The sequence below is a fragment of the Pseudomonas sp. BN102 genome (genome assembly GCF_029871245.1).
Classification (GTDB): domain Bacteria; phylum Pseudomonadota; class Gammaproteobacteria; order Pseudomonadales; family Pseudomonadaceae; genus Metapseudomonas.
In genome coordinates this window covers 255,568-311,748 of the sequence record NZ_SSON01000073.1, presented here as the reverse complement: position 1 = coordinate 311,748, position 56,181 = coordinate 255,568, and the positions used below count along the sequence as shown (strand labels likewise).

The following is a 56,181-nucleotide window of genomic DNA, read 5'->3' as shown; positions in this document are numbered from 1 at the left end:
ATCCTCTTCCCACAGGGTGGTGGGCGGTCTTGAGTCCCGGCCGATCTCTGCCGTCCGGGCGCCGTCGCGGGTAGTGGCGGCTATCTTCAGCCTAGCTCGCGGACGGGCTCGAAAGAGCCATTCGTCGCACCCTTGTATCTGGATGGCGCTCTGGGCAATCTGGAGGTCGAATCCAGTGACGGAGAGACGGAAATGGCCGAAATCGACGCGCGCCTGCGCGAGGATGTCCACCTGCTCGGCGAGTTGCTCGGCGACACCATCCGCACCCAGCTGGGCGAGGCCTTCCTCGACAAGATCGAGCGCATCCGCAAGGGCGCCAAGGCCGCGCGCCAGGGCTCGGCCCAGGGCGAGCGCCAGCTCAATGAGACCCTCGACGGGCTCAGCGATGACGAACTGCTGCCGGTGGCCCGCGCCTTCAACCAGTTCCTCAACCTGGCCAATATCGCCGAGCAGTACCACCGCATCCGCCGGCGCGGCCCCGTGGAGCCCAAGCCGTTCGAAGACCGCGTGCTCGGTGACTTGCTGCAGCGCCTGCTCGCCGCCGGCCACGGCCCGGAGCAACTGGCCCGGCAGTTGGGACGCCTGGATATCGAACTGGTGCTGACCGCCCACCCTACCGAAGTGGCGCGCCGCACCCTGATCCAGAAATACGATGCCATCGCCGCGCAGTTGGCTGCCCAGGATCACAGCGACCTGAGCGATGTTGAACGCGCGCGGGTACGCCAGCGCCTGCTGCGGCTGATCGCCGAGGCCTGGCACACCGAGGAGATCCGCCGCAGCCGACCAAGCCCGGTGGACGAAGCCAAATGGGGCTTCGCGGTGATCGAGCACTCTCTCTGGCAGGCCCTGCCCAATGTGCTGCGCCACGTCGACGAGGTTCTGCACGCGGCCACCGGCCTGCGCCTGCCCTTGACCGCCGCGCCGCTGCGCTTCGCCTCCTGGATGGGCGGCGACCGCGACGGCAACCCCAATGTCACCGCAGCCGTCAGCCGCCAGGTGCTGCTACTGGCGCGCTGGATGGCCGCCGATCTTTATCTGCGCGATGTCGACCACCTGGCCGCCGAGCTATCCATGCAACAGGCCAGCAGCGAGCTGCGGGTGCGCGTGGGGGTCCATCCCGAGCCCTATCGCGCCGTGCTCAAGCAACTGCGCGAGCGCCTGCGCGCCACCCGTGCCTGGGCCGAGGCGGCGCTGGATGGGGACGTGGCTCCGGGCCCGGAAGTGCTTCACGACAACGCCCAGCTGCTGGAACCCCTGGAACTCTGCTTCCACTCGCTGCACGCCTGCGGCATGGGCGTGATCGCCGACGGCGCGCTGCTCGACTGCCTGCGCCGTGCGGCCTGCTTCGGCCTGTTCCTGGTGCGCCTGGACATCCGTCAGGATGCCGGCCGTCACGCCGCCGCCCTGGACGAGATCACCGACTACCTGGGCCTGGGCCATTACTCCGAGTGGGACGAGGACGACCGCCTGGCCTTTCTCCAGCGCGAACTGGACAACCGCCGGCCGTTGCTGCCACCGCATCACCGGCCCTCGGCCGATACCGCCGAAGTGCTCGCCACCTGCCGGGTGGTGGCCAACGCCCCGGCGGCCTCCCTCGGCTCCTATGTGATTTCCATGGCCGGTGCGCCTTCGGATGTGCTGGCGGTGCAACTGCTGCTCAAGGAGGCCGGGTTGCAACGGCCGATCCGCGTGGTGCCACTTTTTGAAACCCTGGCTGACCTGGACAACGCCGCGCCGGCTATCGACCGCCTGCTCGGCCTGCCCGGCTACCGCGCGCGGTTGCACGGTCCGCAGGAAGTGATGATCGGCTATTCCGACTCGGCCAAGGACGCCGGAACCGTGGCCGCCGCCTGGGCCCAGTACCGCGCCCAGGAGCGGCTGGTGGAGGTTTGTCGCCAGCACCAGGTGGAGTTGCTGCTGTTCCACGGTCGCGGTGGCACCGTCGGTCGCGGCGGCGGTCCGGCCCATGCGGCCATCCTGTCGCAACCGCCGGGATCGGTGGCAGGACGTTTCCGCACCACCGAGCAGGGCGAGATGATCCGTTTCAAGTTCGGTCTGCCCGGCATCGCCGAACAGAACCTCAACACCTACCTGTCCGCCGTGCTCGAAGCCACCCTGCAGCCGCCGCCTGAGCCGGAACCGGCCTGGCGCGCGGCTATGGACCGGCTCGCCGCCGATGGCGTGACCGCCTATCGCGCCGTGGCGCGCGAACACCCGCAGTTCGTCGACTACTTCCGCCAGGCCACCCCCGAACAGGAACTGGGCCGCCTGCCCCTGGGCAGCCGTCCGGCCAAGCGCCGCGCGGGCGGGGTGGAAAGCCTGCGGGCGATCCCCTGGATCTTCGCCTGGACCCAGACCCGGCTGATGCTGCCGGCCTGGCTGGGCTGGGAAGCGGCCCTGGCCAACGCCCAGCAGCGTGGCGACGGCCAGCTGCTGGCGCGGATGCGCGAGCGCTGGCCGTTCTTCGCCACACGCATCGACATGCTGGAGATGGTGCTGGCAAAGGCTGACGTCGCCATTGCCGAGCTGTACGACGAAAGACTGGTGGCCGCGGAGCTGAAATCACTGGGTGCGCAGTTGCGCGACCTATTGTCGCAGGCCTGTACTTCCGTGCTGGCTTTGACCGGCCAGTCGGAGCTGCTGGCACAGAGTCCGGAGACCCGTGAGGCCATCAGTGTGCGCAACACCTACCTGGACCCGCTGCACCTGCTCCAGGCCGAGCTCCTGGCGCGTTCCAGACGCTGCGAACAGCATGTCGAAGGCCCTCTGGAACAGGCGCTTCTGGTCAGCGTCGCGGGCATCGCGGCGGGCCTGCGGAACACCGGTTGAGGCCCGTTTTCCTCCGACTTCCGGCGTCTTGTGCGCTATAGGGGCGCTGTGTATCTTGAACGTCCTTTTGGCCCGACAGCGACGCCGAAAACCTATTCTGAGATTGGCCCCATGAGGCGAATCCGATCGAATCGAAAACAAAATCTTTGAGGAGCACATCGATGCGCGTGATTCTGCTGGGGGCCCCTGGTGCCGGCAAAGGTACCCAAGCCGGTTTCATCACCAAGAAATTCGGCATTCCGCAAATTTCCACCGGCGACATGCTGCGCGCAGCGGTCAAGGCCGGTACCGAGCTGGGCCTGAAGGCCAAGAGCGTGATGGACGCCGGTGGCCTGGTCTCCGACGACCTGATCATCAACCTGGTCAAGGAGCGCATCGCCCAGCCCGATTGCGCCAATGGCTTCCTCTTCGACGGTTTCCCGCGCACCATCCCCCAGGCTGAAGCCCTGAAGGACGCGGGCGTGACCATCGACCACGTGGTCGAGATCGCCGTGGACGACGAGGAAATCGTCAGCCGCATCGCCGGCCGCCGTGTGCACCCGGCTTCCGGCCGCGTCTACCACACCGAGCACAACCCGCCGAAGGTCGCCGGCAAGGACGACGAAACCGGCGAAGACCTGATCCAGCGCGACGACGACAAGGAAGAGACCGTGCGTCATCGCCTGTCCGTGTACCACTCGCAGACCAAGCCGCTGGTAGATTTCTACCAGAAGCTCTCGGCCGCCGAAGGCACTCCGAAGTACAGCGCCATCGCCGGCGTTGGCTCGGTGGAAGAGATCACCGGCAAGGTACTGGCCGCCCTCAGCTGAGACGCAGCCCGAACCTGATCAACGGCCCGCTTGCGGGCCGTTGGCGTTTATAATGCCCGCCTTTTTTCCTGCGCCTGGACTTCTCGATGACCACTCTGCTGGCCCTGGATACCGCCACCGAAGCCTGCTCCGTCGCCCTGCTGCATGACGGCAAGGTGCTCAGCCACTACGAGGTGATCCCGCGGCTGCACGCCCAGCGCCTGCTGCCGATGATCCAGGCGTTGCTGGCCGAGGCCGGGGTGCCCCTGACGGCGGTCGACGCCATCGCCTTCGGCCGTGGCCCGGGCGCCTTCACCGGGGTGCGCATCGCCATTGGCGTGGTCCAGGGCCTGGCCTTCGCCCTGGATTGCCCGGTGCTGCCGGTCTCCGACCTGGCCGTACTGGCCCAGCGCGCCCACCGCGAGCAGGGCGTCAGCCAGGTGGCCGCGGCCATCGATGCGCGCATGGACGAGGTCTACTGGGGCTGCTATCGCCTGGAAGCCGGCGAAATGCGCCTGGCCGGGGCGGAAGCCGTGCTGCCACCGGAACGGGCAGCGCTTCCGCGTGATGCCAGCGGTGACTGGTACGGCGCCGGTACCGGTTGGGGCACCTTCGCGGCGCGGATTCCGTTCCAGCCCAGTGGCCAGTCGCCGGCCTTGCTCCCCCACGCCGAAGACCTGCTGACCCTGGCCCGGTTCGCTTGGGCGCGGGGAGAAGGCGTGCCTGCCGATCAGGCGCAGCCGGTCTACCTGCGCGACAACGTCGCCACCCCGAAGGCGCCGAAGTAGAATGGCCCGAGCGGCCCCATGCCCCGGATTGCCAAGGCGGGGCAGGGCGGCTAGAGTCCATCTGCACTAGTTTCGAAACGCCAGCATTGCCGAGCAGTAACTGATGCGCATCGATGGTTTCACCTCTTCCTATCCGCTGGAGCGCAGCCCCCGCCAGGGCAGTGCGGTCACGCCTTTCCGCGAGGTGCAGCGCGAAGAGGAGGCCCGCCGCGAGCAACCGGCTACGCCCGCCTCGAGCCAGGGTTACGAACAGGCCGCCCAGCCGCGCCGCGTACAGGCCGGCAATGCACCGGGAGAGAGCCTGCCGGCACGTCCCCAAGACCTGATCCAGCAGCACAACATCAGCAATCGCGCGGCCCAGGCCATCGCCAGCTACGCCAGCACCGCCCGCTTCGCCGTCGAACCCGACGCCCCCGAAGTTCTCGGCCTCGACCTCTACGCCTGATGCTGCCTTACCACCTGGGCTGCCCGTCCTGGAACGAGCCGGCCTGGCGCGGGACTTTCTACCCCGCCGACGTTCGTCCCGCCGATACCCTGGGGCACTACTGCCAGGTGTTCAATGCTGTGGAAGGCAACACCACCTTCTATGCGCGGCCCTCCACCGAGACCCTGCAGCGCTGGGCACAGACCATGCCGGAGCGCTTCCGCTTCTGCGCCAAGCTGCCCCGGGATATCAGCCATGAAGGCGACCTGCGCGACCAGTTCGCCGCCACCGAAGAATTCCTTCGTTTGCTGGCGCCCCTGGGACGACGCCTGGCGCCGCTCTGGCTGCAGCTGCCGGCGGCCTTCGGGCCTGCCCGGCTAGGCGAACTGGCGGCCTGGCTGGACGAGTTCAGCCAGCAGAGCGTGGCGGTGGAAGTGCGCAACCCGGCCTTTTTCGACAAGGGCGATGCCGAGCGGCTGTTGAACCGGCTGCTGCATGAGCGCGGTGTGGAACGCATCTGCCTGGACTCGCGGGCACTGTTCAGTTGCCGCTCCCGGGACCCCGCCGTGCTCCACGCGCAGTCGAAGAAACCGCGGGTGCCGGTGCGGCCCACCGCGTTCAGCGCCAGTCCGCAGCTGCGCTTCATCGGCGGGCCGGACCTGGACGCCAACCAGCCTTTCCTCGAGCCCTGGCTGGGCAAGGTGGCCGGCTGGATCGAAGCAGGCCTCACGCCGAACGTCTTCCTGCACACCCCGGACAACCACCTGGCCGCCGCCCAGGCCCTGCGCTTCCACGCCGCCCTGGCCGAACGCCTGCCCGGCTTGCCGGCGCTGGACCTGCCTGCGCCGCCCGCCGAACAACTCGGCCTGCTCTGAGGCTTGGGCTAGGCTATTCGTTCTATCCCGATCTTCCGGAGCCTGCCCATGACCACTCAAGCGCAACGCGGGGAAGCCTTCGCCGCCCTGCACCGCACCCCCGGACTGTTCGTCCTGCCCAACCCCTGGGATGCCGGCTCCGCGAAGATGCTCGCCCACTTGGGCTTCGTTGCCCTGGCCACCACCAGCGCCGGCCTGGCGTTTGCCCTTGGCCGCCGCGATGCCGAAGGCAATGTCAGCCGTGACGAGGCCCTGGCCAATGCCCGCGCCATTGTCGAGGCGACGCCCCTGCCGGTGGTGGCGGACCTGGAGAACGGCTATGGCGATCGCCCCGAGGACTGCGCGGCGACCATCCAGGCGGCGGCCGAGGCCGGGCTGGTGGGTGGTTCGATCGAAGACGCCAGTGGCCGGGAGCAGGAGCCCATCTACCCGCTGGAATTGGCGGTGGAGCGCATCCGCGCGGCGGTGGAAGCCGCCCGCGGCCTCGGCTTCCCCTTCACCCTGGCGGCGCGGGCGGAGAACTTCCTCCATGGCCGCCCCGACCTGGACGACACCCTGCGCCGCCTGGTCGCCTATGCCGAGGCGGGGGCGGATGTGCTCTACGCGCCGGGCCTGACCACCCGTGCACAGATCAGCGAAGTGGTGCGAGCCGTGGCCCCGCGGCCGGTGAACGTGCTGGTCGGCTCGTCGAGCCTGAAGCTGAGCCTGGAAGAACTGGCGGAACTCGGGGTCAAGCGCGTCAGCGTCGGCTCCAACCTGGCGCGGGTGGCCTATGGCGCCTTCTTCCACGTGGCGGAGGAGTTGCACCAGGGCAATCTGGCTGCTATGGGCCAGGCGATGCCCTTCGACCGCATCAACGATTTGTTCAGGTCCTGAGCCGACCTTGCGCCGCCTGCCGATGTACATCGCGGCATTGGCGGTGCTGGTGGCGCCGCCCCTGGATCAGGGCTGGTCGCTGCAACTGCCGCCGCGCTGGAGTCCCTGGGCGCCTCTGGATGTGCGGGAGGCGCCGAACCTGGTCACCTCCATCAAGCTGTGGCGTCTGCAGGATGACCCCGAACTCTGTCGCCTGGCCCTGGCCAGCTCTCCATTGAAGTACACGAGAGTGCCGGACGGTGCGCCGGCCGCCGGCTGCCCCCTGGAAAACTCGGTGCGTATCAGCGCCTCCGATCTCGCCTTCAGCAGCAGCTTCATCGCCAGCTGCGAGCTGGCGGTGGCCTTCGCATTGTTCGAGCGGCACGGCCTGCAGCCCGCCGCACAACAGGTGTTCGGCCAGCGGGTGGCGCGCATCGAGCACCTGGGCAGCTTCGCCTGCCGCAATATCGGCGGCGGCCAGCGCCGCAGCCAGCATGCTTCGGCCAATGCGCTGGACATCTCCGGTTTCCGCCTGGCTGATGGCCGGCGCATCACGCTGGCACGGGACTGGGACGGGAAGGGTGACGAAGCGCGCTTCCTGCGGGAGGTGCGCGACGCCGCCTGCGAGCATTTCAATGCCACCCTGGGGCCCGACTACAACGTGGCCCACCGCGACCATTTCCATCTGGACATGGGGCTGTTCCGCATGTGCCGCTGATTTACCTATGGCACTGTCCGTAGGTTGGTGCAGAGCCGAAGGCGAAGCCCGACAACGAATCCGTGCCGGGAATCGTTGGGCTTCGCTGCGCTCAGCGCCAACCTACCAGTCGGGGCGACGGCGGGACGCTGGACTCCGGCTCTGGCAGAATGCGCGGGTTTTTTCCGGTCAGGCGTGTGTGTCCATGAGTGAAGAATCTGTCAGGGTGAGGGCCGAGGCCCTGGAGCCGGCCTTTACCGAGGCGCTGGGGGGCTGGGCCGCGCGCCTGGGGCTGGCACGCGAAGGCGAGGCAGATTTCGCCCTGCAGCTGGGCAGCGAAGGCCTGCAGCTGCTGCAACTGGGCCCTGACTCGCCTGGGCCAGTGCGGGTGGATTTCGTCGAGGGCGCAGCCGCGCACCGGCGCAAATTCGGCGGCGGCAGCGGGCAGATGATCGCCAAGGCGGTGGGCGTGCAGCCCGGCGTTCGCCCCCGGGTTCTGGACGCCACCGCGGGTCTGGGGCGTGACGCTTACGTGTTGGCTACCCTGGGTTGCGAGATGACCCTGATCGAGCGCCAGCCCCTGATCGCCGCGCTGCTGGAGGATGGCTTGGCCCGTGCCGCCCGGGACCTGGAAACCGCCGCCATCGCCGCGCGCATGCACCTGCTGCAGGGCAATGCCATCGAGCTGATGCGTAACTGGCAGGGCGAGGCGCCCCAGGTGATCTACCTCGACCCGATGTTCCCGCACCGCGACAAGAGCGCCCTGGTGAAGAAGGAAATGCGCCTGTTCCGTCCCTTGGTGGGCGACGACCAGGACGCCCCGGCGCTGCTGGAGGCCGCCCTGGCCCTGGCCAGCCACCGGGTCGTGGTCAAGCGCCCGCGCAAGGCGCCGATCATCGAAGGCGCCAAGCCGGGTTATGCGCTGGAAGGCAAGTCCAGCCGTTATGACATCTATCCGAAGAAGAAGCTGGAAGCCAAGGGCTAGAAGCTGAAAGCCTGGTGTCCTGCTTCAGGCTGCCTTCAAGGCGCATAGGCCCTGACGAACAGCTCCACCACCTCGCGCACATGCCGCTCGGCATCCTCACCATCCAGGGGGGGGGTGTAGCCGATCAACAGGCGGAAGTTGTGTCCGCCCTTGATCAGACAGAAGAAGTGCTCGGCGGCATTCACCGGCTCCTCGATGCGCAGCTTGCCGGCCTGTTTGGCCTGGCTCAGCAGCCCGGTCATTTCCCGTAGCACCTGCAGGGGGCCGGCCTCGTAGAACATCCGCGCCAGCTTCGGATTCTGGCTGGCCGCCGCCACCATCACGCGGTGGAGTTCCACCGACTCGCGGCTGTTGATCAACTCATGGAAGCTGCGGCCGATGTTCAGCAGCACGCTCTCGATGCTGGCATCCGCCGGCAGGTCGAACAGCAGTTCCGGCAGTTGCTCCTCGCATTTGGCCTTCACCGCGGCGGAGAACAGCGTCTCCTTGTCGGTGAAATGGCTGTACACGGTCAGTTTGGACACTCCGGCCTCGGCGGCGATGGCGTCCATGCTGCTGCCGTCGTAGCCGTTTCTCAGGAAGAGATTCTTGGCGGCTTCGAGAATCGCCTTTCGCTTCGCTGGGTCTTTTGGGCGGCCCGGGCCGCTGGTCGGAAATGAAATGTCAGACATTTGTTTGTAAATACTGGACTGGTGAGTTTGCTATTTTTACTATACCCAGCAGTATAAATATTCCAACCGCTCTTCGCGAAAGGTCATTCATCATGTTTCGCCATGCCTTGTCCCTCGCTCTGCCACTTTCCGTCTCCCTGCTGATCACGGCCTGCGGCAATGGCGAACCCGTGCAACAGGCGGTGCGGCCGGCGATGGTGGTGCAGCCGCAGCCGGCCGCCGACGCGGTGGATACCTTCCCGGGCGAGGTGCGGGCGCGCTACGAGCCGGAACTGGCCTTCCGCATCGGCGGCAAGGTGACCAGGCGTCTGGTGGAAATAGGTGCGCGGGTGAAGAAGGACCAGTCCCTGGCGGAATTGGACCCGCAGGACGTGCGCCTGCAGCTGGAGGCCAGCCGCGCCCAGGTGGCGGCGGCCGAGGCCAATCTCAAGCTGGTGCGCGCCGAGCGTGATCGCTACCGCACGCTGCTGGATCGCCAGATGATCAGCCGCTCCCAGTACGACAACGTGGAAAACCAGTACCGCGCCGGCGAGGCGCGGGTGAAACAGATCAAGGCTGAATTCAACGTCGCCAGCAACCAGGCCGCCTATTCGGTGGTGCGCGCGCCCCAGGACGGCGTGATCGCCAGCCGTCGTGTCGAGGTGGGGCAGGTGGTGGCCGCCGGCCAGACCGTCTTCACCCTGGCTGCGGACGGCGAACGCGAGGTGCTGATCAGCCTGCCCGAGCACGGTTTCGATCGCATAAAGGTTGGGCAGGAGGTGGCGGTGGAGCTCTGGTCGCTGCCGGGACAGCGCTTCCCCGCGCGCATCCGCGAACTGGCGCCGGCCGCCGATGCGCAATCGCGTACCTTCGCCGCGCGGGTTGCCTTCGCCGACGGCAAGGTGCCGGCGGAACTGGGCCAGAGCGCCCGCGTATTCATCCGCAACAACGGCGCGGTGCCACTGTCGGTGCCGCTCTCGGCGTTGACCGCCGAGGCCGGCCAGCCCTATGTCTGGGTGGTGGATCCCAAGGATTCCACACTCAAGCGCCGCCCCGTGCGGGTCGGCCCCTACGGCGAGGACCGGGTGCCGGTGCTCGAAGGCCTGAAACCCGAGGACTGGGTGGTGGCCGCCGGCGTGCAGGTGCTGCGCGAGGGCCAGCAGGTGCGCCCCGTGGACCGCGGCAACCGCTCGGTGAAGCTGGTGGCCAAGGAGTAAGCTGCCGTGAACTTCAACCTCTCCGCCTGGGCGCTGCAGAACCGCCAGATCGTCCTCTACATCATGCTGCTGCTGGGCATTGTCGGGGCCATTTCCTATACCAAGCTGGGGCAGAGCGAAGATCCGCCCTTCACCTTCAAGGCCATGGTAGTGCGCACCAACTGGCCGGGGGCGAGCGCCGAGGAAGTGGCCCGCCAGGTCACCGAACGCATCGAGAAGAAGCTGATGGAGACCGGCGAGTACGACCGGATCGTCTCCTTCTCGCGCCCCGGTGAGTCCCAGGTGACCTTCATCGCCCGCGACTCCATGCACTCCGAAGAGATTCCCGAGCTCTGGTACCAGGTACGCAAGAAGATCGGCGACATCCGCCATACCTTGCCGCCGGGCATCCAGGGACCCTTCTTCAACGACGAGTTCGGCACCACCTTCGGCAACATCTACGCGCTGACCGGCGAAGGCTTCGACTACGCCGTGCTCAAGGACTACGCCGACCGCATCCAGCTGCAGCTGCAGCGGGTCAAGGACGTGAGCAAGGTGGAGCTGCTCGGCCTGCAGGACGAGAAGATCTGGATCGAGCTTTCCAACGTCAAGCTGGCCACCCTGGGCCTGCCCCTGGCCGCTGTGCAGCAGGCCCTGGAAGAGCAGAACGCGGTGGCTAGCGCGGGCTTCTTCGAGACCTCCAGCGACCGCGTGCAACTGCGGGTGTCCGGCCGTTTCGACTCGGTGAAGGAAATCCGCGACTTCCCCATCCGCGTGGGTGACCGCACCTTCCGTATCGGTGACGTGGCCGACGTGCGCCGTGGCTTCAACGACCCGCCGGCGCCGCGCATGCGTTTCATGGGCGAGGACGCCATCGGCCTGGCGGTATCCATGAAGGCTGGCGGTGACATCCTCATCCTCGGCCAGGCGCTGGAGACCGAGTTCGCCCGCCTGCAGCAGAACCTGCCGGTCGGCATGCAGCTGCGCAAGGTGTCCGACCAGCCGGCGGCGGTGAAGACCGGGGTAGGGGAGTTCGTTCGCGTGCTCACCGAGGCCCTGGTCATCGTGCTGCTGGTGAGCTTCTTCTCCCTGGGCCTGCGCACCGGCCTGGTGGTGGCGCTGTCCATCCCGCTGGTGCTGGCCATGACTTTCGCGGTGATGTACTACCTCGGCATCGGCCTGCACAAGATTTCCCTCGGCGCCCTGGTGCTGGCGCTAGGTCTCCTGGTGGACGACGCGATCATCGCGGTGGAGATGATGGCGATCAAGATGGAACAGGGCTACGACCGCCTCAAGGCGGCCAGCTACGCCTGGAGCAGCACGGCCTTTCCCATGCTTACCGGTACCCTGATTACCGCTGCCGGCTTCCTGCCCATCGCCACCGCGCAATCGGGCACCGGCGAATACACCCGCTCGATCTTCCAGGTCGTCACCATCGCCCTGGTGGTGTCCTGGATAGCCGCGGTGGTGTTCGTGCCTTACCTGGGCGACCGCCTGCTGCCCGACCTGGCCAAGCTGCACGCGAGGAAGCATGGCGGCAGCGACAAGGGCCATGACCCTTACTCGACGCCCTTCTACCAGCGCGTCCGGCGGGTGGTGGAGTGGTGCGTGCGGCGGCGCAAGACGGTGATCCTGCTGACCCTGGTGGCCTTCGTCGGCTCCATCGCCCTGTTCCGCTTCGTGCCCCAGCAGTTCTTCCCGGCCTCCGGGCGCCTGGAGCTGATGGTGGACCTCAAGCTCAACGAGGGTGCTTCCCTCAGCAACACCGAATCCGACGTCAAGCGTCTGGAGGCGATGCTGCGCGACCATCCGGCTGTGGATAGCTACGTGGCTTATGTCGGCACCGGTTCGCCGCGCTTCTACCTGCCGCTGGACCAGCAATTGCCGGCGGCCAGCTTTGCCCAATTCGTGGTGTTGGCCAGATCCATCGAGGCCCGCGAGGAAATCCGCAGCTGGCTGATCCAGACGCTGAACGACGATTTCCCCACCCTGCGCAGCCGCATCTCGCGCCTGGAGAACGGCCCGCCGGTAGGCTACCCGGTGCAGTTCCGGGTCTCTGGCGAGCATATCGACGAAGTCCGCGCCCTGGCCCGCCAAGTGGCCGACAAGGTCCGCGAGAACCCCCATGTGGTGAACGTGCACCTGGACTGGGAAGAACCGAGCAAGGTGGTGCGGCTGAACGTCGACCAGGACCGCGCCCGCGCCATGGGCGTGAGCACCGCCGACCTGTCGCGTTTCCTGCAGAGCTCGCTGACCGGTGCGCCGGTAAGCCAGTACCGCGAGGACAACGAACTGATCGAGATCCTCCTGCGCGGCACCGTGCGCGAGCGCCAGGAACTGGCCCTGCTGCCGAGCCTGGCGGTGCCCACCGACAATGGTCGCAGCGTGCCGCTGTCGCAGATTGCCACCCTGGAGTACGGCTTCGAGGAAGGCGTCATCTGGCATCGCAACCGCCTGCCGACGGTCACCGTGCGCGCTGATATCTACGACAAATCGCTGCCGGCCAGCCTGGTCAAGGACATCTCGCCGACCCTGGACCCGATCCGCGCCGAGCTGCCCGATGGCTACCTGCTGGAAGTGGGCGGCACGGTTGAGGATTCGGCCCGCGGGCAGAAGTCGGTGAACGCTGGCATGCCGTTGTTCATCGTCGTCGTGCTGACCCTGCTGATGCTGCAGCTGAAGAGCTTCTCGCGTTCGGCCATGGTGTTCATCACCGCGCCCCTGGGGCTGATCGGCGTGACCCTGTTCCTCCTGGTATTCCGCCAGCCCTTCGGTTTCGTCGCCATGCTCGGCACCATCGCCCTGGCGGGCATGATCATGCGCAACTCGGTGATACTGGTCGACCAGATCGAGCAGGACATCGCCGCCGGCCTGGACCGTTGGCACGCCATCATCGAAGCCACGGTGCGGCGCTTCCGGCCGATAGTGCTCACCGCCCTGGCGGCGGTACTGGCGATGATTCCGCTATCGCGCAGCGTGTTCTTCGGACCCATGGCCGTGGCCATCATGGGCGGCCTGATAGTCGCCACCGCGCTGACCCTGCTGTTCCTGCCGGCGCTCTATGCGGCCTGGTTCCGGGTCAAGCCGGTGGAGGCGCGGCAGGCCCAGACGGCGTTGGCGCCAGACGCCCAGCCCAGCCACTGAGCAAAAGGGCCCCTTCGGGGGCCTTTTGTTTTGGGCTTCTTGGAGGTTTGGACTCAGGCAACTTATGAGGTGCGGCCGGCTGAAGTCCGTAGCCCGGATGAAATCCGGGGAGGGACGCCGGCAGCGATTCCCAGATTTATGCCGGGCGACAGTTCTGCTCGACGGTGCGGTCGTCGACCCGCCCACCTAGCCATACAACCCATTCAGCAGCTCCGCAAAGCGGCGCTCCACCACCGGCCGCTTGAGCTTCTGGGTCGGCGTCAATTCGTCCTCTTCCTGGCTCAGCAATCGTGGCAGCAGGGCCCAGGCCTTGATCCTCTCCACTTGGGACAACTCGGCGTTCAGGCTGTCGATGTGGGACTGCAGGTCCGCCAGCAGGGCCGGCGCGTGCAGCCAGTCCGTCTGCTCACCGGCCAGGTCGTGACGCCGCGCCCAGACTTCCAGGCGCTGCGGATCGAGGGCGAGCAGAGCGCTGAGGTGCTTGCGCCGGTCGCCGTGCACCAGGGCCTGTTCCACCAGCGGGTGCTGCTTGAGGCGCGCCTCGATGGGCGTCGGTGCGATGTTCTTGCCGCCGGCGGTGATGATCAGTTCCTTCTTGCGCCCGGTGAGCCAGAGATAGCCTTGGTCATCCAGCCGCCCCAGGTCGCCGGAGCGCAGCCAACCATCTTCCGTGAAGGTCTCGGCGGTCTTGTCCGGCTGCCGGAAGTAGCCCTGGAATACCAGCGGGCCGCGCACCAGGACCTCTCCGTCCTCGCCTATGCGCAACTCCACGCCGGGCAGGGCACGGCCGACCGAACCGGGCTTGCGCAGCCCGGCTTCGTTGCTGGTGAGGAAGGCGGTGGACTCGGACATGCCCCAGCCCTCACACAGCGGCAGGCCGAGGGCGGAGAAGAAGGCCACCAGATTCGCGTCCAGGGGGGCGCCGCCGCTGACCAGCACGCGGATGCGCGAACCGAAGAGGCGCTGGCGCAGTTTGTCCAGCACCAGCCGCCGTGCCAGCAGCAGTGGCAGGCCGCCGACCTGTCCTTGGGCGTGGCGGGTGCCGACGCGCAGCGCCCAGTCCAGCAGGCGCCGCTTGCCGGCCGGCATGGCGTCGCGCTGGGCCATGACCGCGCCATGCAGTTTCTCGAAGAGGCGCGGCACGCTGCCGAAGTAGTCCGGCTGTATCTCGTGCAGCGCCTTGGGCACCTCGTTGATGTCCGGCACATAGGCGGACTGGGCACCGCACCAGAGGCGCTGGTACTGGCCGATCACCCGCTCGCCGACGTGGGCCATCGGCAGGAAGGCGAGCCCCGTATAGCTTGGCGGTGGCAGGTGGTAGGCGCTGATCGAGGCCAGCAGGTTGCCGTGGCTGAGCATCGCTGCCTTGGGCTCGCCGGTGGTGCCCGAGGTGAATACCAGATTGGCCAGGGCATCGCGGTCCAGAGCTTTCCAGCGCTGTCTGACCTTCTCGACGGAGATGTCTGCAGCCTGGGCGAGGAACGCTTCGAGTCCCTGATGTCCGCTGCCCGGCTCTGGCTGGCCGAGGCAGACGATCTGCAGAACTTGGGTATCCAGCGCCTGTGCCTGGGCGGAATGCTCGACGAACAGCAGCCGGCAGTCGGCGCGCTGTAGCTGCTGGGTAGCCTGGGCGGGGGTGAGGCTCGGGTAGAGCCCGACGCTGACGGCGCCGACGCAGAGCACGGCGAAGTCCAGCAGGCTCCATTCCAGGCGCGTACGGCTCCAGATCGCCACGCGGTCGCCGGGCTGCACCCCTGCTGCGATCAGGGCCCTGGCCAGTGTCTCGCTGCGGCGGGCGATTTCGCCCCAGTCCAGGGTTTGCCAGCCACCGGCGTCACGCACCTGGGCAGCGGGCCAGTCCGGCGTGTGGCTGGCCCGCCAGGCGAGCAGGGCGGGGATGCTGGGCAGATCGGCCGGCGGTTGCTGAATCGTCATCGAACACCTCCTGTACTCGGTTGGACGGGATCGCGCCGCGCTCAGGGGATCGGCTGGCCCGAGTCGCGCTCCTTGACCGCCTGGGCGAAGCCCACTTCCTCGCAGCGCGCCTTGAAGCGCACACCTTCCGGGCTGTGGCGGGTGATGCCGTCGAACAGGGTGGCGAACATCTGGGTGGTTTCCAGGCCCATGTTGTGGAAGGCCTGGTTGATCATCAATTTCTGCATCATCAGCTGGTTCTTCGGGATGCCCTGCATGCGTTCGGCCAGTTGCTGCACGGCGGCATCCAGTTCGGCCAGCGGCACGCTCTGGTAGACCAGGCCCAGGCGCTGGGCCTCGCGGCCATCGATCAGGTCGCCGGTGAGGAGCATGCGCTTGGCCTTCTCCGGACCCAGACGGTAGACCCACATGGCCGTGGTAGGGCAGCCCCAGACTCGCGCTGGCGGATAGCCGATCACCGCCTCGTCGGCCATCAGGATCAGATCGCAGCACAGGGCGATGTCGCTGCCGCCGGCCACCGCCGGTCCGTGGACCTTGGCGATCACCGGCTTGTAGCTGCGGAACAGGCTCATGAAGTGTTCGGTGTTCTTCTTCATCAGCGCGTAGTCGACCATCGGGTCCCAGGGCATTTCCTGGCTGCCGTAGATTCCGCGTGGGTTCTCGGCGAAGAACTTGAGGTCGTAGCCGCTGCAGAATCCCCGCCCGGCGCCGGTGAGCACTATGACGTGGACAGCGTCGTCGGCGTTGGCCCGTTGCACGGCGGCCTCAAGGTCGGCCGGCATGCGGTCGTCGATGGCATTCAGGCGATCCGGGCGGTTCAGGGTGAGGGTGGCGATGCGGCCGTCGACCGCGTAGTGGACGGTGGAATCGGTCATGGAAAGCGCTCCGTTGTTTTTATTGGTCGGGGGCTTGGCGTGTCGGGATAAATAAGTAAACTGAATTCACTTTTATTGTCTATCGTTTTATCGAGTGCTCCCATGTCCGATCTGTCCGCCAAAGCCCTGCGAACCCGTACCAGCCTGCTGGATGCTGCCCGCGAGGAGTTGCTGGAACTGGGCGGCGGCCTGGAAGTAGGGCGTGTGGCAGAGCGGGCCGGCGTCTCGGTCGGCTTGATCTATCGCTACTTCAACTCCCGCGCGGGTCTGCTGGCAGCGGTGGCCGAGGACTTTCACGACCGCTACCAGGCCGAGGTGATGGCAGCGGACCCGCTGCCGGGCGCCGAGGACTGGTGCAGTCGCGAGGAGCAACGGGTGCGCCGCGCGGTGCAATTCGTCTACGCCGAACCCCTGGCGCCCTTGCTGCTGGTGAGCTTGGCGCGGGAGCCGGAAGTGGCCGCCCTAGAGGCCCAGCGCATCGCCGAGAACGTGCGCCAAGGGGCGGACAACATCCGACGTGGCCAGGCCGCCGGCCAGCTGAATGCCAGCCTCGACCCGGAGCTGGTGTCGGCGATGATCCTCGGCGGCATGCACCAGGCGCTGCTGGAAGCCCTCGGCCGCTCACCACGGCCGGCGGCGGAACAGCTGTCACGCCAGCTCTGGCATTTCATCCGTGGCGCCCTGGCGCCACTCCAGCCAACCTGACAACAAGAAGAGGTGCCCATGCAGCACGCGACCCAGGTGGAATTGCTCAAGCGAACCCTGGCCCTGGTGGAGCAGGGCATCACCGACTGCGTCGAAGCGCCCTCGGCCCTGCCGGTGGGGGCCTACCTGGACGAACAGCGTTACCGCCGTGAACGGGACGAGGTGCTGCGCCGCGAGCCGCTGTTGGTGGCGCGTTCCGGCGAGATCACGGCGGGCCACTTCATCACCCGCGACCTGCTGGCGCCGCTGCTGCTGACCCGCGATGAACAGGGTCGCCTGCGCGGCTTCCTGAATGTCTGCAAGCACCGCGGCACCCAGCTGGTGGGCGATGCGGCCGGGCGCAACCGGGTGTTCGTCTGCCCTTACCATGCCTGGGCCTACAACCCGGACGGCCAGTTGCGCGGCATTCCCCATGGCTACGGCTTCGACGGCGTCGACCGTGCCTGCCTGAACCTCACCGAGGTGCCAGTGGCCGAACGCTTCGGCGCCGTCTGGGCGCGGCACACGCCGGGGCCGGCGCTGGACCTGGAGGTATTTTTCGGCGAGCAGATTCTGGCCGACTTCGACAGCTTCGCCATCGATCAGCACGTCGTCTTCGACCCGCAGGACATCCGCCGGCCGGTGAACTGGAAGTTGACCATCGACACCTTCCTGGAGAACTACCACGTCGCCAAGGCGCACCAAGCCACCATCGACCATCTGTTCTGGCCGAATCTGGGCCTGTTTGAACGCTTCGGCCGGCATATTCGCAACTACTACGTGAAGCGCAACCTGCGCGAGATACTCGACCAGCCCGAGCAGGACTGGGACCTGCGCCGCCACGGCAATCTGCTGTACTTCCTCTGGCCCAACACCCTGGTGCTGGTGGAGCCGGACCATATCGATTTTTCCAGCGTGTTCCCCGATGGCCCCCTGGCCACCCGGGTGCTCGGCCATACCCTGCTGGCCGAGGCGCCGGCCACCGAGAAGGCCCAGCGCTATTTCGAGAAGAACAACGCCATCCTCTATTCGGCGCTGGAGGAAGACTTCGCCATGGCCGCGCGGGTGCAGGCGGGCATCCAGGCCGGCGCCGCGGGGCAGCTTTGGCATGGGCGCTTCGAGCAGGCGCTGCGCTGGTTCCACCAGGGGCTGGACGAGGTGTTGGGGGATAGGCGGGTGGAAATTCTGGAGAGGTGAGGGCATACCGGATTGGCAATCCGGTATGAGGGGGCTCGGGGCTCTATTGCCCAGCTCCTTGCCGAGTGGGCTTCGGGTTTCTGTTTCGCCCTCCCGGGCGAGTCCCTTTCTCAAACGCCAGAAAGGAACCAAAGCGCTTGCCCCTGCATCCGGGTCCGGCTGCGCCGGACTTCCCTCGCTGCATCGTTGCGCCGGGGGCCCGGCGTGAGGGGCCATCCATGGCCCCGCACGCCTCTCGCGGCATCCATGCCGCTCGCCCCCCTATGCAACGATTCCGCTCGGCCTCCTGACGGGGCGGAGTCGTCAGCCCCACCTCTTCTGCAAAGGTTCATGCAACGACTGGGCATCAGGATTACCGCGACCTGTCCGGCGCGAGTCACCCCTCTCCTCTTCAGGGGTGAAGAGGTACGCTTTCAGAAGCACCGCTTCCGGTGCCGATGAACGACTGAGCGCGCAGCGATCAGGCTGGGGCGCAGGGCGGGGGCCGGGGGTGAGGGGGCCGGCCGCGCGAAGCCAATCAAGTGCTCTCACACAATCTTGCCAATCCGGCATTTCCCCTGCACCCACAAAAAAGCCCGGCATCAAGCCGGGCTTTTCCAGACGAGCGACCTCAGAGCGCCCCGAATACCTTCTTCGCGAGCCCGGTGGCTGCGCCCGCCGGGTTCTGACGGATGCTGGCCTCCTGTTCGGCGATCAACTTGAACAGCCCGTCGAGCGCTTCTTCGGTCACGTAGCTCTCGATATTGGCGCTCTTGGCATCAACCACGCCGAAGCTGGCGGCCTGACCTGCGAAGCTGTTGTACTGCTGGGCCAGGCCGACCTTGTCGGTGGCCTGCTTGACGATGGGCAGGAACCTGGCGCGCAGTTGCTCGCGGCTGGTCTTGTTCAGGTACTGGGTGGCGGCGTCGTCCGGGCCGGCGAGGATGCCCTTGGCGTCCTGCACGGTCATCTTCTTCACCGCATCCACCAGCAGGGCCTGGGCCTGCGGGACGGCGGCCTCGGCGGCCTTGTTCATGGTCGCTTCGAGCTGCTCGACCTGGGCGCCCATGCCCATCATCTTCATGGTCTTGGCCGCCTTGCCGAGCTTGCCGGGAAGCTCGATGCGCACATCGGGGTTGTCATTGAAGCCGCCGGGCTTGCCGAGTTGCTGCACGGCAACCTTGGCGCCCTGGGTAAGGGCATCCTTGAGTCCGCCGCTGGCATCCTGCTGGCTGAGGTCGGCGAGGGACAGGGCGAAGGCGCTGGCGGACAGGGCGAGGCCGGCGCAGAGGGCGGTGAATCGGATCATGGCAGCATCCTTGTGACGGATTCGGGAGCGGTCCGCTTCAGCGGACGGGATCGACCTTGATGCGCAGCGGCTGCGGGTCGGACCCGTCGAGTCTAACCGAGTGCTGCTCGGTGCTGATGAACATCAGTTTGCCGTCCAGTTCGATGCGGGCGCTCACCGCGTACCTTTGCTTCGGCTGTACCTTGGCCGCGGCGTAGTCGAGCCGGAAGGCCAGCGGCACCTGCCCCGCGACCGGATTCTGCTGGCCGGCCAGTTCAACGGCCGGTGCATCGGCCAGGGATACATCCTGCAGGCTGACGCTGAGGATGGCGCTGGGCGGCAGGGCCATGCGCTGCGAGTAGAAGACTTCACCTTCCAGGTGTCGGGTTTCGCCGGCTGGTTGACCGGCGCAGGCGGCGAGCAGAGTGCTGGCGAGGATCAGGGGCAATGCTTTCATCGGGGGCTCTTGGTTGGAGATGTCTGGATAGGACCCACTAAGGCGAGGAGCCCTTGGCGATGGCGCCGGAACAATCGTCAAGGCGAGAAATGGCGGCGCGGAGAAGAGGAAAAGGAATCGCCCCCAGTAGGGGGCGATGTATTGGTGGGCGTCACTCCTGGCCATCGTCCAGCGCCGTGCTGGAGATGGCGTTGAGGGTGTTGTTGAACTGCACCGTCTCGTTGAAGGCTCTGACTATCTTGCGGAATCTTTCCTTGGTGCCGTCCAGTTGCTTGAGCTTCTCCGCCAACTGGTCTTCCTTGCGTTGCAGCGTGGCTTCGCGCTCGTCCAGTGCTTCGGCGCGGCGCTGCAGGGACTCGGCCAGCTCATCATTGCGCAGTTTTTCCTGGCGCAATGTCTCGGCGACCTTCGCGGTGCTGCGATCGCGGGCTTCGACGGTATCGGCCAGGGCCTTGAGTGCGGTACTTCGCTCGGCGAGGGCACGCGCGTTTTCCTCTGCTGCATGTTCGATCGCTGATGCATCGCTATTCAGGCGCGCCTCGAGGGCGCGCAGATGGTCGTCCTTCTCCACCAGCGAGCGTTCTTTCTCGCACAGCTGTGATTTGAGTTGTTCCAGGCTTTCCCGCTGCTTCACCGCTTCCAGTTTCTGCTGGGTCAGCCCTTTGGCCATGTCGGCCAGTGAGTTCAGGGTGGCCTGTACGTCCCCCAGGACGTTGTCGGTGTCGCTGGCGCCGCGGGACTCGGCGTTGGGCATGGGGGCCGTCTCAGGGGGATCCCCAACCGGGGGCGTGCTGGCATTGTCCTGGTACGGCTCTATGTGGGGCACGGGGGCCGGTGCGCTGGGCTGAATCGGCTCGTGGATATCTACCTGACAAGAGTCGGCGTCCTCGTCGGTGGACTCGACTTCGACGTCGGCAACCTCGGCCTGCGACTGGGCTTCGATCGGATGGCTGGGCGGGTCTTCCGGTCCTGCTTCGGGCTCGGGCTCGGGCTCGCGCTCGGGTTCCGGTTCGGAGGCGGCAGGCGCCGGTTTCACCGCTTCGACGGCTTCTGGTGAGTCTGGTTCGACTTTTCCTTTCCCTGCAGCAGGCCTTACGTCGGCTACGTGCTCCGCTTGTGGCTCCGCCCCGGCAGATTCAGCCTCGAACGAGGCGGAGGGCAGGTTGTAGATGACATCCAGGGCCGCACTGGTCAGGCGGCTTGGCACAGTCGGGGGCTCTTCCCGGGAGTCGACGGGGGAAGGCATCAGGCCCGGCAGCGGATCGTCCAGGTTGGTGCTCTCGTGGCTGGCAATCAGCTTCTGGATCGAGCTCTTGCTGATCGATAGCGGACGATGGTCCCTGACGGCGGGAGGCTGTTCGTCGGGCCCGGTAATTGGGTCTTTCATCTTGATGAAGTGAAAATTGACCTGTTCCGATTTGCTCACGGCTCGATCTCCCATGCGATCTGTCTCAGCACGCGCTTGGCGTACTGCCACTCGAGTTCGCTTTGCAGCGAACCCAGCAGGTAGCCGTTCGTGCCGGGGGTGACGCTGGCGACGTACACCTTGGCGGTGCCTTGGCGACCTTCTTCGTTGAGGGAGTAGACGAGGATGTTCCGATCGATCTCGGGGATGGCGAAGCTGCACAGGACGGCGGCGTTGACCACTTCCTGCGCCTCGTTCTCGACTGTGATGGTTCTAAGTAGCATGGGCGTCTTCCGTACCGTGTGGCTGGCCGCGATCCGGGCAGGATCGGCCTGGTGCCCAATGGTACTGAGCCCCCCACGGCACTCTTGTATGCCGGGCTCTGGTTCTTTTGTAGGACGGTTCCGGGAATGGAGGCGGCTGTGGCGGCCGCTGGGCGCTTGGCCCCGCTGCCGCCGGTGCTCAGCTGGCGTCGGCCTGGATCTCGCCTTCGGTCTGGCGGTCGAGGGCGACCTGGCGGATCGACAGGCGGATCTCCGCCGGCAGCACGCGCTTCGCCGCGCCTTCGGCCAGTTCGCCGAGCACTTCGAGGTAGCCGAGCTTGCCGGCTTCGTCCTGGCGCAGCACGCGCTGGTCGAGCAGGGTCTGGATGAAGTGGCGGAACAGCGTCTTGTCGAAGAACTCCGGGGCGTTCAGGCCATGCAGGATCGACAGGCGCTGCGCCATCACGGTGCAGAGGTCTTCCAGCTCCTCGGCGCTCAGCTGATTCTGCCCGGCATTGAGCAGCAGGGCGATGGCCATGTAGAAGCGCTGCAGGGTCTGGACGATGGCGCGGGCAAGCAAGGTCAGCAGCACGAACTGCCGCGAGCTGGGTGCCGGCCGCACGTAGACATCGCCTTCCAGCTTGAGCAGGTCCTGGTCGACGAAGGCGGCCAGCCACTGGTCGACTACCCCATCCAGCTCGCAGGCGTCCCAGCGGATGAAGAGTTCCGCCTGCAGGTAGGGATAGAGCGCGCGGGTGTAGCGCAGGATCTGCTCGCGACTCATCCGTCCGCTGCTCTGGAAAAAGCTGGCGAGCAGCGCGGGCAGGGCGAAGACGTGCAGCACGTTGTTGCGGTAGTAGGTCATGAGGACGGCATTCTGCTCGTCCAGGTAGAGGATCTTGCCCAGGGCGTCCTTCTGCTCGGCCAGCAGGCCCATGCTCTGCACGTACTGGATCAGCGCCTGGCCATCGCCTTCGGGCAGGGTCGCATGGGGCGAGTAGGGCACGGCGCGGAGCAGGGACAGATAGAGGTCGAGCACCCGGGTCAGGGCTCGCTCGTCCAGCGCCAGGCGGCTGGTGGACAGCAACGCCAGGGCCACCAGGTTGACCGGGTTGATGGCCGCCGCGTCGTTGAGGTGGCGGGCGATGCGCACGGCGAGCTGGTGGGTAGTGCCATTGAGCCAGGCCGGGCGGTATTGCGGACCGAGGTCCTGGGTGCGCCATTCCGGCTGCTGCTGGTCGAGGAATTCGGCCAGCTTGATGGGCTCGCCGAAGTTTACCGCCACCGAGCCGAAGCGCAGCTTCAGCGCGCCAATGACTTTGAACAGGTCGAAGATGGATTCCTTCTTCTTGCTCGCCCCGCGCAGTTCGCCCAGGTACGTGCGGCCTTCCAGTACGCGCTCGTAGCCGATGTACACCGGAACGAAGACGATGGGCAGGCGCGAGGAGCGCAGGAAGCTGCGCAGGGTGATGGCCAGCATCCCGGTCTTGGGATGCAGCATGCGCCCGGTGCGCGAACGCCCCCCCTCGACGAAGTACTCCACCGGGAAGCCGCGGCTGAACAGGGTGTGCAGGTATTCGTTGAACACCGCGGTGTAGAGGGGGTTGCCCTTGAAGGTGCGGCGCATGAAGAAGGCCCCACCACGGCGTAGCAGGCCGCCGATCACCGGCATGTTGAGGTTGATCCCGGCGGCGATGTGCGGCGGGGTCAGGCCATTGCGGAACAGCAGGTAGGACAGCAGCAGGTAGTCGATATGGCTGCGGTGGCAGGGCACGTAGATGACCTCGTGGCCCTGGGCGATTTCCTGCACGCCCTCGATATGGTTGACCTTGATGCCTTCGTACAGCTTGTTCCAGAACCAGGACAGCACCACTTCGAGGAAGCGGATGGCGGTATAGGCGAAGTCCGAGGCGATCTCGTTGCCGTACCTCAAGGCCTGGGCCTCGGCGGCGGGCAGGCTGATCTTCTCGCGCTCGGCTTCCTCGGCCATGGCCTGGCGTACCTGGGGCGCGCGCAGCAGTCCCTTGACCAGGTTGCGGCGGTGGGAAAGGTCGGGGCCGATAACCGCGGTCTTCTGGTTGCGAAAGTGCACCCGCAAGATGCGGTTGACCATGCGCAGGGTGCGTTCCGGACCCTTGTCCTGGGCGACCAGTTCGCGCAGGTGGATGGGCGCGGAGAACTGCACACGGGTCTTGCGCCCGAGGATGAGGATGCTGACCAGCTTGCGCAGGCGCCCGGTCACCGCCCAGCTGTCGGCGAAAAGCAGCTTCCAGGGGCTGGTCTCGCGGTCCGGCGACTGGCCCCAGAACACCGTCACCGGGATGATCTGCGCGTCGTCCAGCGCATTCTGCTGGATGGCACCGAGCACCCGTACCAGGGTGGGCGAGGCACCGCGCTTGCCCTGGCCGCCCAGCCAGCGCGGCTCGGGAGTCAGGTAGAAGAAGGCGGCCGGCTCCAGCAGGTCGCCCACCGCCACCGGCAGCACCGGGCGCGGCAGGCCGGCCTTGGTGCATTCCCGGTCCACCACCGCCAGGTCGCTGGCCGAAGGCTGCTGCAGCGCGTAGAGCACAGGCTTGCTGCGGTCGAGCTTGAGGGTGAAGGCGGACTGGTTGATGGTTTCCGAGCGTACCCAGAGATAGAGCAGGCGGCGCAGGGTGCCGAAGGCGAGGCGGCGGAAAGGGGAGCGGGTCATCGGACGGTAGTGTTGTGAAACGAGCGATTGCTCGGGGTCGCTAGTTTGCCGGATTCGCTGGCGGGTCGCAAAAAGGCTGGGATCGACGCGATTGGGGATAATTCCTGCAACTTTTCGCACCAGGCGCCTTCTTGCAATGCCCGCGGAGGAATCCTTATAGTCCGCCAGCGTTTGCAAGGCCCCGGCGGCCCGCATGGCCAGGGGCTTCTCCCTTCGGGACTATAGGCCATGATCGAATTAACCAATCTGACCAAGCGTTTTGCGCAGCACACTGCCGTGGACAACCTGTCCTTCCGCGTCGCACCGGGAGAAGTCCTGGGCTTCCTCGGCCCCAACGGTGCGGGCAAGTCCACCACCATGAAGATGCTCACCGGCTTCCTCGCGCCGACCTCCGGCACCGCGAGTATCTTCGGCTTTGATATCCAGACCCAGACCCTGAAAGCCCAGCGGGAGATCGGCTACCTGCCTGAAGGTGCCCCCTGCTATGGCGACATGACGGTGCGCGGCTTCCTCGACTTCATCGCCGAAGTCCGCGGCTTCGGCGGTGCCGAGAAGAAGCAGCGGGTCGACCGGGCGGTCGGCCAGGTGGAGCTGGAGCATGTCCTCGGCCAGTCCATCGAGACCCTCTCCAAGGGCTTCAAGCGCCGCGTCGGCCTGGCCCAGGCGATCCTCCACGATCCCCGGGCGCTGATCCTCGACGAGCCCACCGACGGCCTCGACCCGAACCAGAAGCACCAGGTGCGCCAGCTGATCCAGAGCCTGGCCCGCGACAAGATCGTGATCATCTCCACCCACATCCTCGAAGAAGTCACCGCGGTCTGCACCCGCGCCCTGGTGATCGCCTCCGGCCAGGTGGTGGCCGACGGCACGCCCTTCGAGCTGGAAAGCCGCTCGCGCTATCACCAGGCGGTGACCCTGGTGGCCGACGAGCCGCTGGACATGCTGGCCCTGGCGGTGCTGCCGGGCGTTGCCGGCATCGAAGAGAACGCCATCGAGGGTGGCCTGACCATTCTCGCCAAGCCGGGCGAGGTGATCTTCCCGCAGGTCAACCAGCTGATCCACACGCGCGGCTGGAAGGTCAGGGAGCTGGACGTGGAGCGCGGCCGTCTCGACGAAGTATTCCGCCGATTGACCCGGGGAGAAGCGGCATGATGCAGTTGCCGGTGATTTTCAAGCGCGAGCTGGCGAGCTACTTCGCCACGCCGCTGGCCTATGTCTTCATCGTGATCTTCCTGGTGCTGTCCGGGGTGTTCACCTTCTACCTGGGCGGCTTCTTCGAAAGCGACCAGGCCAGCCTCGCGCCCTTCTTCAACTTCCACCCCTGGCTCTACCTCTTCCTGGTGCCGGCCATCGCCATGCGGCTCTGGGCCGAGGAGCGCAAGTCCGGCTCCATCGAGCTGCTGATGACCCTGCCCATCACCCGCTTCGAGGCGGTCACCGGCAAGTTCCTCGCTGCTTGGGCCTTCGCCGGGCTGGCGCTGCTGCTGACCTTCCCCATGGTGCTCACGGTGAATTACCTGGGCGAGCCGGACAACGGCGCGATCATCACCGGCTACATCGGCAGCTGGCTGCTGGCCGGGGCCTTCCTCGCCATCGGCTCCTGCATGTCGGCGCTGGCGAAGAACCAGGTGATCGCCTTCATCCTCGCCGTCAGCGTGTGCTTCCTGTTCATCGTCAGCGGTTTCCCGCTGGTGCTCGACGCCTTCAGCACCTGGGCCCCGCAATGGCTGCTGGACGCCGTGGCGTCACTGAGCTTCCTCACCCGCTTCGATGCCATCAGCAAGGGCGTGATCGACCTGCGTGACCTGCTCTACTTCGTCACCCTGATCGCCGCCTGGCTGGCCGCCACCGCTGTGGTGGTCGATCTGAAGAAGGCCGACTGAACATGAAAAGACTGATGTATTCCGGTGCCGGGCTGCTGCTCATCGCCCTGGCCTTCCTGGCGTTCAACATGCTCGCCGGGCTGACCCTGACCAACGCACGGGTCGATCTCACCGAACAGAAGCTCTACACCATCTCCGACGGGACGAAAAAGATCCTTGGCGAGATAGACGAGCCGATCAATCTCTACTTCTTCTATTCCGACAAGGCCGCCAAGGACCTGGTGGTGCTGCGCAACTACGCGCGACGCGTGGAGGAAATGCTCAAGGCCTACGAGCGCACGGCCGGCGGCAAGATCAAGCTGCACATCGTCGATCCGGAGCCTTTCTCCGAAGACGAGGACAAGGCCGCCGAGTTCGGCCTGCAGGCGATTCCGCTGGAGCAGGGCGGCGACCAGATCTACTTCGGCCTGGCCGGCACCAACAGCGTCGACGAAACCCAGGTCATCCCCTTCTTCCCCCTCGACCAGGAGGAATTCCTCGAGTACGAGATCAGCCGCCTGGTGCAGAGCCTGGCCAAGCCGGAGCGGCCGGTGGTGGGCGTGCTTTCCGGGTTGCCGCTCAACGGCGGGTTCGACATGGCGAGCCGCCAGCCGACGCCGCCCTGGATGGTGATGGAGGAAATCCGTCAGCTGTTCCATATCGAAAGCCTGAAGAGCGACATCGACCAGATTCCGGAACAGGTTTCGGTTTTGCTGCTGGTGCACCCGAAGAACCTGCCGCAGCAGACCCAGTACGCCATCGACCAGTTCGTCCTGCGCGGCGGCAAGCTGCTGGCCTTCGTCGACCCCTGGAGCGAAGCCGACAACGGCATGGCCATGCCCGGCGAACCGGGTGGCGACAAGTCTTCCGATCTCGACATCCTGTTCAAGGCCTGGGGCCTGCGGATGATGCCGGGCAAGGTGCTGGGCGACGGCGCCAACGGCATGTCGGTGAGCATGGGCCAGGGCAAGCCGCCGGCGCGGCATGCCGCCTGGCTCAACCTGCCCAGGCACAGCCTCGACCAGAGCGATGTCAGCACCGGCGGACTGGAGAACATCACCCTGGCCACCGCCGGCATCCTCGAGCCGCTGGATGGCGCCAAGACCCGCTTCCTGCCGCTGATCCAGAGCTCCGAGTACGCCATGCCGTTCGACGTGCAGCGCTTCGGCATGCTCGCCGACCCGGAGGAGCTGATCCGCGAGCTGAAGCCGACCGGTGAGCGCTACGCGGTGGCCGCGCGCATCAGCGGGCCGGTGCAATCGGCCTTCCCCAACGGCATCGAAGGTCGCAAGGGCGGACTGAAGGCGGCGGAAAACGTCAACCTGATCGTCGTCGCCGACACCGACATGCTCAGCGACCGCATGTGGGTGCAGGTACAGGATTTCTTCGGCCAGCGCGTACCGCAGCCCTGGGCCGACAACTCCGGCTTCGCCATCAACGCCCTGGACAACCTGGCCGGCTCCGATGCCCTGATCAGCGTGCGTTCCCGTGGCCGCTTCAGCCGTCCCTTCGATGTGGTGGAGAAGCTCCAGCGCGATGCCGAGGTGCAATTCCGCGAGCGCGAGCAGGAGCTCCAGCAGCGCCTGACCGAAACCGAGCAGAAGCTGGCCTCGCTGCAGCAGGGCCAGGAGCCGGCCAAGGCCCTGGAGCTGACCCCGGAACAGCAGGCCACCCTGCAGCAGTTCGTCCAGGAGAAGCTGCGCATCCGCAAGGAACTTCGCGAAGTGCGTTTCCAGCTCAACGCCGACATCGAGGACCTGGGACGCACCCTGAAATTCATCAACATCGCCCTGGTGCCGCTGGTGCTGACCCTGGGCGTGCTGGTGCTGTGGCTCTGGCGCCGCCGGCGCCAGGCCTGAGGAGAACGCAATGGGACGCAAAGGCCTGATCATCCTCGCCCTGCTCGCACTCGGGCTGGGCGTGGCCTATTACCTTCAGCAGGGCAGCTCGCGGCCGCAGCCGTCCAGCGCCAGCCGTGAGCTGCTGTTGCCCGGGCTGCAAGGCAAGCTGGCGGAAGTGAGCGCGGTGGACGTGCAGCGTCCCGGGCAGCCCGAACTGCGCCTGGAGCGCAAGGGCGACCTCTGGGTGCTGCCCGCCAAGGCCGACTACCCGGCCGCCGGCCAACCGGTGGCGACCCTGCTGAAGGCGCTCGCCGAGGCGCAGAAGGTGGAAGCCAAGACCGCCAACCCGGCACTGCATGGTCGCATCGGCCTGGCCGACAAGGGCAACGCCGAAGAGCAGGGTGTACGCGTCAGGCTGGAGCGAGGGGGCGAGGCGCCCCTGGAGCTGCTGGTGGGCAGGCCGGCGCAACAGGGCAAGGGCCAGCTGGTGCGCCTCTACGGCGACAACCAGGTCTGGCTGGTGGACCAGCCCATGCCCATGCCGGTAACCGAGCTGAACTGGCTGGACCGTCGAGTGGCGGCGATTCCCTTCGCCAAGGTCAGGCAGGTGGAAGTGGCCTACCCGAACGGCAGCAAGCTGACCGTCTACCGTGATTCGGCCGAGGAGCCCAACCTCAAGCTCAAGCAATTGCCCAAGGACCGGCGCCTGGCCTACGAGGCGGCGGCCAACGGCATGGCGACCCTCTTCGCCGGCCTGGAGTTCGCCGACAATGCGCCTTTGGCGCAGGTGCAGTTCAAGGGCAAGCCGATGCTCCAGTTCAGCCTTTCGACCTTCAAAGGCGGTGAATTGCGTGGGGTGGTCTACTCCCAGGGGGGGCAGCCCTGGCTGGTGCTCACGGACAAGCAAGGCCTCGGCGACGAGCAGGTGCCCGGCAAGCTGGATTGGGCCTATAGGCTGGAGCCATTCCAATATCAGGCACTGGCCAAGAAGCTCGAGGACGTACTGGCCGCCAAGTAGTGCAAGTCATTGGGAAAAGGTGGGAAGTTGGACAAACACTGGTGCATTCCCGCCTTTTTTCATGCTCCGATTTGTACGTCCGAAGAACCAAAAAAGGGCGTCCAGCCCGCATGGGCCGGCCATTCCGTACTGTCATAAAAAAGTACTTTTCAGCACCAACTCTTGTCGTATACTCCGGTCGCGGTCACCAAAAGAACGCCATTCGAAATGCCCGCTCCACGCTATATTCGGCCGGGGTCGGATGTAAGAAGAACGTCTTTACCGCACCGTCGAAACCCCCGCATAAGGGGGTAAAACAACAAAATTGCGAGTTGGAGAGAGCAGTAATGGCTGATCGTGAGGTCGGAACCGTCAAGTGGTTCAATGACGCCAAGGGCTATGGTTTCATTCAGCGCGAAAGCGGTCCTGATGTGTTCGTTCACTACCGCGCTATCCGCGGCGAGGGCCACCGCTCTCTGCTGGAAGGCCAGAAGGTGGAGTTTTCCGTGATCCAGGGTCAGAAAGGCCTGCAGGCGGAAGACGTCGCCAAGGTCTGAGACTCAAGAACAAGAGGCCCGTCAGTGACGGGCCTTTTGCTTTCCATGCTTCGAACCGCGAACCATCGAGATTGTGCCCTGGCCGGGCCACGTTGGTGGACCGGAGAAGCGTGGTCCACCCTACGGATGAACTGCGTAGGGTGAAAATCCGCGTGGCGGATTTCCACCGCAAAGGTTCGAACCAGGACCGGGGTCAGCGCCCACTGCCGCCTCAGTCGGTGCGCCAGGTGATTTCCTGCTCGCCTTCCGCGTTCACCTTGATCCAGCGGTCGGCATCTTCCTCTCCCTGCGCTTCCTGCCAGCCACCCGGCGCGCAGCGGATTTCCACCCCAAGGGCCGCGAAGGCAGCACGGGCGCAACCCAGATCGTCTTCCCAGGGCGAGGCATCGCTCTCCAGGTAGAGGCTGTGCCACTTGCCCACTGCCTTCGGCAGCCAGGTCACGGGGATATCCCCGGCCAGACACTTGAAGGTCTGTCCCTTCTGCTGCCACGGCGTGCAGGGGCCCAGCGCCGTGTTGAGCCAGGCGGTGACCGCTTCCTGATCGGCGTCCTTGAGGTAGATCTCGATATCGGGTTGGCGCATGGGAAGGCTCTCTAGATTTTCTCGATCCAATCGTAGCGAATGGACACCGTGACTTCGAAGGCTTCGGACACCACCGCCGCACGGCGTTCGGCATTGGCGCGCCAGCCGTGCGGGGTCATGGCCAGCAGGTCGGCGCGGGCCTGGGCGTCGGCCAGTTGCAGGCGATAGGTCAGGGTCTCGCTATGGGCAAGACGCATGCCTGCCGGGATCTGCGTCAGATGCTTCTGGTCATCGTAGTCGCGGACCTCGTCATAGAGCTTCTCGCGCAACTCCAGCAGGTGCTCGCGGGTCGGCCCCATACGCAGCAGGCCGCCGCCGGGCGCCAGCAGGCGCAGGGCTTCCTGCCAGTCCAGCGGGCTGAAGACGCTGGCGAGCAACTGGCAGCTGGCGTCGGCCAGGGGCACCCGTGCCATGCTCGCCACCAGCCAGTGCAACTGCGGGGCACGGCGACAGGCGCGCTTGACCGCCTCGCGGGAGATATCCAGGGCGTAGCCGTCGGTTGCCGGCAACGCCATGGCCAGTTGGCCGGTGTAGTAGCCCTCGCCGCAGCCGATATCCAACCAGCGCTCGGGATCGCGTTCGGCAGCCAGGGCGGCCAGGCGGGCGGCGAGTGGGGCGTAGTGGCCACCGTCGAGGAAGCGCCGGCGGGCCTCGACCATGGTGGCGTTGTCCCCCGGGGCACGGCTGTTCTTGTGCTGCACCGGCAGCAGGTTGTAGTAACCCTGGCGGGCGCGGTCGAAGCTATGGTTGGCCGGGCACGCCACACCCTTGTCGCTGGCGTGGAGCGGGCCCTGGCAGAGGGGGCAGATGAGCATCATTGGGCGAGCAGGCGGACCAGGGTCTGTTGGTAGATGTCGGTCAACAGGTCGAGATCGCTGGCCAGCACCCGTTCGTTCACCTGGTGGATGGTGGCGTTCACCGGGCCGAGTTCGACCACCTGGGTGCCCATGGTGGCGATGAAGCGGCCGTCCGAGGTGCCACCGCTGGTGGAAGGGGTCGTGTCGCGGCCGGTGATGGCCTTGATGCTGGCGGAGACGGCATCCAGCAGCTCGCCCGGCTCGGTCAGGAACGGCAGGCCGGACAGGGCCCACTCCAGGTGGTAGTCCAGGCCGTGCTTGTCGAGAATGGTCTCGACCCGGCGCTGCAAGCCTTCCACGGTGGACTCGGTGGAGAAGCGGAAGTTGAACACCGCCGCCAGCTCGCCGGGGATCACGTTGGTGGCGCCGGTGCCGGAGTTGAGGTTGGACACCTGGAAGCTGGTGGGCGGGAAGAAGGCGTTGCCGTCGTCCCAGTGTTCGGCGGCCAGTTCGGCCAGAGCCGGCGCAGCCAGGTGGATGGGGTTCTTCGCCAGGTGCGGGTAGGCCACGTGGCCCTGCACGCCGCGTACCGTCAGCTTGCCGCCAAGGGATCCACGGCGGCCGTTCTTCACCACGTCGCCCACCAGGGAAGTGCTCGAGGGTTCGCCGACGATGCACCAGTCCAGGCGCTCGCCACGGGCGGCCAGGCGCTCGACCACGGCCTTGGTCCCGTGGTGGGCCGGGCCTTCCTCGTCACTGGTGATGAGGAAGGCAATGGCGCCCTTGTGCTGCGGATGTTCGGCGACGAAGCGCTCGACCGCCACCAGCATGGCCGCCAGGCTGCCTTTCATGTCCGCCGCGCCCCGGCCGCAGAGCATGCCCTGCTCGTCGATCAGGGCATCGAAGGGCTGGTGCTGCCAGGCCTGCAGCGGGCCGGTGGGTACCACGTCGGTGTGGCCGGCGAAGCAGAGGACCGGGCCGTCGCCACCGCGGATCGCCCAGAAGTTCTCCACGTCCTCGATGCGCATGCGCTCGATGCGGAAGCCGGCAGCGGCCAGCCGGCGCATCATCAGGTCCTGGCAGCCTTCGTCGACCGGGGTGACCGAAGGACGACGGATGAGGTCGCAGGCGAGTTCGAGGGTGGGGGAGAGGGCAGACATGGGAAGCTCCGAAAGACAGCGCGGAAACGGACTGGGTGAAAAGGCGGACATCTTAAAACAGAAACGGCGGCCAATGGCCGCCGTTTAGGGTCGTCCATCGCCGTCAGGCGGTGGCGACTTCCTGCTCCGCCTCCTGGGACTTGGGCAGGGAAGAGAGCAGGGCCATGATCAGCGCCGCCAGGTAGGGCAGCGACTGGACCAGCAGCATGGCCACCCAGAACTTCACGTCCGGGCTGGGCATGCCCTGGACCACGGCGATGCCGATGGCGGCCCCCCACAGCAGGAGCATGATGAAGACTTCTTCGCGGGCTTCAGCCAGGGCCATCAGCACGCCATGGTTGGTGCGCATCTTCGGCGTGCGGAAGAAGGGAATGCTCTTGGTGAAGAAGCCGTAGAGCACCGCCTTGGCGATGGTGTGCGAGAGCGCGAGCCCCGCCACCGCCGCACAGAAGGCGTCCTTCAGGTTGACCCCTACGGCGCGCTGGTAGAGGAAGACGATCTTGCCCACCTTGAAGAAGAACAGCGCCAGCGGCGGGATGGCGAAGATCAGCAGCGGCGGGTCGACCCGCTGCGGCACGATGATCATCGCCGCCGACCAGAGCAGGGCGCCAACGGTGAAGAAGATGTTCAGGCCATCGGCGACCCAGGGCAGCCAGCCGGCGATGAAGTGGTAGCGCTGGCCGCGCTTGAGCTGGGAGTCCTTGCCCAGGAACAGGCTGCGGGCGTGGCCCTTCATGATCTGGATGGCGCCGTAGGCCCAGCGGAAGCGCTGCTTCTTGTAGTCGATGAAGGTGTCTGGCATCAGGCCCTGGCCGAAGCTCTGGTGGGCGTAGGCGGCGGCATAACCCGTCTTGAACACGCGCAGGCCCAACTCGGCATCTTCGCAGATGGTCCAGTCGGCCCACTTCAGCTCGTCCATCACCGAACGGCGGATCATGGTCATGGTGCCGTGCTGGATGATGGCGTTGCGGTCGTTGCGGGTGACCATGCCGATGTGGAAGAAGCCCTTGTACTCGGCGTAGCAGAGCTTCTTGAAGGTGTTCTCGTTGCCGTCACGGTAGTCCTGCGGCGACTGCACTACGGCGATCGACGGATCGGCGAAGTGCGGAACCATGTACTTCAGCCAGTTGCGGTCGACGCAGTAGTCGGAGTCGATCACCGCGACAACTTCGGCATCCGGCGCGGTGTAGGGCAGGATGTAGTTCAGCGCGCCGCCCTTGAAGCCTTCCAGCGGGGCAACGTGGAAGAACTTGAAGCGCGGGCCCAGCTGTTCGCAATAGTCGCGCACCGGTTCCCAGACCGCCGGGTCCTTGGTGTTGTTGTCGATGATCAGGACTTCGTAGTCCGGATAGTCGAGGTTGGCCAGGGCATCGAGGGTCTGTTTGACCATCTCCGGCGGCTCGTTGTAGCAGGGCACGTGCACCGACACCTTGGGTCGGTAGGCGGCGTCGGCCAGCACCGGCAGGAAGGGGCGCCGGCGCTTGCGCACCCAGACCGCCTCGGCCAGCTCGTGGGCCTCGGTGAGCAGGACGATGAACACGCCGAGGGCACCCACGCCGAGGAGCAGGCCCACGGTCAGGCTGAACCAGGTGCTGTACTGCTGGCTGTAGTCGTAGGCGATCCACACCAGCACCGAGCCGCCGGCGAAGGCGACGAAGGTCAGGAAGGTGCGGCCGCGCTGACGCAGGGCGCTGCCGTCGATCAGCATCATGGCCAGGGCGAGCAGCGCCATGACCACCGAAGCGACGGCCAGCATGCGCCATTGCGGAATGGCGATCACCGGGCCTTCGAAGGCGAACTTGGGCTGGCGTTCAAGGTTGTAGACACCCCAGTAGGCGCCCACCGAGCCCTCGTCGCTGGCCTTCCACGGCTGGTCGAAGGCCTCGATCACGAAGTAGTTGTAGCCCTTGGAGTTGAGGGCGTTGACCAGGGTGCGCAGGTAGATGGCCTGGTCCGCCTGGGAGGCGTCGGCGCCGCCGCGCATGCGGCCGTTGCTCGGCCAGCCCACCTCGGACAGCAGCAGCGGCTTCTTCGGGAAGGCCTTCTTCAGGTCCTTGGCGCGTTCCAGGACGAACTCTGTGGAGTCCTCCATCGGCACGAATTCCCAGTACGGCAGCACGTGGGCGGCCACCAGGTCGACGTGCTTGGCCAGTTCGGGGTACTTGAGCCAGATGTGCCACTGTTCGGATGTGGTCACCGGTACCTTCACCGCGGCACGTACCCGATCGAGGTAGACGATCAGGTCCTTGCGGCTGATCTCACGGCGGAACAGCGCTTCGTTGCCCACCACCACGCGAACCACGCTGCGGGAGGCATTGGCGATCTCGATGGCCTTGGCGATCTCGCGCTCGTTGCGCTCCTCGTCCGGGCTGATCCAGATGCCCAGCGTCACCCGCAGGCCGAATTCCTCGGCCAGGCGCGGGATGTCGGCCAGGGTGCCGTCCACCGAGTAGGTGCGGATGTTGTCCGTCTGCTTACTCACCAACTCGAGGTCCTGGCGGATCTGCTGGTCGTTGGGGTAGCGGTTCTGCTGGGGGTTCTGGTCCAAGCGGAAAGGCGAGAAGGAGTAACCGGAAATCTGTTCCGGCCAGTCCGGCGCGGTGACCGGGCGGTTGTAAAGCGCCCAGATGCCGGTGAACAACGCGGCGACAGCCACGAAGACCACCAGGTTGAGTCCAAATTTACGCGATGGCATAGAAGTCAAAGGTTCCGAAGCATGGAACTAGGAATAGGGCCAGCGGGGTACTGGTCGGCGCGAATCCTACCCCGGCGCCCAACAGCTGTATAGATTGCAACCAGCAGGGAAGGCTGGATGGCCATCCCCCGCCAGACGTTTTGGTCTTCGGATGCGGCAGAAGTTCGGCCGAATTTGGAAAAATCCGGCCAGGATCGATGCGGGTCAGCCTCAGAGGGCGCGCAGCAGGATGCGCTCGCTGACCTCCAGGTCGAGGTCGCGGCGCTCGCTCAGCGCGGTCATGCCATGGCGTTCCAGCTGGGCCAGCACCTGGGGAATCACGTCGGCGTCCAGGCCATGTTCGGACAGACGGGTCGGTACGCCCATGCGCTTGAAGAAGTCACGGGTGGCCTGGATGGCGGCGTCGATGCGCTGGTCCTCGTCGCCTTCCTTCAGGCCCCAGACGCGCGCGGCATACTGCAGCAGCTTCTCGCGCTTGACCTGGCGGCGTTCGGCCAGCAGTGCCGGCAGCACCACGGCCAGGGTCTGGGCGTGGTCGATGTGGTAGAGGGCGGTGAGTTCGTGGCCGATCATGTGGGTCGACCAGTCCTGGGGCACGCCGCAGCCGAGCAGGCCGTTCAGCGCCTGGGTGGCGCACCACATGAGGTTGGCGCGCACCGCGTAGTCCTCGGGGTCGGCCAGCGCCTTCGGGCCTTCCTCTATCAGGGTCAGCAGCAGGCCTTCGGCGTAGCGGTCCTGCAGCGGCGCATCGGCCGGGTAGGTCAGGTATTGCTCGATGGTGTGGACGAAGGCGTCCACCACGCCATTGCCGATCTGCCGCGTCGGCAGGCTGAAGGTGGTGCTTGGGTCGAGGATGGCGAAGCGCGGATAGAGCAGGGCGCTGGAGAAGGGCAGTTTCTCCTGGCGGGCGACATGGGTGACCACACCGTGGGGATTGCTATCGGAACCGGTCGCGGCCAGGGTCAGCACGCAGCCCAGGGGCAGCGCGGCGGTAATGCGCTTGCCGCTGAGCAGTTCCAGCGGGTCGCCGTCATGGCAGGCAGCCGCGGCGATGAACTTGCTGCCGTCGATCACCGAACCGCCGCCCACGGCGAGGATGAAATCGCACTGTTCCGCTTTGGCCAGCTGGGCTGCCTTGACCAGGGTGTCGAACTGGGGGTTGGCCTCGATGCCGCCGAAGCGGGTCAGGTGGTGGCCGGTCAGCGCTTCCTCCACCTGCTGCCAGACGCCGTTCTGGAAGATGCTGCCACCACCGTGGGTCACCAGCACCCGGCTGCCGGCGGGAATGTCCCGTGCCAGCTTGGAGATCTGGCCTTCACCGAAATGGATGCGGGTGGGGTTGTAGAAAGTGAAGTTGCGCATGACCGGCTCCCTTGTCGTTATCAGCCGACTATAGCCCCCGCGGACCGCGCCCGAATCTATGGGCCACCATTCAGCGGCAATGGACTTGGGCCCAGGGATGGCGCTTCCTATAATGCGCGCCCGCCCGGTAGTTGGCGATGGGAGTGATTGGGATGAGTACAGACGAGCGTTTCGGCGGCATCGCCCGGCTTTACGGCCTGGACGGGCTGGCGCGGCTGCAGGCGGCGCATGTGGCGGTGGTCGGCATCGGCGGCGTGGGTTCCTGGGCGGCCGAGGCCCTGGCGCGCTCCGGAGTGGGCGAGATTTCCCTGTTCGACCTGGACGACGTCTGCATCACCAATACCAACCGCCAGGTGCACGCCATGGAGGGGGCCGTGGGCAAGGCCAAGGTGGACGTGATGGCCGAGCGCATCCGCGCCATCAACCCGGCCTGCGTGGTCCATGCGGTGGCCGACTTCGTCACCCGCGAGACCATGGCCGAGTACATCAGGCCCGAGATGGACGCAGTGATCGACTGCATCGACAGCGTGGCGGCCAAGGCTGCGCTGATCGCCTGGTGCAAGCGGCGCAAGATCCAGATCGTCACCACCGGTGGCGCCGGCGGCCAGGTGGACCCGACGCAGATCCAGGTCGCCGACCTGAACAAGACCTTCAACGACCCCCTGGCGGCCAAGGTGCGCTCGACGCTGCGCCGGGACTACAACTTCTCGCGCACGCCGGGGCGCACCTACAGCGCGCCCTGCGTGTTCTCCACCGAGCAACTGCGCTACCCCAAGCCGGACGGCTCGGTGTGCCAGCAGAAGAGCTTCGTCGGCGAAGGGGTGAAGCTGGACTGCGCCGGCGGCTTCGGCGCTGTGACGATGGTCACCGCCACCTTCGGCATGGTGGCAGCGGCGCGGATTGTGGATAAGTTGGTGGCGGGGGCGCGCCGGCCTTCGGAGCGGAACGCTTCCTAGGGACGGCTACGCCGTCCTTTCGCGAATGAATTCGCTCCTACCGGTAGGTTGTGGCTGAGCTACGCGAAGCCCAACGGTGTCGGGTGGGTGTCCCTGTTGGGCTTCGTTCCTCAGCGCCAACCTACCGGCAGGACTGCGTCCTGCCTGGCGAATGAATTCGCCCCTACAGGGTTAGTCACCCGCCATCTCGCGCATTTTCTTGAGGACGGCGTTGAGGCCATTGCTACGCGATGGCGACAATTGCCGGGCCAGGCCCAGCTGGTTGAACCAGTCCGCCAGGTCCAACGCTGCCAGCTCCCCGGCCGGCAAGCCGTCGACCCGGGCCAGCAGCACGGCCAGCAAGCCACGGATCAGCCGGGCGTCGCTATTGGCGCGGAAGTGCCAGTAGTCGCCTTGGCGTTCGCCCACCAGCCAGACCTGGCTTTCGCAGCCATGCACCCGGTTGGCGTCGCTGCGTTCAGTCTCATCCAGGGCTTCCAGCCGTTCGCCCCACTGCATCAGCAGGCGTGCCCGCTGTTCCCAGCCACCGGCGGCGGTGAAAGTGTCCAGTGCTTCGCGGGCCTTGTCCGGGAGGCTCATCTCAGCAGCTCCAGGGCCTTGTCCAGCGCGCCGAAGAAGCGCTCCAGGTCATCGCCGTCGTTGTAGAGGCCAAGGGAGACGCGGATGGCGCCCTGCAGGCCGAGGCTCTGCATCAGCGGCATGGCGCAGTGATGGCCGGCGCGCACGGCGATGCCCTGCTCGGTAAGCAGGTGCGCCAGGTCGGCGTTGTGCACACCATCGACGCTGAAACTGGCCAGGGCCAGCTGGGGTTCGCCGAGCAGGTGTACGCCGTCCCGCGCGGTGAGCCCGGCCAGCAGCTTGGCGTGGAGGGCCGCTTCATGGCCGGCGATGGCGGCGGCTTCGAGGCTGGCGAGGTAGTCCAGTGCGGCGCCCAGGCCGATCACCGAGGCGATGGCCGGGGTGCCGGCCTCGAAGCCGAGCGGCGCGCCGTGGAAGTCGGCCGTCTGGTAGGCGGCGGTGTGGACCATCTCGCCGCCGAACTGCCAGTGTTTCAGGCGCGCCAGGGCCTCGCTGCGGCCGTAGAGCACGCCGATGCCGTCCGGGCCGTAGAGCTTGTGGCTGGAGAATGCGTAGAAGTCGCAACCCAGGGCCTGTACATCATGGCGGCCATGCACCGCGCCCTGGGCGCCGTCGACTACGGTCAGCGCGCCCTGGGCCCTGGCCAGAGGTAGCAGCTCGGTCAGCGGCTGCCAGCGGCCGAGGACGTTGGACAGCTGGCTCACGGCCAGCAGTCGGGTGCGCGGGCCGATCAGTTGCCGCGCCTGTTCCACGTCGATCTGGCCGCGATCGTCGAGCGGCAGTACCACCAGTTTCAGTTGCCTGCGCAGGGCCAGCTGCTGCCAAGGCAACAGGTTGGCGTGGTGTTCCAGGGCGCTGATGACGATCTCGTCACCGGGCTGGAACAGGTGTTCCAGGCCGTAGGCCAACAGGTTGATGGCTTCGGTGGTGCCGCGGGTGAAGAGGATTTCCGCGGGGCTGGCGGCATTCAGCCAGTGCGCCGCCTGGGTGCGGCTGCCTTCGAAGGCGCGGGTGGCGCGCTCGCCAGGCAGGTGCTGGGCGCGATGCACATTGGCTGCGCCGCTGGCGTAGTAGCCGAGCAGGGCATCCAGTACGGCCTGGGGTTTTTGCGAAGTGGCGGCGGTGTCGAGGTAGGTCTGTCCCTCGGCCGCGAGGGCCGATAGGGCAGGGAAGTCGGAGCGCCAGGGGGACATCAACATAGACATAGGCCTCAAGCTGCAAGCTTCAAGCGACTCTTCTTGCAGCTTAAGGCTTGCAGCTTGTGGCTGCTCCTATCAGTTATGCGCGTGCAGCGCTTCGTTGAGCTCGATCGCGGTCTTGTTGGTCTTGCACTCGACGGCGCCGTTCTGCGAGTTGCGGCGGAACAGCAGGTCGGGCTGGCCAGCCAGGTCGCGGGCCTTGAGCACTTTCACCAGCTGGTTCTTTTCGTCCAGCAGGGCGACCTTGGTGCCGGCGGTGATGTAGAGGCCGGCTTCGACGATGTTGCGGTCGCCCAGCGGGATGCCGATGCCGGCGTTGGCGCCGATCAGGCAGCCTTCGCCCACGGAGATGACGATATTGCCGCCGCCGGACAGGGTGCCCATGGTGGAGCAGCCGCCGCCCAGGTCCGAACCCTTGCCGACGAAGACGCCTGCGGAGACGCGGCCTTCGATCATGCCCGGGCCTTCGGTGCCGCCGTTGAAGTTGATGAAGCCTTCGTGCATCACGGTGGTGCCTTCACCCACATAGGCGCCCAGGCGCACGCGGGCGGTGTCGGCGATGCGCACGCCGGCCGGCACGACGTAGTCGGTCATCTTCGGGAACTTGTCCACCGAGAAGACTTCCAGCAGCTCGCCTTTCAGGCGGGCTTCCAGCTGGCGCTCGGCCAGTTCGGCCAGGTCGACGGCGCCCTGGCTGGTCCAGGCCACGTTGGGCAGCAGCGGGAAGATACCGGTCAGGTTCAGGCCGTGGGGCTTGACCAGGCGGTGGGAGAGCAGGTGCAGCTTGAGATAGGCCTCGGGGGTGGAGGTCAGGGCGGCATCTTCGGCCAGCAGGGTGGCGACCAGCGGCTTCTGGCTCTCGGCCAGGCGGGTCAGCAGGGCGGCCTGGGTGGCGTCGATGTCTTTCAGGGCGCTGGCCAGTTCGGCGGCCTGAGTCTTGCTCAGGGCGATGGCCTGGTTGCCGGCGCTGTAGCCGAGGACCGGAGCGACGGCGACGACCAGTTGCTCGGAAGGCTTGAGCAGCGGTTGCGCGTAGAAGACTTCCAGCCAGTTGCCCTGGCGGTTCTGGGTGCCGACGCCGAAGGCGATGCTGAAGAGAGCGTTGGACATGGGGATTCCTCTTGCTGAATGGGGTTTATAAGGCGGGGCGACGGCTGAGCAGCAGGCCCAGCCCTGCGCTGCCCAGCAGGGCGGCGCAACCACGGTTGAACAGGCGCCGGGCGCGGGGCCCGGCGAGCAGGCGGCCGAGGTGCAGGCCGGCCAGGGCATAGAGCAGGATGGCCAGCCATTCCAGGACCAGGAAGGCTAGCCCCAAAGCCAGGAACTGCGGGCCAACCGCCTGCTGCGGAGTGACGAACTGCGGCAGGAAGGCGGTGAAGAACAGGATGGCCTTGGGGTTGCCGGACGATGGCGAATCTATCCTATGCACGGTGTTCGTCATCGGTCGCTTCCAGGGGCTCGCGGCATGCCAAAAAATGGCGCCAAAGTATACAGCTATTTGCGCTTCTCCGATCCGCGCCAGGCTTCTGGCCACAGCGCCGACGGGCAGGCTCAGTATGCAAGCGCGTGGGCGGCAGAGCGAGGCCTGCATCTTGATGAGTCTTTGACATTACGGGATGAGGGGTGCGTGATGATCTCGCTACTACTGAACTCCGGTTGTCAGTCATCCTCGATGCCGCAGACGCCGCCACCTTCGTCAGTTGTGGAGTGCCAGCCACCACCGCCGCCGGAGGCTTGGTGGATGGAACCCCGCGAGCCCAACTTGACCCAGCGCATGCTCAACGAATTGTCAGGATCACCGGTGATGGGGATCAGGGGCTGATCGCCCTGAAGGCCTGCCAGAATTATGCCCTGCGGGTGGGCCCCTCGTCCGGTGGGGACTAAGCCTGCTCCAGGTGGGCTGATTGGACGGTCAGCAAGACCGACTGGCAAAGCTCCTTGAATTCGGGGAACTCTCTGGTCATCCAGTCAATCGAGACGTAGTAATGATCGAGGCAAGCGGCATGGGCGGCTCCAGCGAGGCGAGCAGACACAATAAATGCCCGGCATCTGCCGGGCTTTTTTGTACCACTTTCGGTAGCGCAGGCGGGGTCAGGCCGGTGGAGCGCCCGCAAGGCCGATAACTAAGGTCGTTGTCTCAGTTCTTGTACGCAATCTTTTTTCCTACGATTTCGGGATTAGCCTTGATGAATTCGTTTGCTGCGTTGTGGATGAACATTGAATCATTCGTCATCGAGGCTGCCCACCGATTGGCAGTATCTTCAAACTTTTTGATGTTGGTGATTGCATGAATCACGCGAAGCTGTTCAATGATGAACTGCTGATAGGCGCCCGTCACCATGTCTAGCCGGTTGGTTTGCGCATATACGGACCAGTATCCGACATCATATTTGTCGAGTTCGGCCGTCAATGCCACTACTCCCTGGTCGAACATCTTCTTGGCGTTCTCGTCTCCTGTCACGCGATAGAAGTCCCAGATGCCAAAGAGTGCCCACATGTGCCCATTGAGAATATGGCTTGGGTTTGCGGCGTCTGGATACTCTTCATACCAGGTGCCCTTTTTCATTTTCACCGCAAGGCCGCCTTCCTTGAGAGGCATCTGAATCCAGCCAAGTGCCTTTCTGGCAGCCTCCAGATAGGCGGGATCGTTGGAGAGTTGGTATTCCCGCAACAGGACAGATATCCCCATGGCCTGAGAAAGACCTGATATCCAGGGCGCCTTCTGATTTCGTGAGGGCACATCCATGCTCCACTCCCATTTGCCGTCATTCTGGTTGGCGAGGAACCATGCGGCCAATTCTCTGAATTTCGTCAGCGCTGCACTGTCATTGAATGCAATCGCCGAGTCCCGATTCGCGAGCGCGCATAAGGCTTTTTCCGTAATGCTGGTCGCGAAGTCCGGACCACAGCCCTTGGCTGTAACGGATGCTGTGGATATCAGAGGCGAGTGGATGTAGTACTTTCCCAGAGTCTGGCTCTTCAGTCCGATCAGTGAGGAAACTTTCATTTCTTCCGGACTCGTCGGGTAGCCATATCGTTCCAGATAACCTTTGTACCAGTTGTTCCCTCCCATGCTGATCATCCAATTCTTGACCTGTACACTTCTCTCGTCCAGTTCCTCTGGGGAGAACGTCTGCGGTGGCGATGCCAGGAGGAAGGTTTTTCGAGCGATATCTACGGTAATCTTATCGCTAATCAGCTCGGCACCTGCTGGTATGGGGGAACCCATCCTAACCGTGCTGGTGAGTGTGGCTAGCAGGATCGCTAATATGAACTTGAGGGATTTCATATTCATTCCATGAGCTGGTATGTTGGCAGTTATAGATTGGTGTCTTGTTTGCGCCTTTGATAATTCACGCGGCGGCTGTCTTGAACACAGCCGTAAGGCAATAATCGCGTGAGCGGACTCACGACTGAGAGAGAAAAGCGTACAGTAATATGTTATGGCAATGTGGTGCTGTAGGATTTTCTGCGGCGTATCTTGCGTCAATCATTGATCTGGATAAAACCCCAGATCCCGCCCTGGACGAATTGCAGGGCGACCTCGCATCTCCTTCGGGGCACTCCGGACATGCCTCGGCCAGCCGGTCGGGATAGGGTGCCGGGGCAGGCCGAGCCCGCAGCGCATGACCCGGAAGGTGAAGTACCAATCAGCAACATGAGTGCGAAGCCGGCGAGATCCTTGGAGGTGGATAGGGAGCAGTCGGCGCTTGCAGCTCTTCCCTGCGATCTAGGAGTGGATGCTCATTGCGCATAGATCATCTCCGAAAATTCTATATTTATGTGCCTAGTTCCTTCAGATAAGCAAAAGGCCCGGCGCCATAGGGATTCCTTGCGGTGCCGGGCCTTTTTTTGTGCCCAATGGAAAGTTTAGATCGGTAGTCTTATGGGTTGCTGGCGGCAACCCAGAACTCCTGGCGCGACAGCTTCCACAAGGGCAGCCGGGTGCCCTCGCCCTGTTCGGCGAAGCTGCTGCCCAGTGCGCGCCAGAGCTGGAAAGCGAGCCAGAACAGGTAGCCGGCGCCCAGCAGCTTGATGGCCAGGAACAGGCTGGCCGAAGCCTGCAGGACCAGGACCAGGACCAGGACCAGGGCCAGGCCGGACGCGGCGAGGGCGATCATCCCGGCGAACGCCAGCAATCGGCCGGCACCGGCCAGGCAGGCGCTGCGCACACCCTGGCGCGCCGCATTGTGCAGCGACAGCAGGTTGTTCGGCCCCGGCGCCATGTTCAGCGCGAAGCAGGCTGGGATGAAAAGCGCCCAGGCGATGTCCATGGTTACTTGAGCGCCGATGCGTAGGCGTCGGGCTTGAAGCCGACCAGGGTGCGCCCACCCAGGTCGAGCACAGGACGCTTGATCATCGAGGGCTGGCCCAGCATCAGGGCGACGGCCTTGTCCTGGTCGAGATCGGCCTTCTGCGCGTCGTCCAGCTTGCGGAAGGTGGTGCCCGCACGGTTCAGGACGGTTTCCCAGCCGTGCTCGGCGCACCATTTCTCCAGGCTGGCGCGGTCGATGGCCGAGGCCTTGTAGTCATGGAAGCTGTAGGCCACATCGTGCTCCTCGAGCCAGGTGCGGGCCTTCTTCATGGTGTCGCAGGCTTTGATGCCGTAGAGGGTGATGCTCATCTTCGCTTGTCCTTCGAAACTCAAAGTCGCTTGATGAAGTCGCGGATACGTTCGCCGGCTTCGACGCATTCGGCCAGCGGGGCTACCAGCGCCATGCGCACGCGACCAGCGCCAGGGTTGAAGCCCTCGACGGCGCGCGACAGGTAGGAGCCCGGCACCACGGTGACGTGTTCGCGGGCGAACAGTTCACGGGTGAAGGTTTCGTCGTCCACCGGGGTCTTCGGCCAGAGGTAGAAGCCGCCATCCGGGCGCTGCACGTCCAGCACGTCGCCAAGGATATCCAGCATGGCGTCGAATTTCTCGCGGTACAGGGCGCGGTTGGCGCGCACGTGGACCTCGTCGTTCCAGGCAGCGACGCTGGCCAGCTGGGTCTGCACCGGCATGGCGCAGCCGTGGTAGGTGCGATACAGGAGGAAGGACTTGAGGATCGCGGCGTCGCCGGCAACGAAGCCGGAGCGCAGGCCTGGCAGGTTGGAACGCTTGGACAGGCTGTGGAAGACCACGCAGCGGGCGAAGTCGGAGCGGCCCAGCTCGGCGCAGGCGGTCAGCAGGCCGGCGGGCGGATTCTGTTCGTCGAAGTAGAGTTCGCTGTAGCACTCGTCGGCGGCGATCACGAAATCGTGCTCATCGGCCAGGGCGATCAGCTTTTTCAGGGTCTCCAGCGGGATCAGCGCACCGGTGGGGTTGCCCGGCGAGCAGAGGAAGAGGACCTGGCAGCGCTGCCAGACCTCGGCCGGCACGGCATCGAAGTCCGGGTTGAAGCCGTTCTCCGCCAGGCAGGGCAGGTAGTGCGGCTCGGCGCCGGCCAGCAGGGCCGCGCCTTCATAGATCTGGTAGAAGGGGTTGGGGCTGACCACCAGGCCGTTATCGGCACGGTTGACCACGGCCTGGGTGAAGGCGAACAGCGCTTCGCGGGTACCGTTCACCGGCAGCACGTGACGGGCGGCGTCGAGCCAGCCGGCCGGCACCTTGAAGCGGCGCTCGCACCACTGCGCGATGGCTTCGCGCAGGGCCGGGATGCCCAGGGTGGTGGGATAGACCGCCAGCTGTTCGAGGTTGGCCGACAGGGCTTCGGCGACGAAGGCCGGGGAACGGTGCTTGGGCTCGCCGATGGACAGGGCGATGGCTTTCTTCTCCGCTGGCGGCTGGGCGCCGGCCAGCAGGGCGCGGAGTTTCTCGAAGGGGTAGGGCTGCAGGTGGTTCAGGGCTTCGTTCATGGTTGTAGGGCGTCAACAGGGAGGTCGTGGGCGAAACGGTGCAATCCGGCCTGCGGCCTTATTGCACCCTACGGGTTCAGATGCTAATCCGGGTCGGGTCCAGGCCCTGTCCGTTGGCCCGGGACAGCTGGGAGACTATGGCCTCCTGCAGCCTGCGGCAGAGCTCGGGATCGGACAGCGGCTGGTTGTTGGCGTCAGTGACGAAGAATACGTCTTCCACGCGCTCGCCGAGGGTGGCGATCTTGGCGTTCTGCAGCGACAGGTCGAACTCCAGGAAGATGCGCCCGATACGCGCCAGCAGGCCGGGGCGGTCGGGGGCGATCAGCTCGAGGATGGTCACCGGGCGCTGGGCGTCGTTGGAGATGGTCACCTGGGGCGGGAAGGCGAAGTGCTTGAGCTGGCGCGGCACCCGGCGCTGGATGATCGCCGGGTACTCGTCCGGGTTCTTCAGGGCGTCGATCAGGCCTTCGCGGATCTCGCGGATGCGTGCCGGGTTCTCGCCGATCCGCCCGCCGTCAGCGTCGAGCACGATGTAGGTGTCGAGGGTGAACTGGCTGGTGGAGGTGATGATCCGTGCGTCGTGGATGTTCAGATTGAGCTGGCTCATGGCCGCCACCGTCACGGCGAAGAAGTCGTGCTGGTCCGGGGCGTAGATGAAGATCTGGGTGGCGCCCTCGAACTCGCGCTGGGCGGTTTCCTTGATCAGCACCAGCGGGTCGTTGCCGGCCGGGTGCTGGAGGATGGCCTCGGTGTGCCAGGCCACGTCGCTGGCCGTGTGGCGTAGGAAGTAGTCGTCGCCCAGCTGCGACCAGAGCTGCTCGGCATCGTCTTGGTCGATGCCGTTGCGCACCAGGATGTCGATGGCGGCGGACTGGGTCTGGCGGATCTGCTCTTCGCGGTCCAGCGGGTTTTCCAGGCCGCGGCGCAGGGCGCGCTTGGTCTCGGTATAGAGCTGGCGCAGCAGGCTGGCGCGCCAGGAGTTCCACAGGCTCGGGTTGGTGGCATTGATATCGGCCACGGTGAGCACGTAGAGGTAGTCCAGGCGGGTCTGGTCGCCCACCAGGCGGGCGAAGTCGAAGATCACCTGCGGGTCGGAGAGGTCCTTGCGCTGGGCGGTGGTGGACATCACCAGGTGGTGCTGCACCAGCCAGGCCACCAGGCGCGAATCCCACACCGGCAACTGGTGGCGCGCGCAGAAGGCCTCGGCGTCCACCGCGCCCAGTTCCGAGTGGTCGCCGCCACGACCCTTGCCGATGTCGTGGTAGAGACCGGCGATATAGATCAGCTCGGGTTTGGGCAGCTTGTCGATGAGTTTGCTGGCGAGGGGAAACTTCTCCGCCAGCTCGGGCCATTTCAGCTTGCGCAGGTGCTTGATCAGGTTGAGGGTGTGGGCGTCCACCGTATAGATGTGGAACAGGTCGTGCTGCATCTGCCCGATGATCTGGCCGAACTCCGGCAGATACAGGCCGAGGATGCCGTAGCGGTTCATCCGCCGCAGGTTGCGGTGGATGCCCTGGCTCGACTTGAACAGCTCGATGAACAGGCTGGTGTTGCGGATGTCCTTGCGGAAGTCGTCGTCGATCAGGTGGCGGCTGTCGCGCAGCAGGCGGATGGTGTCCGCGCGCACTCCCTTGATCTCCGGGTGCTGGGCCATCAGCACGAAGATTTCCAGCAGGGCGAAGGGGGTGCGCTTGAAGACGTTGGGGTGGGTCACTTCGATGTATCCGTCGCGCAGCTGGAAGCGGCTGTTCAGCGGCTGCGCCTGGCCGGTTTCGCCGGCGCGCAGGATGACTTCCTCGAAATGCTGGTTGATCAGGTCGCTGAGCTCTGAGACGCCCATCACCACCCGGTAGTATTTCTGCATGAAGCGCTCGATGCCGAGCTTGCCGTCACCGTCCTCGAAGCCGAGGAGGCTGGCGATCTTGCGCTGGTGATCGAACAGCAGGCGGTCTTCGGCGCGGGCGGCGAGCATGTGCAGGGCGTAGCGAACCTTCCAGAGGAACTCCTGGCTGGAGGCCAGCATGCTGCACTCGCTTTCCACCAGGAAACCCTGCTGCACCAGGCCATGCAGATTGAGGCTGCCGAACTGGCGGCGGGCGACCCAGAGGATGGTCTGGATATCGCGCAGGCCGCCGGGCGAGCCCTTCACGTTGGGCTCCAGGTTGTATTCGGTGTCGTTGTACTTGGCGTGACGGGCCTTCTGCTCCTGGCGCTTGGCGAGGAAGAAGTGCTTGCTCGGCCACATCTGTTCCGGGCTGGTGACCGCGAGCATGCGCTGGCGTAGGTGCTCGGGGCCGGCGATGGTGCGGCTTTCCATCAGGTTGGTGACCACCGTCAGGTCGGCGCGGGCCTCCTCGGCGCATTCGGCGACCGAGCGTACGCTCTGGCCGACTTCCAGGCCGATGTCCCAGAGCAGGGTGAGAAAGCCCTCGATGGGCTCGCGGAAGACTTCGTGGTCGGCGCTGTCCAGCAGGATCAGCAGGTCGATATCGGAGTAGGGGTGCAACTCGCCGCGGCCATAGCCGCCCACCGCCAGCAGGGCGATTTCGGCGTCTTCGCTCCAGCCGAAGCGTTCCCAGGCCGCCCGCAGGATCTGGTCGACGAACCAGGCGCGGTCTTCCACCAGGCGACGGATGTCGCGGCCGTTGGCGAAACGGTTGTCGAGCACTTCGCGGGCTTGGCGTATGGCTTTCTTGAATGCAGCGATGGGGCTGGACTTCAAGGCCAGTTCCGCCTGGAACTGCCCACGGTCGAACAACTCGGGATCCACCTGCGGCATGGGGCGGCCTTCCTTATAGGGTTCCGTGATCAGGGCGCGGTGCGCGGCAGGGTGTCATCGCTGCGCAGGGTGAAGATTTCGTAGCCGTCGGCGGTCACCAGCACCGTATGCTCCCATTGGGCGGAGAGCTTGCGGTCCTTGGTGATGGCGGTCCAGCCGTCGCCGAGCAGGCGGGTTTCCGGGCGGCCCTGGTTGATCATCGGCTCGATGGTGAAGGTCATGCCTTCCTTGAGCTCCATGCCGGAGCCGGCACGGCCGTAGTGCAGGACCTGGGGCTCCTCGTGGAACACGGCGCCGATGCCGTGGCCGCAGTATTCACGGACCACCGAGTAGCCCAGCTTCTCGGCGTGCTTCTGGATCACTTCGCCGATGTCGCCCAGGCGCGCCCCCGGCCGGACAAGCTGGATGCCCTTGTACATGCATTCCTGGGTCACGCGGCAGAGCTTGTCGGCCCATTCCGGGATCTTGCCCACGGCGAACATCTTGCTGGTGTCGCCGTGGTAGCCGTCCTTGATCACCGTCACGTCGATGTTGAGGATGTCGCCATCCTTGAGCGGCTTGTCATTGGGGATGCCGTGGCAGACCACGTGGTTGATCGAGGTGCAGATCGACTTGGGGAAGCCCTTGTAATTGAGGGGCGCGGGAATGGCCTGCTGCACGTTGACGATGTAGTCGTGGCAGATGCGGTCCAGTTCCTCGGTGGTCACGCCGGGTTTGACATGCTCGCCGATCATCTCCAGCACTTCGGCGGCCAGGCGGCCGGCAACGCGCATCTTCTCGATTTCGGCGGGCGTCTTGATGGTGACGGTCATAGGGGGTCTCGGGGCATACGTATAAAGGAGGCAATGTTATCAGCTTCGAGCCGCAAGCCAGAAGCCGCAAGCGGAGGCTGTCCCTCTTGCAGTCTGCCTCTTGTAGCTTGCAGCCGATTTTTATGCTATAAAACGCGCCGCTTTCAGGGCAGCTGTGCCCGGGAGCTCAAACCCACACACGTATCGACACGATATCCTGGGTGCCCGAAAGGGTTGGATATTGGGATGCGTGGAGGCATAACCCGACTTATCGAGGAATAGAAATGTCCCAAGTCAACATGCGCGATATGCTGAAGGCCGGTGTGCACTTCGGTCACCAGACCCGTTACTGGAACCCGAAAATGGGCAAGTACATTTTCGGTGCGCGCAACAAGATCCACATCATCAACCTTGAAAAAACCCTGCCGATGTTCAACGACGCCCTGAGCTTCGTTGAGAAGCTGGCTGCGGGCAAGAACAAGGTTCTGTTCGTCGGCACCAAGCGTTCCGCTGGCAAGATCGTTCGCGAAGAAGCTGCTCGTTGCGGCTCCCCGTACGTCGATCACCGCTGGCTGGGCGGCATGCTGACCAACTACAAGACCATCCGTCAGTCCATCAAGCGCCTGCGCGAGCTGGAAACCCAGTCCCAGGACGGCACCTTCGCCAAGCTGACCAAGAAAGAAGCCCTGATGCGCACCCGCGACCTCGAGAAGCTCGAGCGTAGCCTGGGCGGCATCAAGGACATGGGCGGCCTGCCGGACGCGCTGTTCGTGATCGACGTGGACCACGAGCGCATCGCCATCAGCGAAGCCAACAAGCTCGGCATCCCGGTCATCGGCGTTGTCGATACCAACAGCAGCCCTGAAGGCGTTGACTACGTCATCCCGGGTAACGACGACGCCATCCGCGCCGTTCAGCTGTACCTTGCCAGCGTTGCTGATGCTGTAATCCGCGGCCGTCAGAATGCCGTTGGCGGTCCTGACGAGTTCGTCGAAGAAGCTGCCTCCGAGGCCGCTGAAGGCTGAGTTGACAGCCGTCTAGCGTTACCCGGTGCGCAAGAAGGGGGCTAAGCCCCCTTTTTGCCACCTCCGAATTGTGAATGCCCGGACCCCGGGCTGAATGGTTGAAAACCTATTCAAGAGGATTGCGACATGGCAGAGATTACTGCAGCCCTGGTCAAAGAACTGCGTGAGCGTACCGGCCTCGGCATGATGGATTGCAAGAAGGCCCTGACCGCCGCCGACGGCGACATCGAGAAGGCCATCGACGACATGCGCGCCGCTGGTGCCATCAAGGCCGCCAAGAAGTCCGGCAACATCGCCGCTGAAGGTGCCATCGCCGTCAAGGTCGCTGCCGACAACAAGGCCGCCGTCATCATCGAAGTCAACTCCCAGACCGACTTCCTGGCCCTGCAGGACGACTTCAAAGGCTTCGTCGCCGCTTCCCTGGAGCAGGCTTTCAACGACAAGCTGACCGACGCCGCCCCGCTGGTCGAGGCTCGTGAAGAAGCCCGTCTGGCCCTGGTCTCCAAGACCGGTGAGAACGTCAACATTCGCCGCCTGACCCGCGTGGAAGGTGACGTGGTTGGCGCCTACCTGCACGGCCACCGCATCGGTGTGGTTGTCTGCCTGAACGGCGGCAACGCCGAACTGGCCAAGGACATCGCCATGCACGTGGCTGCCAGCAACCCGCAGTTCCTGAATGCTTCCCAGGTTTCCGAAGAAGCCATCGCCAAGGAAAAGGAAATCTTCCTGGCCCTGAACGCCGACAAGATCGCGGGCAAGCCGGAAAACATCGTCGAGAACATGGTCAAGGGCCGTATCGCCAAGTTCCTCGCCGAAGCCAGCCTGGTCGAGCAGCCGTTCGTCAAGGATCCGGAAGTCAAGGTCGGTGACCTGGCCAAGAAAGCCGGCGCCGAGATCGTTTCCTTCGTTCGTTACGAAGTGGGCGAAGGCATCGAGAAGGTCGAAGTCGACTTCGCTGCCGAAGTAGCTGCACAAGTCGCTGCTACCAAGCAATAAGACAGCCTCGGCTGTCGCCCCGCAAGAGGCTGCCCGCTAACGCGTGCGGCCTCTTCGTCAAACTGGGGAACCGATTCGGGGCGGTTTCCGCGGCAGGTCTGGTCCTCGGGCACCAACTGCCGTATGCGCAGTCTCAGGACTCGCCAGTACTTCGGGCCGCTAGGCCCACGAATTCACATCGCGCCGCAGGAGAGATACGCAATGGCTCAGCAGGTGAGTGGCCGCCAACCTCGCTACAAACGCATTCTGCTCAAACTCAGCGGTGAGGCCCTGATGGGCTCCGAGGAGTTCGGCATCGATCCGAAAGTCCTCGATCGCATGGCGCTGGAGATCGGCCAACTGGTCGGCATCGGCGTGCAGGTCGGCCTGGTGATCGGCGGCGGCAACCTGTTCCGTGGTGCGGCGCTGAGCGCTGCCGGCATGGATCGGGTGACCGGCGACCACATGGGTATGCTGGCCACTGTGATGAACGCCCTGGCCATGCGCGATGCGCTGGAGCGCTCGAACATCCCCGCGCTGGTCATGTCCGCCATCTCCATGGTCGGCGTCACAGACCACTACGATCGCCGCAAGGCCGTGCGCCACCTGAGTTCCGGCGAAGTGGTGATCTTCTCCGCCGGCACCGGCAACCCCTTCTTCACCACCGACTCGGCCGCCTGCCTGCGCGCCATTGAGGTGGATGCCGACCTGGTACTGAAAGCCACCAAGGTCGATGGCGTGTACACTGCCGACCCGTTCAAGGACCCCAATGCCGAGAAGTTCGAGCGCCTGACCTATGACGAGGTGCTGGATCGCAAGCTGGGTGTCATGGACCTCACGGCCATCTGTCTGTGCCGTGACCAGAAGATGCCGCTACGGGTCTTCAATATGAATAAACCGGGTGCCCTGCTGAACATCGTGGTCGGCGGCGCCGAAGGAACCCTGATCGAGGAGGGCGAAAAATGATCAACGAGATCAAGCAAGACGCGCAGGAGCGCATGAAGAAAACCCTGGAATCGCTGGATCACGCCTTCGCCAAGATCCGCACCGGGCGCGCGCATCCGAGCATCCTGGACAGCGTGATGGTGTCCTACTATGGCGCCGACACTCCCCTGCGCCAGGTGGCCAACGTGATCGCCGAAGACTCCCGCACCCTGGCCCTGACCGTGTTCGACAAGAGCATGATCCAGGCTGTGGAAAAGGCCATCATGACCTCCGACCTGGGCCTGAACCCGGCTACCGCCGGCACCACCATCCGTGTGCCGATGCCCGCCCTGACCGAGGAAACCCGCAAGGGTTACACCAAGCAGGCGCGCGCAGAGGCCGAGAACGCCCGTGTCGCCGTGCGCAACATCCGTCGTGACGCCCTGGCCCAACTGAAGGACCTGGTCAAGGAAAAGGAAATCAGCGAAGACGAGGAGCGTCGTGCTGCCGATGACGTCCAGAAGCTGACGGACAAGTTCGTGGCCGAAGTCGACAAGGCTCTGGAAGCCAAAGAAAACGACTTGATGGCTGTCTGACGTCCGGAGTCGTCATGGACAAATCCCAGCAAGGCGTCAATCCGGCGGTGCCACGGCATGTGGCGATCATCATGGACGGTAACAACCGTTGGGCGAAGAAGCGCCTGCTGCCCGGCGTCGCTGGCCACAAGGCCGGCGTCGACGCGGTCCGAGCGGTGATCGAGGTGTGCGCCGATGCCGGTGTCGAGGTGCTCACCCTGTTCGCCTTTTCCAGTGAGAACTGGCAGCGCCCGGCCGAGGAGGTCGGCGCGCTGATGGAGCTGTTCCTCGGGGCCCTGCGCCGCGAGGCGCGGCGCCTGAACGACAATGATATCCGCCTGCGCATCATCGGCGATCGCTCGCGCTTCCATCCGGAGCTGCAGGCCGCCATGCGCGAGGTCGAGCAACTGACCGCCGGCCGCCAGAAGTTCATCCTCCAGGTCGCCGCCAACTATGGTGGCCAGTGGGACATCACCCAGGCCGCCCAGCGCCTGGCGCGCGAGGTCCAAGCCGGTCACCTGCAGGCCGAGGACATTTCCCCGCAGTTGCTGCAAAGCTGCCTGGTCACCGGCGACTTGCCGTTGCCCGACCTGTGCATCCGCACCGGTGGCGAACATCGCATCAGCAACTTCCTGCTCTGGCAGATTGCCTATGCCGAGCTGTACTTTTCCGACCTCTTCTGGCCTGACTTCAAGCACGAAGCCATGCGCAAGGCGCTGGCTGACTATGCCAGGCGACAGCGCCGCTTCGGCAAGACCAGCGAGCAGCTAGAAGCCGAGGCCCGAGCCAAATGCTGAAGCAACGCGTCATCACCGCCCTGGTGTTGCTGCCCATCGCCCTTGCGGGCTTCTTCCTGCTGGATGGCGGTGCCTTCGCCCTGTTCATCGGGGGCGTCGTCAGCCTCGGTGGCTGGGAATGGGCGCGCCTGGCGGGTTTTTCGGCCCAGCCGCAACGCATCGCCTATGGTCTGCTGGTCGCTGCGCTCCTCTATGGACTCTATCTCGTGCCCGTCCTGGCGCCGCTGGTGCTGGTGCTGGGTGTGCTCTGGTGGGGGGCGGCGACCGTCCTCGTGCTGGGCTATCCCGAAACCAGTCGCTACTGGGGCGGTACCCCCGGCAAGCTGGTGATCGGCCTGCTGATTCTGCTGCCTGCCTGGCAGGGTCTGGTGCTGTTCAAGCAATGGCCGCTGGCCAACTGGCTGATCCTCGCGGTGATGGTGCTGGTCTGGGCGGCCGACATCGGCGCCTATTTCTCCGGCAAGGCCTTTGGCAAGCGCAAGCTGGCGCCCCAAGTCAGCCCCGGCAAGAGCTGGGAAGGCCTGGTGGGTGGCCTGCTGGCCAGCCTACTGATCACTGCCGGCGTCGGCCTCTACCGCGGCTGGATTGGTTTCGAGCTGGTATTGGCGCTGGCCGGCGCTGCCCTGGTGGTGCTGGTCTCGGTGGTGGGTGACCTGACCGAGAGCATGTTCAAGCGCCAGTCGGGCATCAAGGACAGCAGCAACCTGCTGCCGGGCCACGGCGGCGTACTCGATCGAATCGACAGCCTGACCGCGGCCATTCCGCTTTTCGCGGCGCTGCTCTGGGCCGCCGGCTGGGGTGCTCTGTGAGTCAACCGCAACGCATTACCGTGCTGGGAGCGACCGGTTCCATCGGTCTCAGCACCCTGGATGTCATCGCCCGTCATCCCGATCGTTACCAGGTCTTCGCCCTCAGTGGTTTCAGTCGCCTGAGCGAGCTGGAGGCCTTGTGCCTGCGCCATCGGCCGGAATTCGCCGTGGTCCCCGACGCGGACGCCGCACGGCACTTGCAGGGCGGCCTCCTCGCGGCCGGCCTGCGCACCCGTGTGCTGGTCGGGGTGCCGGGGCTCTGCGAGGTTGCCGCGCATCCGGAGGTGGATGCCGTGATGGCGGCCATAGTCGGCGCCGCCGGCCTCGAGCCGACCCTGGCAGCGGTGGAGGCGGGCAAGCGCGTGCTGCTGGCCAACAAGGAAGCGCTGGTGATGTCCGGCGCCTTGTTCATGCAGGCGGTGCGGCGCAGTGGTGCCGTGCTGTTGCCCATCGACAGCGAGCACAATGCGATCTTCCAGTGCCTGCCGCGGGACTACTCGCGTGGCCTTGAGTCCGTGGGCGTGCGGCGGATTCTCCTGACAGCCTCTGGCGGACCTTTCCGTGAGATGCCGCTGGAGCAGTTGCCGGGCGTTTCGCCCGAGCAGGCTTGCGCCCACCCCAACTGGTCCATGGGCCGGAAAATCTCCGTGGACTCGGCGAGCATGATGAACAAGGGCCTGGAGCTGATCGAGGCCTGCTGGCTGTTCGATGCCCGGCCTGCCCAGGTCGAGGTGGTGATCCACCCGCAGAGCGTGATCCATTCCCTGGTCGACTACGTGGACGGCTCCGTGCTGGCGCAGCTCGGCAATCCGGACATGCGCACTCCCATCAGTCATGCGCTGTCCTGGCCGGAGCGCATGGATAGTGGCGTTTCGCCGCTGGACCTGTTCGCCGTGGCCCGCCTGGATTTCCAGGCGCCGGACGAACAGCGCTTCCCCTGCCTGCGCCTGGCGCGACTGGCGGCGGAGGAGGGCGGCAGCGCGCCGGCCATGCTGAATGCCGCCAACGAGGTGGCGGTCGCGGCCTTCCTGGATCGACGCATCCGCTTCACCGAGATCGCGAGTATCATCGATGAGGTGCTGAACCGTGAAGCCGCCACGGCGGTCGAAACGCTGGACGCCGTACTGCAGGCCGATGCCCATGCCCGGGCGGCGGCGCAGCAATGGCTGGTCCGTCAGGGGCGGTAGTCCCGGAGGAAACCGATGAGCGCGCTATACATGATTCTCGGCACCCTGGTTGCTCTCGGGGTGCTGGTGACCTTCCACGAATTCGGCCATTTCTGGGTTGCGCGGCGCTGCGGGGTCAAGGTCCTGCGTTTTTCCGTGGGCTTCGGCACGCCGTTGCTGCGCTGGCATGACCGCCATGGCACCGAGTTCGTCGTGGCCGCCGTTCCGCTCGGCGGCTACGTGAAGATGCTCGACGAACGCGAGGCCGAAGTACCCGCCGAACTGCTCGGGCAATCCTTCAACCGCAAGCCGGTCGGTCAACGTATCGCCATCGTGGCGGCCGGTCCGATCGCCAACTTCCTGCTCGCGCTGCTGTTCTTCTGGGTGCTGGCCATGCTTGGCAGCCAGCAGGTGCGCCCGGTCATCGGCACTGTGGCTGCGGACAGCATCGCCGCCCAGGCGGGGCTCGAGTCCGGCCAGGAAATCGTTTCGGTGGACGGCGAGGCCGTCAGTGGCTGGAATCAGGTCAACCTGCAGCTGGTTCGTCGCTTGGGTGAAAGCGGCACTTTGCTGGTGGGCGTGCGCGAAGAAGGCGCCAGCACCGAGCAACCCCGCGAACTGCAGCTCAATGATTGGCTCAAGGGCGTCGAGGAACCCGATCCCATCAACGCCCTCGGCATCACGCCCTGGCGTCCGGCCATTGCCCCCGTACTCGCCGAACTGGATCCGAAAGGCCCGGCCCAGGCCGCCGGTCTCAAGCCTGGCGACCGCCTGCTGGCCATCGATGGCCAGGCCCTGGACGATTGGCAGCAACTGGTCGAGCGAGTGCGCAAGCGCCCCGCCGAACGCATCACCCTCAGTGTCGAAAGCCAGGGCGAGGTGCGTGATGTCCAGCTGACCCTGGCTGCCCGTGGCGAGGGTGAAGCCCGTAGCGGTTACCTCGGCGCCGGGGTGAAAGGTGTCGAGTGGCCGGCGGAAATGCTTCGTGAAGTCCGCTTCGGACCGCTCGATGCGGTGACCGAGGCAGCGGCCCGGACCTGGTCCATGAGCCTGCTAACTCTGGATTCCCTAAAGAAAATGTTGCTTGGTGAGCTCTCGGTAAAAAACTTGAGCGGGCCGATAACCATTGCTAAAGTGGCGGGCGCTTCGGCCCAGTCCGGGGTGGGGGACTTCCTGAACTTCCTCGCCTATCTGAGCATAAGCCTGGGGGTTCTCAATCTGTTGCCGATCCCTGTCCTGGACGGGGGGCACCTGCTCTTCTATCTGATCGAATTGGCGCGTGGACGCCCATTGTCAGAACGGGTGCAGGCTTGGGGGGTGCAGATCGGTATCAGTCTGGTCGTGGGGATCATGTTGCTCGCCCTGGTAAACGATCTGAGCCGTCTGTAACGAATCACTGAATGTCGAGTCTGCCGCCTTGCGCGGCAGATTCTTTATTACCGGTTGGAATAAAAAAAGGACTTCATGAAACGCCTGCTGCTACCTGCGGTGCTTGCCGCACTCATGATCGCCGAGGTTCACGCCGAGTCCTTCACCATCTCCGACATCCGCGTCAACGGCTTGCAGCGGGTTTCCGCCGGCAGCGTCTTCGGGGCCCTGCCGCTCAATGTAGGCGAACCGGCGGACGACCGTCGCCTGGTCGAGGCGACCCGCGCGCTGTTCAAGACTGGTTTCTTCCAGGACATCCAGCTCGGCCGCGACGGCGACGTGCTGGTGATCACCGTAGTCGAACGCCCGTCGATCTCCAGCATCGAGATCGAAGGCAACAAGGCCATCAGCACCGAAGACCTGCTCAAGGGCCTGAAACAGTCCGGCCTGGCCGAAGGCGAGATCTTCCAGCGCGCCACCCTTGAAGGCGTGCGTAACGAGTTGCAGCGCCAGTACGTGGCCCAGGGCCGTTATTCC

The 56,181-nt window shown here is 65.4% G+C and carries 48 protein-coding genes and 3 pseudogenes (1 of these 51 only partly in view); 28 read left to right on the top strand and 23 right to left on the bottom strand.

Annotation, left to right across the window (positions count from 1 at the left end; all coding sequences use genetic code 11):
• Positions 1-192 precede the first annotated feature (192 nt).
• From ppc to E8F12_RS20785, 8 genes are all read left to right on the top strand, one after another.
• Positions 193-2,829: a phosphoenolpyruvate carboxylase gene (gene ppc / locus E8F12_RS20820; protein WP_280327072.1), complete on the top strand. Its 2,637-nt coding sequence runs from the start codon at positions 193-195 to the stop codon at positions 2,827-2,829.
• A 161-nt stretch (positions 2,830-2,990) separates the two neighbouring features.
• A complete protein-coding gene (gene adk, locus E8F12_RS20815; protein WP_280327071.1) occupies positions 2,991-3,638 on the top strand; it encodes an adenylate kinase in 648 nt (215 codons plus the stop codon).
• Positions 3,639-3,724: 86 nt separating this feature from the next.
• Positions 3,725-4,405 (top strand): tRNA (adenosine(37)-N6)-threonylcarbamoyltransferase complex dimerization subunit type 1 TsaB, encoded by a 681-nt coding sequence (gene tsaB / locus E8F12_RS20810; protein ID WP_280327070.1) that lies wholly within the window; start codon positions 3,725-3,727, stop codon positions 4,403-4,405.
• Positions 4,406-4,508: 103 nt separating this feature from the next.
• Positions 4,509-4,850 carry a hypothetical protein gene (locus E8F12_RS20805; RefSeq protein ID WP_280327069.1) on the top strand — a complete coding sequence of 114 codons (342 nt, stop codon included), beginning with the start codon at positions 4,509-4,511 and terminating at the stop codon, positions 4,848-4,850.
• Entirely contained in the window at positions 4,850-5,704 is an 855-nt protein-coding gene (locus E8F12_RS20800; protein ID WP_280327068.1) for a DUF72 domain-containing protein, read from the top strand. Before E8F12_RS20805 ends, E8F12_RS20800 begins: the two co-directional genes overlap by 1 nt.
• Before the next feature lie 48 nt (positions 5,705-5,752).
• Positions 5,753-6,580, top strand: coding sequence for an isocitrate lyase/phosphoenolpyruvate mutase family protein (locus E8F12_RS20795; protein WP_280327067.1), 828 nt, complete (start codon positions 5,753-5,755; stop codon positions 6,578-6,580).
• Positions 6,581-6,602: 22 nt separating this feature from the next.
• Positions 6,603-7,277 carry an extensin family protein gene (locus tag E8F12_RS20790; protein ID WP_280327112.1) on the top strand — a complete coding sequence of 225 codons (675 nt, stop codon included), beginning with the start codon at positions 6,603-6,605 and terminating at the stop codon, positions 7,275-7,277.
• A 184-nt stretch (positions 7,278-7,461) separates the two neighbouring features.
• Positions 7,462-8,241, top strand: coding sequence for a class I SAM-dependent methyltransferase (locus tag E8F12_RS20785; RefSeq protein WP_280327066.1), 780 nt, complete (start codon positions 7,462-7,464; stop codon positions 8,239-8,241).
• Between the two features lie 35 nt (positions 8,242-8,276).
• Here E8F12_RS20785 and E8F12_RS20780 read toward each other — a convergent pair whose 3' ends face one another.
• Complete coding sequence (locus E8F12_RS20780; RefSeq protein ID WP_280327065.1) at positions 8,277-8,912, bottom strand: TetR/AcrR family transcriptional regulator; 636 nt, start codon at positions 8,910-8,912, stop codon at positions 8,277-8,279.
• 92 nt (positions 8,913-9,004) lie between these two features.
• Here E8F12_RS20780 and E8F12_RS20775 point away from each other — a divergent pair, with 92 nt between their 5' ends.
• Both E8F12_RS20775 and E8F12_RS20770 read left to right on the top strand, forming a co-directional pair.
• Entirely contained in the window at positions 9,005-10,108 is a 1,104-nt protein-coding gene (locus tag E8F12_RS20775; RefSeq protein ID WP_280327064.1) for an efflux RND transporter periplasmic adaptor subunit, read from the top strand.
• Positions 10,109-10,114: 6 nt separating this feature from the next.
• Positions 10,115-13,231: an efflux RND transporter permease subunit gene (locus tag E8F12_RS20770; protein WP_280327063.1), complete on the top strand. Its 3,117-nt coding sequence runs from the start codon at positions 10,115-10,117 to the stop codon at positions 13,229-13,231.
• A gap of 186 nt (positions 13,232-13,417) precedes the next feature.
• Here E8F12_RS20770 and E8F12_RS20765 read toward each other — a convergent pair whose 3' ends face one another.
• Complete coding sequence (locus E8F12_RS20765; RefSeq protein WP_280327062.1) at positions 13,418-15,166, bottom strand: AMP-dependent synthetase/ligase; 1,749 nt, start codon at positions 15,164-15,166, stop codon at positions 13,418-13,420.
• A gap of 41 nt (positions 15,167-15,207) precedes the next feature.
• Positions 15,208-16,041 carry a crotonase/enoyl-CoA hydratase family protein gene (locus E8F12_RS20760; protein WP_280327061.1) on the bottom strand — a complete coding sequence of 278 codons (834 nt, stop codon included), beginning with the start codon at positions 16,039-16,041 and terminating at the stop codon, positions 15,208-15,210.
• Positions 16,042-16,143: 102 nt separating this feature from the next.
• Here E8F12_RS20760 and E8F12_RS20755 point away from each other — a divergent pair, with 102 nt between their 5' ends.
• Positions 16,144-16,746, top strand: coding sequence for a TetR/AcrR family transcriptional regulator (locus E8F12_RS20755; RefSeq protein ID WP_280287497.1), 603 nt, complete (start codon positions 16,144-16,146; stop codon positions 16,744-16,746).
• An 18-nt stretch (positions 16,747-16,764) separates the two neighbouring features.
• Positions 16,765-17,922: an aromatic ring-hydroxylating dioxygenase subunit alpha gene (locus E8F12_RS20750; protein ID WP_280327060.1), complete on the top strand. Its 1,158-nt coding sequence runs from the start codon at positions 16,765-16,767 to the stop codon at positions 17,920-17,922.
• A gap of 610 nt (positions 17,923-18,532) precedes the next feature.
• Here E8F12_RS20750 and E8F12_RS20745 read toward each other — a convergent pair.
• From E8F12_RS20745 to plsB, 5 genes are all read right to left on the bottom strand, one after another.
• Positions 18,533-19,210 (bottom strand): DUF4197 domain-containing protein, encoded by a 678-nt coding sequence (locus tag E8F12_RS20745; protein WP_280327059.1) that lies wholly within the window; start codon positions 19,208-19,210, stop codon positions 18,533-18,535.
• A 37-nt stretch (positions 19,211-19,247) separates the two neighbouring features.
• A complete protein-coding gene (locus E8F12_RS20740; protein ID WP_280327058.1) occupies positions 19,248-19,646 on the bottom strand; it encodes a YbaY family lipoprotein in 399 nt (132 codons plus the stop codon).
• A gap of 151 nt (positions 19,647-19,797) precedes the next feature.
• The gene (locus E8F12_RS20735; protein WP_280327057.1) at positions 19,798-21,072 is read right to left on the bottom strand and encodes a hypothetical protein; all 1,275 of its coding nucleotides are present in this window, start codon (positions 21,070-21,072) and stop codon (positions 19,798-19,800) included.
• Positions 21,069-21,335, bottom strand: a complete 267-nt coding sequence (locus tag E8F12_RS20730) for a hypothetical protein (protein WP_280327055.1) — start codon at positions 21,333-21,335, stop codon at positions 21,069-21,071. Before E8F12_RS20730 ends, E8F12_RS20735 begins: the two co-directional genes overlap by 4 nt.
• A 178-nt stretch (positions 21,336-21,513) precedes the next feature.
• On the bottom strand, positions 21,514-24,006 hold the full coding sequence (plsB, locus tag E8F12_RS20725; RefSeq protein ID WP_280327054.1) for a glycerol-3-phosphate 1-O-acyltransferase PlsB: 2,493 nt from the start codon (positions 24,004-24,006) through the stop codon (positions 21,514-21,516).
• A 228-nt stretch (positions 24,007-24,234) separates the two neighbouring features.
• Here plsB and E8F12_RS20720 point away from each other — a divergent pair, with 228 nt between their 5' ends.
• The 5 genes from E8F12_RS20720 (at position 24,235) to E8F12_RS20700 (ending at position 29,263) form a co-directional block, all read left to right on the top strand.
• Positions 24,235-25,158: an ABC transporter ATP-binding protein gene (locus E8F12_RS20720; protein ID WP_280327053.1), complete on the top strand. Its 924-nt coding sequence runs from the start codon at positions 24,235-24,237 to the stop codon at positions 25,156-25,158.
• Positions 25,155-25,889: an ABC transporter permease subunit gene (locus tag E8F12_RS20715; protein ID WP_280327052.1), complete on the top strand. Its 735-nt coding sequence runs from the start codon at positions 25,155-25,157 to the stop codon at positions 25,887-25,889. Before E8F12_RS20720 ends, E8F12_RS20715 begins: the two co-directional genes overlap by 4 nt.
• Positions 25,890-25,891: 2 nt before the next feature.
• Complete coding sequence (locus E8F12_RS20710; RefSeq protein ID WP_280327051.1) at positions 25,892-27,727, top strand: Gldg family protein; 1,836 nt, start codon at positions 25,892-25,894, stop codon at positions 27,725-27,727.
• Positions 27,728-27,737: 10 nt separating this feature from the next.
• Positions 27,738-28,727: a DUF4340 domain-containing protein gene (locus tag E8F12_RS20705; RefSeq protein ID WP_280327050.1), complete on the top strand. Its 990-nt coding sequence runs from the start codon at positions 27,738-27,740 to the stop codon at positions 28,725-28,727.
• 326 nt (positions 28,728-29,053) lie between these two features.
• Positions 29,054-29,263 (top strand): cold-shock protein, encoded by a 210-nt coding sequence (locus E8F12_RS20700; RefSeq protein ID WP_016494409.1) that lies wholly within the window; start codon positions 29,054-29,056, stop codon positions 29,261-29,263.
• Positions 29,264-29,474: 211 nt separating this feature from the next.
• Here E8F12_RS20700 and E8F12_RS20695 read toward each other — a convergent pair whose 3' ends face one another.
• From E8F12_RS20695 to E8F12_RS20675, 5 genes are all read right to left on the bottom strand, one after another.
• Positions 29,475-29,846 carry a hypothetical protein gene (locus tag E8F12_RS20695; protein ID WP_280290890.1) on the bottom strand — a complete coding sequence of 124 codons (372 nt, stop codon included), beginning with the start codon at positions 29,844-29,846 and terminating at the stop codon, positions 29,475-29,477.
• Positions 29,847-29,857: 11 nt separating this feature from the next.
• Complete coding sequence (locus E8F12_RS20690) at positions 29,858-30,661, bottom strand: putative RNA methyltransferase (RefSeq protein ID WP_280327049.1); 804 nt, start codon at positions 30,659-30,661, stop codon at positions 29,858-29,860.
• Positions 30,661-31,803 (bottom strand): succinyl-diaminopimelate desuccinylase, encoded by a 1,143-nt coding sequence (dapE, locus tag E8F12_RS20685; protein WP_280327048.1) that lies wholly within the window; start codon positions 31,801-31,803, stop codon positions 30,661-30,663. Before dapE ends, E8F12_RS20690 begins: the two co-directional genes overlap by 1 nt.
• Before the next feature lie 103 nt (positions 31,804-31,906).
• The gene (locus E8F12_RS20680; RefSeq protein ID WP_280327047.1) at positions 31,907-34,498 is read right to left on the bottom strand and encodes a glycosyltransferase; all 2,592 of its coding nucleotides are present in this window, start codon (positions 34,496-34,498) and stop codon (positions 31,907-31,909) included.
• Positions 34,499-34,708: 210 nt separating this feature from the next.
• Positions 34,709-35,860 (bottom strand): iron-containing alcohol dehydrogenase, encoded by a 1,152-nt coding sequence (locus E8F12_RS20675; RefSeq protein ID WP_280327046.1) that lies wholly within the window; start codon positions 35,858-35,860, stop codon positions 34,709-34,711.
• Positions 35,861-36,012: 152 nt separating this feature from the next.
• Here E8F12_RS20675 and tcdA point away from each other — a divergent pair, with 152 nt between their 5' ends.
• Positions 36,013-36,816, top strand: a complete 804-nt coding sequence (tcdA, locus tag E8F12_RS20670) for a tRNA cyclic N6-threonylcarbamoyladenosine(37) synthase TcdA (protein ID WP_280327045.1) — start codon at positions 36,013-36,015, stop codon at positions 36,814-36,816.
• A 171-nt stretch (positions 36,817-36,987) separates the two neighbouring features.
• Here tcdA and E8F12_RS20665 read toward each other — a convergent pair whose 3' ends face one another.
• The 4 genes and pseudogenes from E8F12_RS20665 to E8F12_RS20650 all read right to left on the bottom strand — a co-directional run.
• Entirely contained in the window at positions 36,988-37,395 is a 408-nt protein-coding gene (locus E8F12_RS20665; RefSeq protein ID WP_280327044.1) for a SufE family protein, read from the bottom strand.
• Complete coding sequence (locus E8F12_RS20660; RefSeq protein ID WP_280327043.1) at positions 37,392-38,594, bottom strand: cysteine desulfurase; 1,203 nt, start codon at positions 38,592-38,594, stop codon at positions 37,392-37,394. Before E8F12_RS20660 ends, E8F12_RS20665 begins: the two co-directional genes overlap by 4 nt.
• A 75-nt stretch (positions 38,595-38,669) precedes the next feature.
• Positions 38,670-39,704, bottom strand: coding sequence for a 2,3,4,5-tetrahydropyridine-2,6-dicarboxylate N-succinyltransferase (gene dapD, locus E8F12_RS20655; RefSeq protein ID WP_280327042.1), 1,035 nt, complete (start codon positions 39,702-39,704; stop codon positions 38,670-38,672).
• Between the two features lie 25 nt (positions 39,705-39,729).
• Positions 39,730-40,002, bottom strand: a pseudogene (locus tag E8F12_RS20650) (LysE family transporter); the annotation flags it as partial.
• 215 nt (positions 40,003-40,217) lie between these two features.
• Here E8F12_RS20650 and E8F12_RS29945 point away from each other — a divergent pair.
• Positions 40,218-40,478 (top strand): annotated as a pseudogene (locus E8F12_RS29945) (lysis protein); the annotation flags it as partial.
• A 253-nt stretch (positions 40,479-40,731) separates the two neighbouring features.
• Here E8F12_RS29945 and E8F12_RS20645 read toward each other — a convergent pair.
• The 6 genes and pseudogenes from E8F12_RS20645 to map all read right to left on the bottom strand — a co-directional run bounded on the left by E8F12_RS20645 (position 40,732) and on the right by map (position 48,026).
• Positions 40,732-41,883: a D-glucuronyl C5-epimerase family protein gene (locus E8F12_RS20645; RefSeq protein WP_280327041.1), complete on the bottom strand. Its 1,152-nt coding sequence runs from the start codon at positions 41,881-41,883 to the stop codon at positions 40,732-40,734.
• A 598-nt stretch (positions 41,884-42,481) separates the two neighbouring features.
• Positions 42,482-42,868, bottom strand: a pseudogene (locus E8F12_RS20640) (LysE family transporter); the annotation flags it as partial.
• A 2-nt stretch (positions 42,869-42,870) separates the two neighbouring features.
• The gene (locus E8F12_RS20635; RefSeq protein ID WP_280327040.1) at positions 42,871-43,218 is read right to left on the bottom strand and encodes an ArsC family reductase; all 348 of its coding nucleotides are present in this window, start codon (positions 43,216-43,218) and stop codon (positions 42,871-42,873) included.
• 20 nt (positions 43,219-43,238) lie between these two features.
• On the bottom strand, positions 43,239-44,435 hold the full coding sequence (dapC, locus tag E8F12_RS20630; RefSeq protein ID WP_280327039.1) for a succinyldiaminopimelate transaminase: 1,197 nt from the start codon (positions 44,433-44,435) through the stop codon (positions 43,239-43,241).
• A 76-nt stretch (positions 44,436-44,511) separates the two neighbouring features.
• Entirely contained in the window at positions 44,512-47,214 is a 2,703-nt protein-coding gene (locus tag E8F12_RS20625) for a [protein-PII] uridylyltransferase (protein WP_280327038.1), read from the bottom strand.
• Positions 47,215-47,243: 29 nt separating this feature from the next.
• Complete coding sequence (gene map / locus E8F12_RS20620; RefSeq protein ID WP_280327037.1) at positions 47,244-48,026, bottom strand: type I methionyl aminopeptidase; 783 nt, start codon at positions 48,024-48,026, stop codon at positions 47,244-47,246.
• Between the two features lie 263 nt (positions 48,027-48,289).
• Between map and rpsB the strand changes: the two genes are divergently transcribed.
• From rpsB to bamA, 9 genes are all read left to right on the top strand, one after another.
• The gene (rpsB, locus tag E8F12_RS20615) at positions 48,290-49,030 is read left to right on the top strand and encodes a 30S ribosomal protein S2 (protein ID WP_280287062.1); all 741 of its coding nucleotides are present in this window, start codon (positions 48,290-48,292) and stop codon (positions 49,028-49,030) included.
• A 126-nt stretch (positions 49,031-49,156) separates the two neighbouring features.
• Positions 49,157-50,026: a translation elongation factor Ts gene (tsf, locus tag E8F12_RS20610; protein WP_280287063.1), complete on the top strand. Its 870-nt coding sequence runs from the start codon at positions 49,157-49,159 to the stop codon at positions 50,024-50,026.
• 201 nt (positions 50,027-50,227) lie between these two features.
• A complete protein-coding gene (gene pyrH, locus E8F12_RS20605) occupies positions 50,228-50,971 on the top strand; it encodes a UMP kinase (RefSeq protein WP_280287064.1) in 744 nt (247 codons plus the stop codon).
• Entirely contained in the window at positions 50,968-51,525 is a 558-nt protein-coding gene (gene frr, locus E8F12_RS20600; RefSeq protein WP_280327036.1) for a ribosome recycling factor, read from the top strand. Before pyrH ends, frr begins: the two co-directional genes overlap by 4 nt.
• A gap of 14 nt (positions 51,526-51,539) precedes the next feature.
• Positions 51,540-52,301 carry a polyprenyl diphosphate synthase gene (gene uppS, locus E8F12_RS20595; RefSeq protein WP_280327035.1) on the top strand — a complete coding sequence of 254 codons (762 nt, stop codon included), beginning with the start codon at positions 51,540-51,542 and terminating at the stop codon, positions 52,299-52,301.
• Entirely contained in the window at positions 52,295-53,110 is an 816-nt protein-coding gene (locus E8F12_RS20590) for a phosphatidate cytidylyltransferase (RefSeq protein ID WP_280327034.1), read from the top strand. Before uppS ends, E8F12_RS20590 begins: the two co-directional genes overlap by 7 nt.
• Positions 53,107-54,297 carry a 1-deoxy-D-xylulose-5-phosphate reductoisomerase gene (ispC, locus tag E8F12_RS20585; protein ID WP_280327033.1) on the top strand — a complete coding sequence of 397 codons (1,191 nt, stop codon included), beginning with the start codon at positions 53,107-53,109 and terminating at the stop codon, positions 54,295-54,297. Before E8F12_RS20590 ends, ispC begins: the two co-directional genes overlap by 4 nt.
• 15 nt (positions 54,298-54,312) lie before the next feature.
• Positions 54,313-55,665, top strand: coding sequence for a sigma E protease regulator RseP (rseP, locus tag E8F12_RS20580; RefSeq protein ID WP_280327031.1), 1,353 nt, complete (start codon positions 54,313-54,315; stop codon positions 55,663-55,665).
• A gap of 75 nt (positions 55,666-55,740) precedes the next feature.
• Positions 55,741-56,181, top strand: the 5' end (the start) of a protein-coding gene (gene bamA / locus E8F12_RS20575; RefSeq protein ID WP_280327029.1) for an outer membrane protein assembly factor BamA. It continues 1,950 nt past the right edge of the window; 441 of the gene's 2,391 nt are visible here — the first part of the coding sequence; the start codon lies at positions 55,741-55,743; its stop codon lies beyond the right edge, outside the window.

Bases quoted from the DNA above. Each gene is read 5' to 3' on its own strand.
- ppc (WP_280327072.1), top strand. From the start codon at position 193: ATGGCCGAAATCGACGCGCGCCTGCGCGAGGATGTCCACCTGCTCGGC.
- adk (WP_280327071.1), top strand. From the start codon at position 2,991: ATGCGCGTGATTCTGCTGGGGGCCCCTGGTGCCGGCAAAGGTACCCAA.
- tsaB (WP_280327070.1), top strand. From the start codon at position 3,725: ATGACCACTCTGCTGGCCCTGGATACCGCCACCGAAGCCTGCTCCGTC.
- E8F12_RS20805 (WP_280327069.1), top strand. From the start codon at position 4,509: ATGCGCATCGATGGTTTCACCTCTTCCTATCCGCTGGAGCGCAGCCCC.
- E8F12_RS20800 (WP_280327068.1), top strand. From the start codon at position 4,850: ATGCTGCCTTACCACCTGGGCTGCCCGTCCTGGAACGAGCCGGCCTGG.
- E8F12_RS20795 (WP_280327067.1), top strand. From the start codon at position 5,753: ATGACCACTCAAGCGCAACGCGGGGAAGCCTTCGCCGCCCTGCACCGC.
- E8F12_RS20790 (WP_280327112.1), top strand. From the start codon at position 6,603: ATGTACATCGCGGCATTGGCGGTGCTGGTGGCGCCGCCCCTGGATCAG.
- E8F12_RS20785 (WP_280327066.1), top strand. From the start codon at position 7,462: ATGAGTGAAGAATCTGTCAGGGTGAGGGCCGAGGCCCTGGAGCCGGCC.
- E8F12_RS20780 (WP_280327065.1), bottom strand. From the start codon at position 8,912: ATGTCTGACATTTCATTTCCGACCAGCGGCCCGGGCCGCCCAAAAGAC.
- E8F12_RS20775 (WP_280327064.1), top strand. From the start codon at position 9,005: ATGTTTCGCCATGCCTTGTCCCTCGCTCTGCCACTTTCCGTCTCCCTG.
- E8F12_RS20765 (WP_280327062.1), bottom strand. From the start codon at position 15,166: ATGACGATTCAGCAACCGCCGGCCGATCTGCCCAGCATCCCCGCCCTG.
- E8F12_RS20760 (WP_280327061.1), bottom strand. From the start codon at position 16,041: ATGACCGATTCCACCGTCCACTACGCGGTCGACGGCCGCATCGCCACC.
- E8F12_RS20755 (WP_280287497.1), top strand. From the start codon at position 16,144: ATGTCCGATCTGTCCGCCAAAGCCCTGCGAACCCGTACCAGCCTGCTG.
- E8F12_RS20750 (WP_280327060.1), top strand. From the start codon at position 16,765: ATGCAGCACGCGACCCAGGTGGAATTGCTCAAGCGAACCCTGGCCCTG.
- E8F12_RS20745 (WP_280327059.1), bottom strand. From the start codon at position 19,210: ATGATCCGATTCACCGCCCTCTGCGCCGGCCTCGCCCTGTCCGCCAGC.
- E8F12_RS20740 (WP_280327058.1), bottom strand. From the start codon at position 19,646: ATGAAAGCATTGCCCCTGATCCTCGCCAGCACTCTGCTCGCCGCCTGC.
- E8F12_RS20730 (WP_280327055.1), bottom strand. From the start codon at position 21,335: ATGCTACTTAGAACCATCACAGTCGAGAACGAGGCGCAGGAAGTGGTC.
- plsB (WP_280327054.1), bottom strand. From the start codon at position 24,006: ATGACCCGCTCCCCTTTCCGCCGCCTCGCCTTCGGCACCCTGCGCCGC.
- E8F12_RS20720 (WP_280327053.1), top strand. From the start codon at position 24,235: ATGATCGAATTAACCAATCTGACCAAGCGTTTTGCGCAGCACACTGCC.
- E8F12_RS20715 (WP_280327052.1), top strand. From the start codon at position 25,155: ATGATGCAGTTGCCGGTGATTTTCAAGCGCGAGCTGGCGAGCTACTTC.
- E8F12_RS20710 (WP_280327051.1), top strand. From the start codon at position 25,892: ATGAAAAGACTGATGTATTCCGGTGCCGGGCTGCTGCTCATCGCCCTG.
- E8F12_RS20705 (WP_280327050.1), top strand. From the start codon at position 27,738: ATGGGACGCAAAGGCCTGATCATCCTCGCCCTGCTCGCACTCGGGCTG.
- E8F12_RS20700 (WP_016494409.1), top strand. From the start codon at position 29,054: ATGGCTGATCGTGAGGTCGGAACCGTCAAGTGGTTCAATGACGCCAAG.
- E8F12_RS20695 (WP_280290890.1), bottom strand. From the start codon at position 29,846: ATGCGCCAACCCGATATCGAGATCTACCTCAAGGACGCCGATCAGGAA.
- E8F12_RS20690 (WP_280327049.1), bottom strand. From the start codon at position 30,661: ATGCTCATCTGCCCCCTCTGCCAGGGCCCGCTCCACGCCAGCGACAAG.
- dapE (WP_280327048.1), bottom strand. From the start codon at position 31,803: ATGTCTGCCCTCTCCCCCACCCTCGAACTCGCCTGCGACCTCATCCGT.
- E8F12_RS20680 (WP_280327047.1), bottom strand. From the start codon at position 34,498: ATGCCATCGCGTAAATTTGGACTCAACCTGGTGGTCTTCGTGGCTGTC.
- E8F12_RS20675 (WP_280327046.1), bottom strand. From the start codon at position 35,860: ATGCGCAACTTCACTTTCTACAACCCCACCCGCATCCATTTCGGTGAA.
- tcdA (WP_280327045.1), top strand. From the start codon at position 36,013: ATGAGTACAGACGAGCGTTTCGGCGGCATCGCCCGGCTTTACGGCCTG.
- E8F12_RS20665 (WP_280327044.1), bottom strand. From the start codon at position 37,395: ATGAGCCTCCCGGACAAGGCCCGCGAAGCACTGGACACTTTCACCGCC.
- E8F12_RS20660 (WP_280327043.1), bottom strand. From the start codon at position 38,594: ATGTTGATGTCCCCCTGGCGCTCCGACTTCCCTGCCCTATCGGCCCTC.
- dapD (WP_280327042.1), bottom strand. From the start codon at position 39,704: ATGTCCAACGCTCTCTTCAGCATCGCCTTCGGCGTCGGCACCCAGAAC.
- E8F12_RS20645 (WP_280327041.1), bottom strand. From the start codon at position 41,883: ATGAAATCCCTCAAGTTCATATTAGCGATCCTGCTAGCCACACTCACC.
- E8F12_RS20635 (WP_280327040.1), bottom strand. From the start codon at position 43,218: ATGAGCATCACCCTCTACGGCATCAAAGCCTGCGACACCATGAAGAAG.
- dapC (WP_280327039.1), bottom strand. From the start codon at position 44,435: ATGAACGAAGCCCTGAACCACCTGCAGCCCTACCCCTTCGAGAAACTC.
- E8F12_RS20625 (WP_280327038.1), bottom strand. From the start codon at position 47,214: ATGCCGCAGGTGGATCCCGAGTTGTTCGACCGTGGGCAGTTCCAGGCG.
- map (WP_280327037.1), bottom strand. From the start codon at position 48,026: ATGACCGTCACCATCAAGACGCCCGCCGAAATCGAGAAGATGCGCGTT.
- rpsB (WP_280287062.1), top strand. From the start codon at position 48,290: ATGTCCCAAGTCAACATGCGCGATATGCTGAAGGCCGGTGTGCACTTC.
- tsf (WP_280287063.1), top strand. From the start codon at position 49,157: ATGGCAGAGATTACTGCAGCCCTGGTCAAAGAACTGCGTGAGCGTACC.
- pyrH (WP_280287064.1), top strand. From the start codon at position 50,228: ATGGCTCAGCAGGTGAGTGGCCGCCAACCTCGCTACAAACGCATTCTG.
- frr (WP_280327036.1), top strand. From the start codon at position 50,968: ATGATCAACGAGATCAAGCAAGACGCGCAGGAGCGCATGAAGAAAACC.
- uppS (WP_280327035.1), top strand. From the start codon at position 51,540: ATGGACAAATCCCAGCAAGGCGTCAATCCGGCGGTGCCACGGCATGTG.
- E8F12_RS20590 (WP_280327034.1), top strand. From the start codon at position 52,295: ATGCTGAAGCAACGCGTCATCACCGCCCTGGTGTTGCTGCCCATCGCC.
- rseP (WP_280327031.1), top strand. From the start codon at position 54,313: ATGAGCGCGCTATACATGATTCTCGGCACCCTGGTTGCTCTCGGGGTG.